Origin of the sequence: Providencia sp. PROV129, assembly GCF_028482245.1 — a bacterium.
GTDB lineage: Bacteria > Pseudomonadota > Gammaproteobacteria > Enterobacterales > Enterobacteriaceae > Providencia > Providencia vermicola.
This window is the reverse complement of the sequence record NZ_JAMPQD010000015.1, coordinates 1-57,671: the sequence shown is the minus strand read 5'-3', so window position 1 is coordinate 57,671 and position 57,671 is coordinate 1. Positions and strand designations below refer to the sequence as shown.

The 57,671-nt window shown below is 40.6% G+C and carries 51 protein-coding genes, 1 tRNA gene and 2 pseudogenes (1 of these 54 running past the window's edge); 23 read left to right on the top strand and 31 right to left on the bottom strand.

The genetic code is table 11. The annotated features are described in order from the left end of the window. Positions 1 to 989 carry the 3' portion of an AbgT family transporter gene (locus PSF27_RS11055; protein ID WP_272539325.1) on the top strand. It extends 583 nt beyond the left edge of the window, so 989 of the gene's 1,572 nt are visible here — the last part of the coding sequence; the start codon falls outside the window, past its left edge; it ends in the stop codon at positions 987 to 989. A gap of 112 nt (positions 990 to 1,101) precedes the next feature. Here the strand turns inward: PSF27_RS11055 and PSF27_RS11050 are convergent, their stop codons facing one another. Beyond that, the gene (locus tag PSF27_RS11050) at positions 1,102 to 1,509 is read right to left on the bottom strand and encodes a DUF2628 domain-containing protein (protein ID WP_272681458.1); all 408 of its coding nucleotides are present in this window, start codon (positions 1,507 to 1,509) and stop codon (positions 1,102 to 1,104) included. A 558-nt stretch (positions 1,510 to 2,067) separates the two neighbouring features. Between PSF27_RS11050 and PSF27_RS11045 the strand changes: the two genes are divergently transcribed. From PSF27_RS11045 to PSF27_RS11020, 6 genes are all read left to right on the top strand, one after another. Then, positions 2,068 to 2,376, top strand: a complete 309-nt coding sequence (locus PSF27_RS11045) for a helix-turn-helix domain-containing protein (protein WP_272681457.1) — start codon at positions 2,068 to 2,070, stop codon at positions 2,374 to 2,376. A 209-nt stretch (positions 2,377 to 2,585) separates the two neighbouring features. Continuing rightward, positions 2,586 to 3,119 (top strand): fimbrial protein, encoded by a 534-nt coding sequence (locus PSF27_RS11040; protein WP_004258955.1) that lies wholly within the window; start codon positions 2,586 to 2,588, stop codon positions 3,117 to 3,119. Between the two features lie 131 nt (positions 3,120 to 3,250). Continuing rightward, positions 3,251 to 5,731, top strand: a complete 2,481-nt coding sequence (locus tag PSF27_RS11035; RefSeq protein ID WP_272681456.1) for a fimbria/pilus outer membrane usher protein — start codon at positions 3,251 to 3,253, stop codon at positions 5,729 to 5,731. Positions 5,732 to 5,737: 6 nt separating this feature from the next. Continuing rightward, a complete protein-coding gene (locus PSF27_RS11030; RefSeq protein WP_272681455.1) occupies positions 5,738 to 6,463 on the top strand; it encodes a fimbrial biogenesis chaperone in 726 nt (241 codons plus the stop codon). Between the two features lie 3 nt (positions 6,464 to 6,466). Beyond that, positions 6,467 to 7,450, top strand: coding sequence for a fimbrial protein (locus PSF27_RS11025; protein ID WP_272681454.1), 984 nt, complete (start codon positions 6,467 to 6,469; stop codon positions 7,448 to 7,450). 68 nt (positions 7,451 to 7,518) lie between these two features. Further along, on the top strand, positions 7,519 to 8,172 hold the full coding sequence (locus PSF27_RS11020; RefSeq protein ID WP_272681453.1) for a response regulator: 654 nt from the start codon (positions 7,519 to 7,521) through the stop codon (positions 8,170 to 8,172). On the opposite strand, the gene PSF27_RS11015 is transcribed toward PSF27_RS11020, so the two are convergent. The 7 genes from PSF27_RS11015 to aspA form a co-directional block, all read right to left on the bottom strand. Then, a complete protein-coding gene (locus PSF27_RS11015) occupies positions 8,150 to 11,353 on the bottom strand; it encodes an ATP-binding protein (protein ID WP_272681452.1) in 3,204 nt (1,067 codons plus the stop codon). The genes PSF27_RS11020 and PSF27_RS11015 overlap by 23 nt on opposite strands. 90 nt (positions 11,354 to 11,443) lie before the next feature. Further along, a complete protein-coding gene (locus PSF27_RS11010) occupies positions 11,444 to 11,785 on the bottom strand; it encodes a helix-turn-helix domain-containing protein (RefSeq protein ID WP_241016812.1) in 342 nt (113 codons plus the stop codon). A 783-nt stretch (positions 11,786 to 12,568) separates the two neighbouring features. Beyond that, positions 12,569 to 12,644 (bottom strand) — tRNA-Phe (locus PSF27_RS11005). A gap of 126 nt (positions 12,645 to 12,770) precedes the next feature. Continuing rightward, entirely contained in the window at positions 12,771 to 13,343 is a 573-nt protein-coding gene (gene dicD / locus PSF27_RS11000; protein WP_412990682.1) for a division control transcriptional repressor DicD, read from the bottom strand. Positions 13,344 to 13,557: 214 nt separating this feature from the next. Continuing rightward, positions 13,558 to 13,851, bottom strand: a complete 294-nt coding sequence (locus PSF27_RS10995; RefSeq protein WP_272539320.1) for a helix-turn-helix domain-containing protein — start codon at positions 13,849 to 13,851, stop codon at positions 13,558 to 13,560. 679 nt (positions 13,852 to 14,530) lie between these two features. Beyond that, complete coding sequence (locus tag PSF27_RS10990; RefSeq protein ID WP_206083462.1) at positions 14,531 to 15,853, bottom strand: anaerobic C4-dicarboxylate transporter; 1,323 nt, start codon at positions 15,851 to 15,853, stop codon at positions 14,531 to 14,533. 146 nt (positions 15,854 to 15,999) lie between these two features. Then, a complete protein-coding gene (gene aspA, locus PSF27_RS10985; RefSeq protein WP_206083463.1) occupies positions 16,000 to 17,424 on the bottom strand; it encodes an aspartate ammonia-lyase in 1,425 nt (474 codons plus the stop codon). A gap of 440 nt (positions 17,425 to 17,864) precedes the next feature. Between aspA and PSF27_RS10980 the strand changes: the two genes are divergently transcribed. The 4 genes from PSF27_RS10980 to PSF27_RS10965 all read left to right on the top strand — a co-directional run bounded on the left by PSF27_RS10980 (position 17,865) and on the right by PSF27_RS10965 (position 21,258). Beyond that, a complete protein-coding gene (locus tag PSF27_RS10980; protein ID WP_206083464.1) occupies positions 17,865 to 18,380 on the top strand; it encodes an FxsA family protein in 516 nt (171 codons plus the stop codon). A 163-nt stretch (positions 18,381 to 18,543) separates the two neighbouring features. Then, entirely contained in the window at positions 18,544 to 18,837 is a 294-nt protein-coding gene (locus PSF27_RS10975; protein ID WP_206083465.1) for a co-chaperone GroES, read from the top strand. A gap of 51 nt (positions 18,838 to 18,888) precedes the next feature. Continuing rightward, on the top strand, positions 18,889 to 20,532 hold the full coding sequence (gene groL, locus PSF27_RS10970) for a chaperonin GroEL (RefSeq protein WP_206083466.1): 1,644 nt from the start codon (positions 18,889 to 18,891) through the stop codon (positions 20,530 to 20,532). A 381-nt stretch (positions 20,533 to 20,913) separates the two neighbouring features. Further along, positions 20,914 to 21,258, top strand: a complete 345-nt coding sequence (locus PSF27_RS10965) for a DUF4156 domain-containing protein (protein ID WP_047756639.1) — start codon at positions 20,914 to 20,916, stop codon at positions 21,256 to 21,258. 47 nt (positions 21,259 to 21,305) lie between these two features. Here PSF27_RS10965 and epmB read toward each other — a convergent pair whose 3' ends face one another. Beyond that, positions 21,306 to 22,334 carry an EF-P beta-lysylation protein EpmB gene (epmB, locus tag PSF27_RS10960; protein WP_272681451.1) on the bottom strand — a complete coding sequence of 343 codons (1,029 nt, stop codon included), beginning with the start codon at positions 22,332 to 22,334 and terminating at the stop codon, positions 21,306 to 21,308. Positions 22,335 to 22,377: 43 nt separating this feature from the next. Here epmB and efp point away from each other — a divergent pair, with 43 nt between their 5' ends. Next, entirely contained in the window at positions 22,378 to 22,944 is a 567-nt protein-coding gene (gene efp / locus PSF27_RS10955; protein WP_004258667.1) for an elongation factor P, read from the top strand. Between the two features lie 78 nt (positions 22,945 to 23,022). Here the strand turns inward: efp and PSF27_RS10950 are convergent, their stop codons facing one another. From PSF27_RS10950 to PSF27_RS10940, 3 genes are all read right to left on the bottom strand, one after another. Continuing rightward, on the bottom strand, positions 23,023 to 23,220 hold the full coding sequence (locus PSF27_RS10950) for a YbdD/YjiX family protein (protein WP_272539318.1): 198 nt from the start codon (positions 23,218 to 23,220) through the stop codon (positions 23,023 to 23,025). A 325-nt stretch (positions 23,221 to 23,545) separates the two neighbouring features. Next, positions 23,546 to 25,639: a pyruvate/proton symporter CstA gene (cstA, locus tag PSF27_RS10945; RefSeq protein WP_272681450.1), complete on the bottom strand. Its 2,094-nt coding sequence runs from the start codon at positions 25,637 to 25,639 to the stop codon at positions 23,546 to 23,548. 341 nt (positions 25,640 to 25,980) lie between these two features. Further along, on the bottom strand, positions 25,981 to 26,889 hold the full coding sequence (locus PSF27_RS10940; RefSeq protein WP_206083470.1) for an EamA family transporter: 909 nt from the start codon (positions 26,887 to 26,889) through the stop codon (positions 25,981 to 25,983). A gap of 267 nt (positions 26,890 to 27,156) precedes the next feature. On the opposite strand from PSF27_RS10940, the gene sugE reads away from it, so the two are divergent. Beyond that, complete coding sequence (gene sugE, locus PSF27_RS10935; protein ID WP_206083471.1) at positions 27,157 to 27,471, top strand: quaternary ammonium compound efflux SMR transporter SugE; 315 nt, start codon at positions 27,157 to 27,159, stop codon at positions 27,469 to 27,471. Positions 27,472 to 27,581: 110 nt separating this feature from the next. Here the strand turns inward: sugE and PSF27_RS10930 are convergent, their stop codons facing one another. Next, positions 27,582 to 27,791 (bottom strand): helix-turn-helix domain-containing protein, encoded by a 210-nt coding sequence (locus PSF27_RS10930; protein WP_206083472.1) that lies wholly within the window; start codon positions 27,789 to 27,791, stop codon positions 27,582 to 27,584. A 187-nt stretch (positions 27,792 to 27,978) separates the two neighbouring features. Between PSF27_RS10930 and PSF27_RS10925 the strand changes: the two genes are divergently transcribed. Further along, positions 27,979 to 28,755: a hypothetical protein gene (locus PSF27_RS10925; RefSeq protein ID WP_206083473.1), complete on the top strand. Its 777-nt coding sequence runs from the start codon at positions 27,979 to 27,981 to the stop codon at positions 28,753 to 28,755. Between the two features lie 57 nt (positions 28,756 to 28,812). Further along, positions 28,813 to 29,997, top strand: coding sequence for an MFS transporter (locus PSF27_RS10920; RefSeq protein ID WP_272681449.1), 1,185 nt, complete (start codon positions 28,813 to 28,815; stop codon positions 29,995 to 29,997). 75 nt (positions 29,998 to 30,072) lie between these two features. Here PSF27_RS10920 and PSF27_RS10915 read toward each other — a convergent pair whose 3' ends face one another. The 5 genes from PSF27_RS10915 to tet form a co-directional block, all read right to left on the bottom strand. Next, on the bottom strand, positions 30,073 to 31,176 hold the full coding sequence (locus PSF27_RS10915) for a hypothetical protein (RefSeq protein ID WP_206093507.1): 1,104 nt from the start codon (positions 31,174 to 31,176) through the stop codon (positions 30,073 to 30,075). A gap of 11 nt (positions 31,177 to 31,187) precedes the next feature. Continuing rightward, a complete protein-coding gene (locus PSF27_RS10910; protein ID WP_272539314.1) occupies positions 31,188 to 32,321 on the bottom strand; it encodes an ABC transporter substrate-binding protein in 1,134 nt (377 codons plus the stop codon). Between the two features lie 19 nt (positions 32,322 to 32,340). Then, positions 32,341 to 34,482, bottom strand: coding sequence for a TonB-dependent siderophore receptor (locus PSF27_RS10905; RefSeq protein WP_272681448.1), 2,142 nt, complete (start codon positions 34,480 to 34,482; stop codon positions 32,341 to 32,343). A 241-nt stretch (positions 34,483 to 34,723) separates the two neighbouring features. Next, positions 34,724 to 35,305: a TetR/AcrR family transcriptional regulator gene (locus PSF27_RS10900; RefSeq protein WP_272681447.1), complete on the bottom strand. Its 582-nt coding sequence runs from the start codon at positions 35,303 to 35,305 to the stop codon at positions 34,724 to 34,726. 79 nt (positions 35,306 to 35,384) lie between these two features. Next, positions 35,385 to 36,587 (bottom strand): Tet(A)/Tet(B)/Tet(C) family tetracycline efflux MFS transporter, encoded by a 1,203-nt coding sequence (gene tet, locus PSF27_RS10895; RefSeq protein WP_272681446.1) that lies wholly within the window; start codon positions 36,585 to 36,587, stop codon positions 35,385 to 35,387. 80 nt (positions 36,588 to 36,667) lie between these two features. On the opposite strand from tet, the gene tetR reads away from it, so the two are divergent. Further along, positions 36,668 to 37,279 carry a tetracycline resistance transcriptional repressor TetR gene (gene tetR, locus PSF27_RS10890; RefSeq protein ID WP_272681445.1) on the top strand — a complete coding sequence of 204 codons (612 nt, stop codon included), beginning with the start codon at positions 36,668 to 36,670 and terminating at the stop codon, positions 37,277 to 37,279. A gap of 60 nt (positions 37,280 to 37,339) precedes the next feature. Here the strand turns inward: tetR and PSF27_RS21060 are convergent, their stop codons facing one another. The 5 genes from PSF27_RS21060 to frdA all read right to left on the bottom strand — a co-directional run bounded on the left by PSF27_RS21060 (position 37,340) and on the right by frdA (position 41,361). Next, the gene (locus PSF27_RS21060) at positions 37,340 to 37,738 is read right to left on the bottom strand and encodes a hypothetical protein (RefSeq protein ID WP_272681444.1); all 399 of its coding nucleotides are present in this window, start codon (positions 37,736 to 37,738) and stop codon (positions 37,340 to 37,342) included. A gap of 320 nt (positions 37,739 to 38,058) precedes the next feature. After that, positions 38,059 to 38,412, bottom strand: a complete 354-nt coding sequence (gene frdD, locus PSF27_RS10880; RefSeq protein WP_004258620.1) for a fumarate reductase subunit FrdD — start codon at positions 38,410 to 38,412, stop codon at positions 38,059 to 38,061. Positions 38,413 to 38,427: 15 nt separating this feature from the next. After that, on the bottom strand, positions 38,428 to 38,823 hold the full coding sequence (gene frdC / locus PSF27_RS10875; RefSeq protein WP_004258617.1) for a fumarate reductase subunit FrdC: 396 nt from the start codon (positions 38,821 to 38,823) through the stop codon (positions 38,428 to 38,430). A gap of 14 nt (positions 38,824 to 38,837) precedes the next feature. After that, the gene (locus PSF27_RS10870) at positions 38,838 to 39,572 is read right to left on the bottom strand and encodes a succinate dehydrogenase/fumarate reductase iron-sulfur subunit (protein ID WP_004258616.1); all 735 of its coding nucleotides are present in this window, start codon (positions 39,570 to 39,572) and stop codon (positions 38,838 to 38,840) included. Beyond that, positions 39,565 to 41,361 (bottom strand): fumarate reductase (quinol) flavoprotein subunit, encoded by a 1,797-nt coding sequence (frdA, locus tag PSF27_RS10865; protein ID WP_272681443.1) that lies wholly within the window; start codon positions 41,359 to 41,361, stop codon positions 39,565 to 39,567. Before frdA ends, PSF27_RS10870 begins: the two co-directional genes overlap by 8 nt. An 833-nt stretch (positions 41,362 to 42,194) precedes the next feature. Here frdA and epmA point away from each other — a divergent pair. Continuing rightward, on the top strand, positions 42,195 to 43,172 hold the full coding sequence (gene epmA, locus PSF27_RS10860; protein WP_206083484.1) for an elongation factor P--(R)-beta-lysine ligase: 978 nt from the start codon (positions 42,195 to 42,197) through the stop codon (positions 43,170 to 43,172). A gap of 72 nt (positions 43,173 to 43,244) precedes the next feature. Here the strand turns inward: epmA and glpQ are convergent, their stop codons facing one another. Both glpQ and glpT read right to left on the bottom strand, forming a co-directional pair. Continuing rightward, positions 43,245 to 44,318, bottom strand: coding sequence for a glycerophosphodiester phosphodiesterase (gene glpQ, locus PSF27_RS10855; RefSeq protein WP_206083485.1), 1,074 nt, complete (start codon positions 44,316 to 44,318; stop codon positions 43,245 to 43,247). Between the two features lie 92 nt (positions 44,319 to 44,410). Then, the gene (gene glpT / locus PSF27_RS10850) at positions 44,411 to 45,760 is read right to left on the bottom strand and encodes a glycerol-3-phosphate transporter (RefSeq protein ID WP_206083486.1); all 1,350 of its coding nucleotides are present in this window, start codon (positions 45,758 to 45,760) and stop codon (positions 44,411 to 44,413) included. Positions 45,761 to 46,198: 438 nt separating this feature from the next. On the opposite strand from glpT, the gene glpA reads away from it, so the two are divergent. Genes glpA through glpC form a run of 3 tightly spaced genes read left to right on the top strand, consistent with a single transcriptional unit; the run spans position 46,199 to position 50,329 of the window. Then, positions 46,199 to 47,854, top strand: a complete 1,656-nt coding sequence (gene glpA / locus PSF27_RS10845) for an anaerobic glycerol-3-phosphate dehydrogenase subunit A (protein WP_272681442.1) — start codon at positions 46,199 to 46,201, stop codon at positions 47,852 to 47,854. Further along, complete coding sequence (gene glpB, locus PSF27_RS10840) at positions 47,844 to 49,139, top strand: glycerol-3-phosphate dehydrogenase subunit GlpB (protein WP_206083488.1); 1,296 nt, start codon at positions 47,844 to 47,846, stop codon at positions 49,137 to 49,139. Before glpA ends, glpB begins: the two co-directional genes overlap by 11 nt. Then, the gene (gene glpC, locus PSF27_RS10835; protein ID WP_206083489.1) at positions 49,136 to 50,329 is read left to right on the top strand and encodes an anaerobic glycerol-3-phosphate dehydrogenase subunit GlpC; all 1,194 of its coding nucleotides are present in this window, start codon (positions 49,136 to 49,138) and stop codon (positions 50,327 to 50,329) included. The genes glpB and glpC overlap by 4 nt, the downstream gene beginning before the upstream one ends. A gap of 86 nt (positions 50,330 to 50,415) precedes the next feature. Here the strand turns inward: glpC and PSF27_RS10830 are convergent, their stop codons facing one another. Beyond that, the gene (locus tag PSF27_RS10830) at positions 50,416 to 51,084 is read right to left on the bottom strand and encodes a 7-cyano-7-deazaguanine/7-aminomethyl-7-deazaguanine transporter (protein ID WP_206083490.1); all 669 of its coding nucleotides are present in this window, start codon (positions 51,082 to 51,084) and stop codon (positions 50,416 to 50,418) included. Positions 51,085 to 51,250: 166 nt separating this feature from the next. Here PSF27_RS10830 and tusA point away from each other — a divergent pair, with 166 nt between their 5' ends. Next, positions 51,251 to 51,505, top strand: a complete 255-nt coding sequence (tusA, locus tag PSF27_RS10825) for a sulfurtransferase TusA (protein ID WP_206083491.1) — start codon at positions 51,251 to 51,253, stop codon at positions 51,503 to 51,505. Here the strand turns inward: tusA and PSF27_RS10820 are convergent. The 3 genes and pseudogenes from PSF27_RS10820 to PSF27_RS10810 all read right to left on the bottom strand — a co-directional run. Beyond that, positions 51,506 to 52,116, bottom strand: a pseudogene (locus PSF27_RS10820) (Rpn family recombination-promoting nuclease/putative transposase); the annotation flags it as partial. It abuts the gene before it with no gap. A 190-nt stretch (positions 52,117 to 52,306) separates the two neighbouring features. Beyond that, positions 52,307 to 54,709 carry a zinc/cadmium/mercury/lead-transporting ATPase gene (locus PSF27_RS10815; protein ID WP_206083492.1) on the bottom strand — a complete coding sequence of 801 codons (2,403 nt, stop codon included), beginning with the start codon at positions 54,707 to 54,709 and terminating at the stop codon, positions 52,307 to 52,309. 155 nt (positions 54,710 to 54,864) lie between these two features. Then, positions 54,865 to 55,494 carry a lysoplasmalogenase gene (locus tag PSF27_RS10810; protein ID WP_206083493.1) on the bottom strand — a complete coding sequence of 210 codons (630 nt, stop codon included), beginning with the start codon at positions 55,492 to 55,494 and terminating at the stop codon, positions 54,865 to 54,867. A gap of 122 nt (positions 55,495 to 55,616) precedes the next feature. Here PSF27_RS10810 and PSF27_RS10805 point away from each other — a divergent pair, with 122 nt between their 5' ends. Further along, the gene (locus PSF27_RS10805; RefSeq protein ID WP_206083494.1) at positions 55,617 to 55,967 is read left to right on the top strand and encodes a DUF2500 family protein; all 351 of its coding nucleotides are present in this window, start codon (positions 55,617 to 55,619) and stop codon (positions 55,965 to 55,967) included. Position 55,968: 1 nt separating this feature from the next. Here PSF27_RS10805 and PSF27_RS10800 read toward each other — a convergent pair whose 3' ends face one another. Then, a complete protein-coding gene (locus PSF27_RS10800; protein WP_206083495.1) occupies positions 55,969 to 56,265 on the bottom strand; it encodes a DUF1145 family protein in 297 nt (98 codons plus the stop codon). 9 nt (positions 56,266 to 56,274) lie between these two features. Next, positions 56,275 to 56,856, bottom strand: a complete 582-nt coding sequence (gene rsmD / locus PSF27_RS10795; RefSeq protein WP_272574005.1) for a 16S rRNA (guanine(966)-N(2))-methyltransferase — start codon at positions 56,854 to 56,856, stop codon at positions 56,275 to 56,277. 275 nt (positions 56,857 to 57,131) lie between these two features. On the opposite strand from rsmD, the pseudogene PSF27_RS10790 reads away from it, so the two are divergent. Next, positions 57,132 to 57,671: pseudogene (locus PSF27_RS10790) on the top strand (signal recognition particle-docking protein FtsY); the annotation flags it as partial.

Sequence of the window (57,671 nt, the reverse complement as noted above, 5' to 3'; positions counted from 1 at the left end):
TGTCGGGTATCACTCAACAAGCAGCACAAATCATTGACCCAACTTATATCGTGGGTGCAGAAGCAAACTGGTACTTTATGTTTGCGAGTACGTTTTTAATTACTATTTTAGGTTATTTAATTACTGAAAAAATTGTTGAGCCACAATTAGGCCCATACACGGGTGGTGCTGTTGATGAGGATGAAAATAGCCTCTATGCCTCGGCAAATGTTACTCCGTTAGAGAAAAAAGCCTTATTTTGGGCATCGGTGACATTCTGGGGGCTCGCTGCAATTTTAGCGTTAATGGTAGTACCAGAAAATGGAATATTACGTAACCAAGATACTGGCTTAGTCAGTAACTCACCGTTCTTAAAAGGTATTGTGGTCTTTATTTTTGTTTTCTTTGCTGTTCCCGGTATTGTGTATGGCTATATAGCAAAAACTATGCGTTCGGATAAAGATATTGTTGATGCAATGGCGGGCGCGATGAGTACGCTAGGTTTATACCTCGTCATTATTTTCTTTGCCGCACAATTTGTTGCCTTCTTTGGCTGGACCAATATTGGGCAAGTTATCGCAGTTAAAGGTGCCAATTTCTTAAATAGTATTGACCTTCATGGTGGTGTACTGTTTATTGGCTTTATTCTTATCTGTGCATTTATTAATTTAATGATCGGCTCAGCATCAGCTCAATGGGCAGTAACCGCACCAATTTTTGTTCCTATGCTAATGTTAGCGGGTTATGCACCGGAAACTATTCAAGCTGCATATCGTATTGGGGATTCTGTCACCAATATTATTACGCCGATGATGAGCTACTTTGGTCTGATTATGGCGATTGTGGTGAAATATAAGAAAGATGCGGGGATTGGTACATTGGTTTCAATGATGTTGCCATATTCGATTATCTTCCTGATAGGCTGGTCATTGTTCTTTATTGTCTGGGTATTTGTATTAGGTATCCCAGTCGGACCTGGTTCACCAATTTATTTTACCCCAGGAAGTTAATGACTATTTAACTTTTATGGCATAAAAAGACCCCCAATATTTGGTTGTCCAACTATTGGGGGCACTTTTATAACCACTTTTTTATTCGATAAATTATCAGGTAATATTTTACCTATACCATGCGGATCCCTTCGAACGGATTCCACCCATCAAGTCCCTTGGTTTCTTTTATATAATAAGCATAATTAGCAATCATCGCCCAGAGAGCTGAAATCCCGACGGAAAGGCCGGTATAAGCTCCATTAGGAATCGTACCACCAATCATAAAATCAATGACATTGAGCACCAGACCTAAACCAATAGAAATCCCCAGTAGGACTAAACCTTTTTTCCATAATCCTAAAATCAAAAAATAAATAATACCGAAGAAAAAGGCGAAGAAATTCATGCTAATGAGCAGGCGTCCACCGAAAGACTCCGCTTTCAATGCGGTTTTAAACTCTGGCGTATCGGGTGCTCCATGAGTGTCAAAAAAGTTAAAGCGCTTCTGCCATTTCTCAGAATATTGTTTTTGCTCCATTTTATCCCTCTGTGATTAACTAATAAAAATTATGTAAATGATAACGAAATATATAGAGTATGGAGGTATGAATAATCTGAATAATCACAATAGTTAAGATGTTTAGTTCAGAGCCCAATAAAACCTTAAGAAAGTTTATAGTCTTAAGGTATCTTATTTTATAAGCATAGGTTTCACCAAAACTTGGCGATATAAAATTTCATTAAAACGTAAATGTTAACATTTAGTTAATAAACAAAATTTAGCATTGATGATTTATCAGATAAAAAAACTGTATTTTTAGGATATGTGAGATAAGTAACCATATTTGATGATGGCGTTTACCCGAAAAATGACGAGTTCGCTAGATAATGTTTCATAAACCTTACTTATATTAAGTGTGGATCATATATTAATAGTCAAAAATCAGAGATTTTAATAAATAAAATTAATGTTTAGTTTTATTTATTACTCGTATGTGAGTTTGTTATTTTTATTTTATTTAATTAGTATTGCTCGCAGTTAGTTATTCTTATGTTATTCAGTATCTACTTTGTATTTTTCAGAAAGGAAATAAAAATGGCAGCTAGATATCCTATTGCCAAAATAGTAGGGAGCAGAATAAAGAAGCTTAGAAGGGAGTATGGACTAACGGGAACTGAAGTGGCAATGGCTTTGAATGTTAGTCAACAACAGTTTTCTCGTTATGAACGAGGTATTAACAGAATAGATATCGATTCATTAGTTATGATTGCAGACTTCCTTAAAGTCAGTGTTCATTATTTCCTTGAAGATATAGATTTAGAACAATCAAAAAATTGGACCTCTGAATATAATTCATTATTAAGTCATAGTTTTTATTCAAAAAATAAAAAAAATGAAGATTAGTATTTGTTTTAAGGATCTCCTTATATTTACGGTTCATGTTAGTGGTTATATTACTTCACATGTTATCGGACATCTCAAGTCATTAAAATAATGATACGAATAAAGTTAACTGAATTCTAGTTATATCAATAATACTATTGGTATGGCTGTGTACCAACTAAGGTATTACCTTAGTATATATTAATAATATCATGAAATAAGGGTTTAAAATGAAAAAGACGCTATTAGCATCTTCAATTATCGCATTAACATTCACTGCTGCATCAACTTCATTCGCTGCGGATGTAGGAAGTGGTACTATTGAATTTAATGGTACAGTGAATACGGGTGCTTGTACTATTGCTCCTTCTTCTGTTAATAAAGAAGTTCAATTAGGTTCTGTTCCAGCGGCATCATTACAAACAGCTGGTTCACAAGGTCCAAATGTTGATTTTACATTAGAATTAACGGATTGTATTTTGGACCCTACTGCAAGTGGTACTGATTATTCTAAAGTAACAGTTAAATTCACGGGCCAAATGGATGCAGCAGGCACCTTATGGGCAAGTACTGGTACTGCTACCAATGTTGGTGTGTTATTCCAAAATGCAAGTGGAACAAATTTAAAAACAAATGATACTGTTGAGCAAAGCTTAAATGCAGGGACAAATGTTATTAATTTATCTGCTCGTATGCAGGCATTAGGTGCAGCTACAGCCGGTTCTGTTAAATCTACAGTCGCTTACGTTTTAGATTACCAATAAGTATTAATATAAAAATATTAAAAAAATAATAAATCTTATATTTGCTGATTATGCTGTGTATAGCAATTGCTTCACAGCATTTTCAGTTATATGAGTTCATTCAATAAATCCATTATAGAATATTGCGGCTAATGAAAAAGAACAATTTTAATAAAAACATAGTGACTAGTTTAGTATCTAGTTTATTGTTTTACACTTACTATGTTAATGCGGATTCTGTTCAATTTAATGAAGACGCATTATCTATTTTGGGTAATACTAATATCGATTTAAGTGCATTTGAGAAAAATAAAATTAGTGAAGGTTCTTATTTTTCTAATGTATCGGTAAATGGTCGAAGAATTAATTATTTTGATCAAATAAATTTTTTAAGAAAAGATGAAAATATACAACCTTGTATTTCTAGAAGCTTAGTAGAAGTTATTGGGTTAAAAGAAGATTTTATTAAAGAAGTGCCTACATGGGAAAATGGTCAGTGTTATGACCTTGCATCACAGGATAAAAACATTCAGGCTAGATTCGATGATGAAAAGCAAGAGCTAATGCTTTCAATACCTCAAGCTTACTTTCAGTATTCTGATGACAATTGGGTTCCGCCTATGCAGCGGGAAGTTGGGGTTAATGCGCTCGTCTTGGATTACAACCTTGTTGAAAACTATATTAAATATAAGAATACTCGAGACATTAATAATTTTAGCTCATTCGGTTCTGTTGGTGCGAATGTAGGGCGTTGGCGTGTCCGCAGTAATTATCAATACCAAAAAGATTTTAATGATAACAAAAATGATAATTTTAAATGGGTACAAACTTATTTATTTACAGATTTACCTAGTTTATCTGCAAAATTTTTTGCGGGTAAATATTATACAGTAAGTAATGTATTTGATTCTGTACGTTTTAACGGTGTTAGTGTCTTTACTGATGAGAACATGTTACCAGCTTCTCTAAGAGGCTATGCACCGAGTGTTACTGGAACCGCGACAAGTAATGCGACGGTTACTATCTCGCAAAATGGACGTATTTTGAATCAAATGAAAGTGGCACCAGGGCCTTTTTCAATTGATAATTTAAGTTCCTCTTTATCGGGGGCTCTTGATGTTAAAATTACAGAGGAAGACGGCTCTATACGTGAGTACCAAGTATCCTCGACTAATATTCCATTTTTAACACGCCCAGGCATGGTGCAATATAAATTAAATGCAGGTCGGTTAGACCCAATGGGATATAAAAACATTCATGATGATTTTATATCAAGTGAAGCTTCTTGGGGGATCCTCAACAATTTGTCTATTTTTGGTGGTGTTTTCGCAACCTCTAATGATGAATACCATGCCTATAATGCGGGTGTTGGGGTAAATATGGAACGCTTTGGTGCAATATCTTTTGATATTACACAGTCGAGAAACCAACTACAGGATGTCGCTTTACATACTGGTGAAAGTTACCGTATTAATTATGCAAAACGTTTTTCAAATTCGAGTCGACTGGATTTAACAGGGTACCAGTTTTCTAACGAAGGCTTTATGTCAGTGAATGACTATATTAGCTTAAAAGAAACTCCGTTAACGCCACATTATCGGCAGAAAAATGTATTTACGACTTCTTTTACACAACAACTCCCTGATTTACAGGCTGATATAAGTTTAAGTTACTCACGGGAAAGTTATTGGAAAGAATCAAAAAATAACAATACTCTTAATTTATCGTTTAATAAAACAATAAACACAAGTTTTATAAATAATGCGATTTTATCATTATCAATTGGTGAAAGTAGCTACGTAAAAGGCAAACGCTCTAAGCAAGCATACCTTTCGTTAAGCGTCCCATTTGGTGGTGAAAGAAATTCACGGATTCAATACTTTAGTTCTTATAATGATATTGATAAGAAATATAATAGTAATATTAATTACAACTCTAAAATTAATGATAATAACGTTAGTTTAGGTTTATCAAGTAAAGACTTTTTTGAAAATGCGGCAATGAATGCATCCGTTTATCGTGACACGCAATATGGTACTGCACAACTAACGGGTTCGTATGGCGAAGACTACCATACATTAAGTGGTTCTCTAGACGGCTCTTTGACCATTACCAGCCAAGGCCCAGTCTTACACCGACGAGTTTATGATAACCAAGCTCGTATGGTAATTGATACAGATAAAGCGAAAGGGGTATCAATTAATAAAAATGAATCAGTCACGAATGGGTTTGGTTTAGCCGCAATTAGTAATGTTCCAACCTATTATAGGTCGACCCAGTATGTTGATCTTAATAATGTACCAGACAATGTCAGCATTGATGACAGTGTGATTGAATCAAATTTAACTGATGGTGCGGTTGGTTATTCAAAACTCAATACATTAGTGGGTGAAAAAGCGTTAGTCACAATTAAATTCCCTGACGGCAATACGCCTCCATTTGGTGCTTTAGTTTATGGCTCTGATAATAAAAATGTATTGGGAATGATTGCAGAGGAAGGGCAAGTTTATTTAACAGGCTTCCAGCCAGACCAACAATTAATAGTTAAATGGAGTGGTGACCAGTCATGTCGAATTATGCTAGGTAAACAAACTCATTTAACCAGTAAGAACATAACCTGTAATAAAGAATAGAAAATTATGAAAAAACTTAAATTAATAATGAGTGCTTTAATTTTAATTAGCACATACACACATGCCTCAATTTCTGTTGACCGTACTCGCGTTATTTATGATGAAGCAAGTAAAGGTGTTAGCGTTGTGATTGAAAATATTGATAAAAAAGATCCTTATTTAGTCCAATCATGGATCGAAAATGAAAATGGCGAAAAAATTTCAGAACCACTGATTGCTTTGCCTTTATTACAACGTGTTGAAGCAAATCAAAAGAAGCAGGTTAGAATTAGTTTATCAAAAAATGATGTGAAAATACCGAGCAACCAAGAGTCATTATTTTACTTTAATGTCTTGGGTATTCCGCCGAAAACTAAGTTAGAAAATGCAGTTGAAATTGTTATTCAATCACGTTTTAAATTATTTTATCGTCCGAGTGAATTGAAAAAATACCCTAATAATGATTGGCAAAAAGAGTTGAAAGTGGAGAAAGTGGGAAAATCATTAAAATTAACTAACCCGACTCCCTATCACATTGTTGTGATTAATGTTAATGATAATGAATCTAAAGTTCCTGATTTTAAAGAAATTGTCGTGAAGCCAAATAGCAATGCAACATATTTACTATCAGATAAACAGGTGAAATCATCAAAAATGATTGTGACTTATATTGATGATTATGGGACACCAAACTTATTGAAATATACATGTAATACAACTTGTTCCTTGTCAAATGAAAAGGATAAGAGGTAAGTTATGTTAATTTTGAAAAAAATAAATGCATTCGCTATATTATTTTTATTTTTCCTAAGTTTTCAATCAGTAGCTGCAGTTAATAATTGTGTACCGAGCTCAGGAGCTACATCTATAGAACAAGAATTAACCTTTGATATTACAAATAGTAGTACTTCAATTGCAAATGGTACCTTATTGACATCAGCAATGAGCTCATATGTATCAGTGAGATGTGAGTTTACTGGTTCATCAAGCACAGCTAATGCAGTTTACTTTAAGAATACAATGCCAAGTGCAATTAAAACATTGTTGATTAATAGTGGTGTCAGTGTGACACAACAAAATGCAATTTCATCTCCTAATCCAGTAACGATAACCAACCCAACTGTTCCGAATATTTATTTAGGGTATTGGAGTCAACCAGAGACAGGAATTACACGTAATATTGCTTTCATGTATAACTTCTATGTTTACAAGGGGGCTAATGCTCTTAAACCTTTTGATACTGGGTTATTTTTATTAGGAACTCATGTGGATTATTTAGGTAAGGATTTAGGCGGACCAACTTATGTGCGAATTAAAGGTAACTTAACCTTACTCTGCCCTGCGCCCGCGGTGAACATCACAGCTTCTAATGGGGGGAGTGTAAACTTTGACACGATTTCACCTAAACAAATGAATGCGGGAGATGTGGTTAGCCGAACGTTTAATTTAGGTATGTCAGTGCCACAGGACTGCGAAACAGGGCTGAATATATCAGTTCGTTTTGAACCCAATAATAATACGGTGCTAGGCGGAAAGTATCTTGATATGGGTAATGGATTACAAACACTATTAACCCGTAATTCAACTGATATTAACTATAATGAAAGTTACAGTATTGGCGAAATCATGCCACAATCACCGATTAGTGTCCCTTTTACTGCGACATTAAGCAAGATTGCAGGCAGCACCATCGCTTCAGGCCCGTTTTCTAAAACAGTTCGAGTTGTTGTTTCATATTAAGAGTGTTAATTGACATTTTTCTATGGTGTTATATTGAATATACATATTCTGATGCTGAGTATTATTAAATGAAAAAACTCAAATTAGTATTAGTTGATGATCATCCCATTGTGCTTTCAGGTTTGAAAGATACACTTTCTCAATCAATGAATTTAGAAATTTTAGGTGCCTACACTCAGGATGCTGAACTATTTTCTTTTTTGAAAAAAAATGAGGTTGATGTGATCGTAACTGATTATATGATGCCTAATAATACCCAATCTAGCGATGGCCAGAATTATATTCAATTTTTACGTCGTCAATACCCAAATATTGCCGTGATTGTATTAACGATGGCTTCTAACCCAATGATTATACAAATGTTATATGATTCAGGGGTGAGCGCGGTGGTGTCAAAAGAGGCACCATTAAGCGACCTGATGAAGGCTATCACATTAGCGGGGCAAGGCCGCCAATATCGTGTTCCTGTTGCAGATATGACAACGACATTAAAAAGCCGTAATGCGGTAACATTAAATGATAGGGTAAAGACATTATCACCTCGTGAACTTGAGGTATTGCGCCTTTTTGTTCAAGGAAAGCCTATTGTTGATATTGCAAAGCAATTAAACCGCAGTGATAAAACTATCAGCTTACAGAAAAATGCCGCAATGCGTAAATTGGGTGTTGATAATAATCAAGCGTTAATCAGTTATTGCCTTACACATCATTTATTTGACTGATTTTTTTTATCCAATTAGCTAATTGATTGCAGATATTCTGGTTAACCTGAATATCAATGTGTGTTGATGCCTGTGAGTCTAATGTTGCCTCAAACTCACGAAGCTCATTAGCTAATTCACGTTGTTCCACACTAATTAATGCGCCACGGATACGATGGGATAACTGTTTTATTTCATCAATATTGTTATCTTCAACAGCTTGGCAAAATTGAGTAATATCGGTAATAAAATGATGAATAATTTTTTCTCTATCTTCTCCATTTAGCGGGTTAATCATTTCTAGGGGAGCCATTTCTAAAGTTGATGAGGAGTAAATCGGGAATAAACGGTTGAATAATTGAATTAAGGTTTCTAGCTCTATAGGTTTTACAAGCCATGAATCCATTCCAGATTCTAGGCATCGCTCTTCTTCTTCTTTTAATCCGTTTGCAGTAACACCAATAATCGGACATGTTTCGCCTTCACTGCGCAGCTGCTGTGCAAGTTCATAACCATTACGATAAGGCATATTAACGTCTGTAAGGATGATATCGACAATTTCGTTATCCCAAATCACCAACGCTTCTTCACCATCATTGGCAATAAATACCTTACAACCGAGTAATTCAAGCTGCTCTTGTAGAACAACTTGGTTAATGGGGTTATCTTCAGCAATTAAAACGCGAAGCGGGTATTTATGCATGTGAGTTTGTATACGAGATGTTGGACAAATAAGGGATATCTGTTCTTTATTATTTTGTAGTAAGAATAGCTGCTGATTTAATTCAGATAGTCGGAAATTCATCTCAGGGCTTACCCATTGTTGTCCATCCCAATGAGTCGGTAGAGGAAACGATGGAATTAAGATGCCGACAGCAATAACGGATGAGGTATCTATGGGGAGGCTATTTTCTGTGAAATAAACATTAGCCCCCCAACGTTTTAGCCATTGCGTTATATTTTCAGTCAATAATGGGTTTGGGGTTTGTAACCAAATATTGGTATTTTTTAGTGGTAGCCAATGTGGTTGCTGTATATCGAGTGCTAAAGGTAGTGTCACGAGAAACGAGCTACCAACCCCAACTTCACTCTGTAGGCTTATCTGCCCATCCATCAATTTAATGAGCTCAGAGCAAATAAATAGGCCTAAACCAGTACCGCCATAGGCATGAATTTCTGAATGAGCTTGATAAAATGGCTCAAATAATTTTATTTGTTGTTCAGGGCTAATTCCAACACCGGTATCACTGACACGTATTAATATATTATTATTACTTCTTTTGAGTTCAATAGTAACCGTGCCCCTGTGGGTAAATTTAATTGCATTACTGAGTAAATTACCTAAAATTTGTTGCAGTCGAGCAGAGTCACCAATTCTATTTGCTTGTACGCTTGGGTCAATAACAGCAAATAGGAGTAACCCTTTTTGCTGAGCAATACCTTGATATAGTTGAACGGTTTGTTGTACTAATTCTAATAAATCAAATGGATGATTATGGATTTGAATTTGGTTAGCTTCTATTTTGCTAATATCTAAAATATCGCCAATTAATTGCATAAGTAGCTGGGACGTTGTTGATATTCTCTCAATAAAATGAGCTTGTTGAGGTGAAAGAGAGGTGTTTGCGAGTAATTCTAACGTACCGATTAGGCCATAAAGTGGAGTTCTTATTTCATGGCTCATTGTTGCTAAAAATGTCGATTTAGCTCGGTTGGCTTCTTCTGCAAGCCGCTTCGCATCATCAAGTTGTTTTTCAGTTTCTGCTTGGATGGTGATATCAGTAAATGCGCATAAAATAACAGGGCGCTGTTGGTAATAAGTTGCTGTACTCACAACATAGAGGACATGCTCCCCTGATTTTAAAGTCGTTTTAACGTGTTCTGTGTCAGAAAGAACCTTGACGAGTAATTCATTATATTCATTTGAGTCGTGGGGAGTAGATATATTGGTTATTTTTAGCCAGTAACGAGCTAACTCATTCGCGAAGCGTAACTGCTGGGTTTCTTTATCTATTACACATAGGCCGATAGGGGTTGTTGCGATAAGCGTTTGGTTGAATGCTTCATTTTCTAAGATGGCTTGCTGGGAGTCTATTGCGGGTTGTAATATTTTTCGCTGGTACCAGCGGTGATATCCCCATCCACAAAATAAACTAAAGAAAAGAGCGATAACTAAACTGATAGGAAACCACAGGTTGTCTTCAAAAAAAGCAGCATAACTAATTCTATAATATCCAGTCCATTCATCAGTTTTAGATGAAAGCTTAAGAACCAGGCCATCTTTGGTATAAAAAATACCTTCTAATGCTTCTTCCTCAGGCGCTTGGGTTGTTCCAAGTAACTGGCCATATTTCGTATGAATTAGCCAAAATTGATGTGTGAGTGTGGGGTTTAACATTCGTTCCAGCACACTTAACCTAGCTTGGCTTAACATACTGACCGCATAAATATTTTTAGGGGAAATGTGAGCATTCTGCCATAAATGCTCATCAAAACCTGCGGGAATAATCCCGATAAGAATATTATCAAAAGGCACTGGACGTAACCAAATAATTTGTTTTAAATCAGTCTGTTGTGATTCTGAAAACTGAGCGTGGATAGTAGGTAAATTTTTCCTGACGTTATCAATAACGGAATAATATAAGTTTGGAGATATCGATTCATTTCCTAATACAGTGCCAACAGAAGGCACACTGATACTAATTTGGTCGTGCTCATTGACAAAAAATACAGCGGCGGCAGGGAAATAGGACCCACCCCAAAACGTGGAATAATAATCAGCTAAGTAAGCGCCTAAAGAAAATAATATACTAGGTACTCGGGAACATTCTAAACTTTTATCACAAGCCAGCGTGAATGGCATTGCGACTAAAGATTCTTTACCCTCAAGTAAATGTAATGGTAGCTTGATTGGTAGTGATTGCTCTTGTATTGCATAGGTTCGACTTTCAACTAGCTCTGATAGATCTTGGTTTTGCTTATTTAACGATCTTAAAAATTTCTCTTGCTCATTGATATAGCCTATTAGTGACCTAAAATCGACTTCTAACCGCCTAGTTTCTTGTTGGACAATTCGTTCTGCGCTCCAAAATAATGTTGCTATTAGAATAAACAACAAAGGGAAAGCGACAGTGAGTATGCTGTTTGTGCGTCCTGATGTGCGAGTTATCCTTGAAAATGCAGTCGGAGAAGGGGTAGGCATAGTGCTGCTCTCATCGATTATAGGCAAACTCCATAATTTTCATAATAATATAAAATAAACAAATTAAACAATATTTCTTTATGCCAAAGGTTAGACAATTGCTGAATTGTAATAGTCTTTCAAATCATCTAATTCCCAACCAAAACCATTTAAATTAGTGATATGGTGTGAAAGTTTAGGATGATGGCTAACGATATAGAATAGCCTATGGTAAAAATCTGGAAAGTTAATACCGAGTATAAGAATAAATTTAAATAATACATCTACGGTTAATGCATTCTCACCTCGTTCATAACGGGATAATTGCTGTTGGCTAATACCTAGCTCTTTCGCAATGCTCTCACCGCTAATTCCTAACTCTTGTCGGTATTCTTGTAAGCATTTACCAACTAGCTGGCTGATATAATAAGTTGTATCTTTTTTCTTTTTCATGTGGAAACTTGACCCTAGTATCATTGATTCATAAAACTATTTTTATCTTGAAGAGTAAATTATGACAAAAATAAGATTTTAGAATATAAGGTATTCCTTAATTAAAAATAATGTTAAGTCATTTATTTCAGGTTCATATGTAGAGACTTATTTTAAGCATTATATTTATTTTCTTTTTATTTTAGAGAACTATTTTTGTTACTCAACAGTATGTTAAGTATTGATTGTGAATTGCTCGGTAAGGTTTAGTTGACTTTATTGCATTAAGGCTTGGCTACATTCTCATTACAAATTATTATTATTTATTGTTTAATATTGTATTTGATTATTTTTTTAGCTCAATAGATGGGAATAAAAAATGATATTATGGTTTTTTAGTGGTTTATTTGAATAACTATTAATATAAAAACTTATTTTTAGGTTTTTAAATGAGACAACAAGCCAGTAAATACACGCAATAAGAGTGAGTGAGCGCCATTTAATGGATGAAATGAGAAAAGGGTGAGAATAATAATCTAGTTATAAACCTTAGCGTTTGGCTTTTTCTAGTTTCCCCCTAATTATTTGGCATAAGTTAAGCCAATTGACTTTGGTTTATGGTTATTTTTATATCTATATTCTGTATATAGGATTATTACTCATAGCTTGCAAACAGAGAGTATAGAGAAATAGGTGTTTAGATGAGGGTAAAGGCCATTCCGTGTCTTTAGCCTAGTTAGCTAAGTATGAGTGTTTGAAAATACAAAAGCAAAAACCCGCCTTTTGGGCGGGTTCTTTAAATAGTGGTGCCCGGACTCGGAATCGAACCAAGGACACGGGGATTTTCAATCCCCTGCTCTACCGACTGAGCTATCCGGGCAACGGGGCGCATTAAACCGTATTCAGCTGTTTGCGTCAATGAGTTTTTAATAAAAAAACGTTTTTTTTTACTGAGTGTTTTCTTTTTCAGCAAAAGGTGATTGTTTAACGTGCTAATGTGGCTTTTTTAGCTTAGCGCCCCTTTTTTACGGCATAATGCGATCGTCAAAATATCTTCAGAAAGGTGCTGCGCTGTTTCAACATCTTGAATGTCACGTTGGACTAATAAACGGTTTAAGCACCCTTCGAGAACCAGTTCCATTTGGTTTGCAACAAGCTCAGAGTCTTCGATATCAAGTTCATCCAATAAATTTTTGGTAAAATTAAAGGAATTGTCTTTTTGTAGGCGACTGAGCTGGTGAATCGGGTGCTCTGAATCGGGGTAATAATTACAAGCAGAGATAAATAAACAGCCTGGAAAACGCCCCTCACTCACTTTCTCGGACAATTGTTGGTAACGGGCCATTAATTTCTGCTGTGGGCTTAGCGTTTCCTCTAGGAGCGTTTGGCGCTGCCATACTTCAATTTGTTGTCCATGAAAGCGCAAGCAATCATAAATAAGGGCTTCATCATCAGGCCAAAATTGGCGAATAGTCGAAAAATCAGATTCAATTTCACTGAGTAAATTTTCTGTTGATGCGGATAACCCCTGAATTTCTAACTGGTTTAATGCATGGCTTAAAATTGTTTCGCGCTGGATAGGCATTATGAACTCCATCGGCATCGTGTCTGTTTTTTTCATCATAGCAATGATCAATATTGAATTATAGCGCTTTGCTCAATAGCAATGGAGCTGGCGGAGCTACATAAATGAATAAACGGGGCATTTTTTGTGGAAAGGCGGGAGGAACAGGAGGGGGAAATATCCCCCCTGAATCTAAATTGACAGTGAATATCAAATTTAGACTGGAACGTTAATTAATCAAATTCGCCGCTAGCGCAACATCGATATAATAAAACTGAAAAATTTTCTTCATAAAATCATCGACATCATGCTTTCTTAACTCAAGGGCTTGTAAGATATCTAACAGACCTTGTATGGTGATGGCATTTTTACCCCTTTCGTAACGAGAAATTTGTTGCTGGCTAATGCTTAATCGTGATGCTAATTGCGCACCTGTTAAACCAACCGCTTTTCTTCGGTGTTTTAGATAGGTTCCAATATAAATGGAAATATCGGTATTATCATTTCGTTGAGTACTTAACATTCCTCCTCCAAATAAATTAATGCTGATGAGATAAATTATTTAAAGTAATGGACTTATTCTATAATTTAGCGCTCGTTTAACGGGTTTAAAAGAGAACCTGAATGGTTTTCTAATACCTATTAGACAAGGATGAGTTTAGCATTACCAATATTTATGGCGGATGGATTTTTGGGTATTAATAGATAGCGCCTATTTATAATACACAATAAAAGAGTATGTGTTGTTGATTTTAAAGGATTATATATAAGTTTTATCACGTTACTATCTGTTTTTTTTGAAATTATACATTTAAAAATATCGTTATTTTAGCTATATTGTTTTTGTTGTTTTCTGACGAACTTAGCGGAATTACACTGAGATTTAATCAATATATTCATTGCTTGTTACACTTATATTGAGGTTATTAATATAAATGTTTCATTGGAAAAATTTGGTTTATTTTATTCGATTTTTATATCTTATTTTGTTGTATTGAATATATATAAGATAGCTATGGTTTATATATTTACCTCTTTTATTGAATTTATAATATGAGACAGAAAATAATGTTGATGAATGATCTTTACAGATTTTATATTTATCATTACCACTTTAGTGACAATGATAAATATATTTTCGAACAGAAAAAACCCGTGAATGATGTCACGGGTTTTTTAGGCTGTTCAATTGATGAATAGGGCTAGAGCATCATTCCACCGAACAGGAAGCCGAAAGTGACGGCTAATGCGACAGCAATGGTACCAGGGATAAAGAATGGGTGGTTGAAGACAAAGCGACCAATACGCGTTGTCCCTGTATCATCCATTTGTACCGCAGCAACCAGTGTCGGGTAAGTCGGCAGAATAAACAGACCAGAAACCGCAGAGAATGACGCAATTGCAGTCAGTGGACTAACACCTAAAGCCAGTGCCATTGGCATCAATGCTTTTGCTGTTGCTGCTTGTGAATACAGAAGCGCAGAACAGAAGAAGAAGATAACCGCTAGCATCCAAGAATGTTCGTGGATTAAGTCACCCGCAGTTGCTTTGATCCACTCAAGGTTGTGTTGTACGAAAGTATCACCTAACCAAGCCACACCTAAGATACAGATACATGCACTCATACCCGCTTTAAAGGTACTGGAGTTCAAGATAGCATCGGTATTTACGCGACAAAGGATAGTAATCAACGTTGCTACAGTCAGCATGATGATCAAAATCGCATTGGTGGTGTTCATCAATGGTGTTTCGACAATCCCTAAGCTTGGGCTATTGATGATGGCATAACAGACAACACCGATAACACCTAATAAGAACAGCATAACGGAAGATTTAGCACCAGGTTTGATTTCTTTGACTTGGCTACCACGCAGTTCAATTAAGCCTTCTGCTAAACGTTTTTGATAGATTGGGTCATCAGAAAGTTTAGAGTTAAACGTCCAAGAGATAATAAATGACATCAACATAATCGCGAGGAAGGTTGATGGCAGTAAAATTCCCAGCAGGGTGATGTAGCTGACTGTATTACCAGCACCCATCATCGCAGGGTTTTCCATGACCGATGCCATATAGACAACCGCAGCAGAAATTGGTGATGCAGTAATACCAATCTGAGCAGCAACGACCGCTGTTGATAATGGACGGCAAGGTTTAACGCCTTGTTCTTTTGCGACTTCTGCAATTACAGGTAGTGTGGCTAAAGAGATATTACCTGTACCTGCAAAGAGCGTCAGAAAGTAAGTGACAACTGGGGCAAGAATAGTGATGTATTTAGGATTGCGGCGCAGTAATTTTTCTGTTTGAGCAACTAAATAATCTAAACCGCCTGCAATTTGCATCGCAGAGATAGCGGCGATAACAGCCATGATGATGGAGATAACGTCAAATGGAATGGTACCTGGTTTCACGCCAATTGCAGCGAGTACCAGTACACCAAGGCCACCGGCAAAGCCGATACCTATCCCACCAAGACGGGCCCCCAAAAAAATGGCCAGCAGAACAATGACAAATTCTACGGCTAACATAGTGTTTACTCCTCGACAAAATGAAAATTAAAATTATGAAACTGTTATGTTAATTTTTTGTGTGTGCATGAATCAAAAAAGGCACGCTTTCCGATGAGAGGCGTGCCTTTATTTTTTTAAGTATTATTTATGATAAACATAAACTTTTAGTCATCAAAACGTTTTGCTTTGTAAGCTGGGTGTTTTAAGTTCTCAACAGAGAAAATATCATCCAGCTCTGCTTCAGTTAGTAAACCGCGTTCCAGCACAACTTCACGGACGCTCTTACCTGTTTCTGCACAGATTTTACCTACGATATCACCGTTATGGTGGCCAATGAATGGGTTCAAGTAGGTCACGATACCGATTGACTTAAAGACAAACGCTTCGCAGATTTCTTTGTTCACAGTAATACCGCTAATGCATTTCTCTTGCAGATTGCGACATGCATTGCTCATCAGAGAAATAGACTCGAACATTGCTTGACCGATAGCTGGTTCCATTACGTTTAACTGTAATTGGCCTGCTTCAGCTGCCATTGTTACGCAGATATCGTTACCAATAACTTTGAAACACGCTTGGTTAACCACTTCTGGAATCACTGGGTTAACTTTTGCTGGCATGATAGAAGAACCTGCTTGTAACTCAGGTAAGTTGATTTCTTTAAGACCTGCACGAGGGCCGGAAGATAGCAGGCGTAAGTCGTTACAGATTTTAGACAGTTTCATTGCCAGACGTTTTAAGCCTGCGTGAACAGTGATGTAAGCACCACAGTCAGAAGTTGCTTCGATTAAGTCTTCTGCAGGAACGCATGGTAAACCAGTCACTTCAGCTAATTTTTTCACTGCCAGTTCTGAATAACCAGGTGCGGTATTCAGGCCTGTACCGATAGCCGTTGCACCTAAGTTAACTTCGAGCAGTAATTCGATGCTACGTTTCAGATTTTTCTCTTCTTCTTTCAGAAGGGTAGCGAAAGCATGGAATTCTTGGCCGACGGTCATTGGAACGGCATCCTGTAACTGGGTACGACCCATTTTCAGAATGTCTTTGTATTCTTCAGCTTTAGCTTCAAAGCCTTTTTTCAGGTATTCAACAGATTCAATTAACTTCAGTACAGAGTTATACACTGCGATACGGAACCCAGTAGGGTAAGCATCGTTAGTGGATTGGCTTTTGTTCAGGTGGTCATTAGGGTTTAGGAATTCATATTCCCCTTTTTTATGCCCCATCAGTTCAAGACCGATATTTGCAAGAACCTCGTTGGTATTCATATTCAGTGATGTGCCCGCACCACCTTGGAATACGTCAACAGGGAACTGGTCCATGCATTTGCCTTCATTTAAAACAACATCACATGCTTTGATGATGGTTTCCGCGATATTACGTGGAATTGTGTGTTGTTCTTTGTTGGCTAAAGCCGCCGCTTTTTTAACCATAACCATGCCGCGAATAAATTCTGGGACATCGTTAATAGTGCGGTCGCTGATATAAAAGTTTTCAATCGCACGCAGAGTATGAACACCATAATAGGCATCGGCTGGAACTTCTTTTTTACCTAACAGGTCTTCTTCGATACGAGTATTGTTTGACATGAGAACCTTCTTAATTAGATTACAGTTACTGTCCGTTTATGCGCTTTTTAAAAATCCATATATCGTAAAAACAAAACTTAACAGGTGATTAATATCGCAAAATAAAACTTTACAAGCGATTAACACCTTCTACTACGTTATCAGCATTATGATCTACTGATTTATGGGTAGATAATATGCCTTTAATGAAACAATGCCTTGAACCTAGATCACTATATAGTTTGATTTATGCAACAGATTTTACGTTGTGTGATATTCATCACAGATAAGTCTGGTTAATCAAAAAACTCTATGAGTTGAAAAACGTTATCTTTGCCCCAATTATTATGGCTATACTAAAGAAAAAAGCGAACATTGATAGTTGTCTCTTAGATGCAGTTCACAAAGGTTTTCCGAGGGGCGTAAAATAGTTGATAGCTTATTGAAATAAAGGAGAACTTGTGCGCTGGTTACCACTAATTCTGATATGTATTCTCATTTACATTGAATCGGTTATTTTCGTGAGAGTCGCTTCCGAAGTGGGAGTTCTAATGACACTAATTTTAGTGGTCTTAACTTCCTGTTTGGGGGTCTCCTTGGTGAAAAACCAAGGCATGAAAAATGTCCTGCAAATCCAACAAAAATTAGCGTCTGGTGAAAGCCCAGCGGCAGAGATGATTAAAAGCGTTGCGCTCGTTTTAGCGGGCTTTTTACTCATCGTGCCAGGGTTTTTCACTGACTTTATTGGTTTATTGTTATTACTTCCACCAGTACAAAAACTTATCGTAATGCGATTAATCCCGCATATTCGTTTCTATCAACCTGGCGCGGGTTTTAATCAGTCAAGAAATGGCGGATATCAAAACGGTAATACGTTTGATGGCGAATTCCAACGTAAACAAGACGACCCGTCTTTTACCATTGATAACACTGATAAATCAGACTCATCAGATAAAGACGACCGTCCGAAACCGTAAATCCTTCGTATTTGTGGGGAGATAAAAATGAAAAATTTTTTATCTCCCCCCTTGAAGTCCCTCTGTCTAGCCCCAATCTGCTCAAACATGGTACTAGTTTATTTAAGACATGCTGGTATCGTCCTTTTACCTAGTGTGGACTTTATTTATAGGAGAACTATTAATGAAAATTCGTCCATTGCATGACCGTGTTATCGTTAAACGTAAAGAAGTAGAATCTAAATCTGCGGGTGGCATTGTTCTGACCGGTACTGCGGCAGGCAAATCAACGCGTGGTGAAGTTCTGGCAGTAGGCCAAGGCCGCATCCTCGAAAATGGCGAAATTAAAGCGCTGGATGTGAAAGTTGGCGATATCGTTATTTTTAACGACGGTTATGGCGTGAAAGCTGAAAAAATCGACAATGAAGAAGTCCTGATCATGTCTGAAAGTGACATCCTGGCAATTGTTGAAGCGTAATTTTCACTTAAAACTTCTCAACGAACGAAAAGAATTTGAAGGAAAGAGATAATGGCAGCTAAAGACGTTAAATTTGGTAGTGATGCACGTACGAAAATGCTTCGTGGTGTGAATGTTCTGGCAGACGCAGTTAAAGTAACCTTAGGTCCTAAAGGCCGTAATGTTGTTTTAGACAAATCATTTGGCTCACCTGTTATCACTAAAGACGGTGTTTCTGTTGCACGTGAAATCGAATTAGAAGATAGATTCGAAAACATGGGTGCTCAGATGGTCAAAGAAGTTGCCTCTAAAGCAAATGATGCTGCGGGTGACGGTACAACAACAGCAACAGTGTTAGCACAAGCTATCATCACTGAAGGTTTAAAAGCGGTTGCTGCGGGTATGAACCCAATGGACCTGAAACGTGGTATTGATAAAGCAGTTGTTGCTGCGGTTGAAGAGCTGAAAGCACTGTCTGTTCCATGTTCAGATACCAAAGCGATTGCACAGGTGGGTACTATTTCTGCAAACTCTGACGAAACCGTTGGTCGTTTAATCGCAGAAGCAATGGATAAAGTCGGCAAAGAAGGCGTTATCACCGTTGAAGAAGGTACAGGTCTGGAAGATGAGCTGGATGTGGTTGAAGGTATGCAGTTTGACCGCGGTTACCTGTCTCCTTACTTCATCAACAAACCAGAAACTGGTGCAGTTGAGTTAGAAAACCCATTCATCCTGTTAGTTGACAAAAAAGTCTCTAACATCCGTGAATTACTGCCAGTATTAGAAGGCGTTGCGAAAGCAAGCAAGCCACTGCTGATCATCGCTGAAGATGTTGAAGGTGAAGCGCTGGCTACCTTAGTGGTTAACACCATGCGTGGTATCGTTAAAGTGGCAGCGGTTAAAGCTCCAGGCTTCGGCGACCGTCGTAAAGCAATGCTGCAAGATATCGCAACTCTGACTAACGGTACTGTTATCTCTGAAGAGATCGGTATGGAGTTAGAAAAAGCAACATTAGAAGACTTAGGTCAAGCCAAACGTATCGTGATCAACAAAGACACCACCACTATCATTGATGGTATCGGTGAAGAAGACGCGATCGCAGGCCGTGTTGCTCAAATCCGTCAACAAATTGAAGAATCTTCTTCAGATTACGACCGTGAAAAACTGCAAGAGCGCGTTGCTAAATTAGCTGGCGGTGTTGCGGTAATTAAAGTTGGTGCAGCAACTGAAGTTGAAATGAAAGAAAAACGTGCTCGCGTTGATGATGCTCTGCATGCAACTCGTGCTGCTGTTGAAGAAGGCGTTGTTGCTGGTGGTGGTACTGCACTAGTTCGCGTTGCAGCTAAACTTGATGCACTGAGAGGCGACAACGAAGAACAAAACGTTGGTATTCGTGTTGCTCTGCGTGCGATGGAAGCGCCAATGCGTCAAATCGTCACCAACGCAGGTGAAGAAGCGTCTGTGGTTGTTAACAACGTGAAAGCAGCGAAAGGTAACGAGGGTTACAACGCAGCAACTGACACTTATGGCGATATGATCGACATGGGTATCTTGGATCCAACTAAAGTCACGCGTTCTGCTCTGCAATTTGCAGCCTCTATCGCTGGCCTGATGATCACCACTGAAGCGATGATCACTGACCTGCCAAAATCAGATGCACCTGACTTAGGTGGCGCTGGTATGGGCGGCATGGGTGGAATGGGCGGCATGATGTAAGCCATTTGGCGACATCAAGCCCAAATCACGGCTATGCGTGATTTAGCCTGAATAAGACCGGCACTGTGAGTTTATCTCGTAGTGCCGGTTTTTTATTGGGGCTAATTAATATCTAGAATGAATAGACAATTGATGCGAAACACGATTTATTTTTGCGTCGACATTGCTTAGCGGGTTATATTTAACGTAAGGTAAGTGGTTTGAATTAGCAAAGAATAGGGCAGTTTCTTGATTAATTTGTGGTAGACTCTATTCGGCTGGTGATGTGTGGCAATTGTGACGCAGTATGCGGAGCACTTCCTAGCGATTTATGATATACCGTATTAGGGCTAATAATTTTTCAAACCAGCTGCAAAAACACAATGAAAAATGAGGGAAAACATGCGAATTAAAGTCTTGCTTGGTGCTGCTGCATTACTGCTATTAGCGGGTTGTTCAACGTCAACTAACTTGACTGCGGCAGGCTCACAAGTTCGTTTTGTTGAGAATCAACCTGGAAGTGATTGCCAACTTCTCGGTCAGGTTGCAGGGACACAAAGCAACTGGTTGAGTGGTGTAAATAATGAATCCAGCTCAATGCGTAGCGCAGCGAATGATTTGCGCAATAAAGCGGCTGAAATGGGCGGAAATGTGATCTTTGGTGCAACTAGCCCAAGTGAAACTGTGTTATCTAGCTTTATCCCACTAGATAGCAAAATGGTTGGCCAAGTGTACAAGTGCCCCTAAATTGAATTAGCGACGCCCAAATACCGATTATTTGGGCGTTTTGCTGATTAGCTCTGCCTTAAATTGAGATCGAGCAGTGTTTTGCTTGGTTCTCCTCCAATTTCCCGTGCAAGTTTAGGCACGAGATACCCAGATACTTTGCTCAATAATTGTTGTATCAATTGCCGAGCTTCAATATCGCTGACGAGAAAGTGGGCCGCACCTTGCACTTTATCCAATACGTGTAGGTAGTAAGGTAAGATCCCAACATCAAATAAGGCATTACTCAAATTCATCAGTGCCGTTACGTTATCATTGACTTGTCGCAGTAAAACACTTTGATTTAATAATGTTACACCTGCTTTTTTGAGCTTTTGCATTGAGTTCGCGAATGCTTTGTCTATCTCATTAGCGTGGTTGATATGTGTCACCATAACCACTTGTAAGCGCGAGCGTGCTAGTCTTTCGCACAAGGTATCTGTGATACGCTCAGGGATCACAACAGGCAAACGTGTATGAATTCTCAAACGGGTGATATGGGGAATTTCCTCCAATTGGCTTATCAACCAATCGAGTTCATGGTCTTTTGCCATTAATGGATCACCACCAGAGAAGATGATTTCATTGAGTTCGGTGTGGTTTTTTATATAATCCACAGCCATCAACCAGTTATTTTTATTTCCTTTGTTATCTTCATAAGGAAAATGCCGGCGAAAACAGTAGCGACAGTTCACTGCACAGCCACCTTTAACGAGCAGTAATGCGCGGTTGTGGTATTTATGCAGTAAACTTGGGATCTCATTATCCTGCTCTTCCAGCGGGTCGGTAGAAAAACCAGGATGGACATCAAACTCGGCTTTTGCGGTTAATACCTGCAATAACAGCGGGTCTAGTGGATCGCCTTTTTTCATTCGTGAGATAAATGGCATTGGGACACGCAACGGAAATAATTGACGTGCCTCACGGCCTTCTTGCGAAGCAAGATGATTTTCCAAGTTCAGTATTTGCAGCAATTCATCAGGATTAGTGATTGCTTCAGCAAGTTGTTGTATCCAGACTTCTCTGGATGAGGTATTTTGAGTTACAATATCGACCATTTTTTGGCTATGCCATTTTTAGTTTATAAATTAGAGGATCACCATGGCTACTTATAGTACCAATGAATTCCGCTCAGGTCTTAAAATCATGTTAGATGGCGAGCCTTGTGTCGTTTTAGAAAGCGAATTCGTAAAACCAGGTAAAGGTCAAGCGTTCGCACGTGTGCGTATCCGTAAACTGATTTCTAACAAACTGTTGGAAAAAACCTTTAAATCTACTGATTCTGTTGAAGGTGCAGATGTCATGGATATGAACTTAACTTACCTGTACAACGACGGTGAGTTCTGGCATTTCATGAACAACGAAACTTTCGAGCAGTTAGCCGCGGATGAAAAAACCGTTGGCGACAACGCAAAATGGTTAGTTGACCAAGCAGAATGTATTTTAACACTGTGGGACGGTCGTCCTATCGCGGTAACGCCACCTAACTTTGTTGAGTTAGAAATTACCGATACTGACCCAGGCCTGAAAGGTGATACCGCAGGTACAGGTGGAAAACCTGCAACACTGAGCACTGGCGCAGTTGTTAAGGTTCCTCTGTTTGTTCAGATCGGTGAAGTTATCCGTGTTGATACTCGCTCAGGCGAATACGTTTCACGCGTAAAATAACGGCGTATCCTATACGGAATCGTTAAAAATAAAAAGCCGTGGTCGAGTGCCACGGCTTTTTTTGCATCTTTTTCTGGCCTAACAGCACTTAAACCCACCTTTTCCGCCATAACGTGCATCTTGGCGCTCTTTAAAAAACTCCTCGTAAGTCATCGGAGTTTGATCGGGGTGAGTCCGCTGCATATGGGCGACGTAGTTGTCGTAGTCGGGAACGCCGACCATCATTTTTGCCGCTTGGCCGAGGTATTTTGCGGCTTTCCCTAAATCTCCAAACATTTTTTTCTCCTTCATACTTCGCGCTACAGCGTTGTTGACTGCTCTCGGCTACCCAAGTCACATACTAGGGTATGCTCCTAGTTTCTCCTTCATACTTCATGCTGTTGCAGCGTTGGCTTCATTCGCTAACCCTAGTCACATACTAGGGTATGCTCCTAGTTTCTCCTTCATATTTCACGCTGTTGCAGCGTTGGCTTCATTCGCTAACCCTAGTCACATACTGGTGTATGCTCCTAGGGGTTATCTTCTTTGCCGCCTTGCTCCAACGTGAATTATTTTGGAGAAAGAGCATGTACTCAAAACATGAAAAGCTTTTCCGCGAAAATCAATAGTGGCGCGTATTTGCCACGATTTCCTCGTAGTTGGCTGGCATTGGCTCGTATGGCACTTCATTCGCAGTCGGTTCGCTTGATTTTAACGCTTTAAGCGCGGTGCGGATGGAGAACAGAGCCAGTAAAACTACGACAATCATAAAGAAAATCGTTAAGCCTGCATCTAAACGGTTATTGAAAATCAACTGTGTAAGCTGAGATTCGGTATATTGCACTGGAATATTGCCACTATCAATCATCGCTTGGAATTTATTCGCTACAGCTAAGAAACCAACGCGGGCATCTTCACTGAAGGTCTTTTCCCAGCCTGCCGTCATAGTACAAATCAGTAACCAAGCCGTTGGGACAAGGGCAACCCATGCATATTTTTGGCGCTTCATTTTGAACAGTACCACGGCACACAGCATTAACGCCATACCTGCCAGCATCTGGTTTGCGATACCAAAAAGCGGCCATAAGGTATTAATACCACCAAGTGGGTCGACAACACCTTGGTGAAGGAAATATCCCCATGCGAGCACACACAATGCCGTTGCAATCAAGTTGGCAGGTAATGAATCAGTACGTTTCAAGGATGGAGACACCACTCCCAGTAAATCTTGTAGCATAAAACGTGCTGCTCGAGTTCCTGCATCCACTGCGGTTAAAATAAATAATGCTTCAAATAAGATGGCAAAGTGGTACCAGAACGCCACATTCATCAGACCACCAAGCGCCCCATGCAGAATATAGGCCATCCCAACAGCAAGCGTTGGCGCACCACCAGCACGGGAGATAATACTGGTTTCACCGACTTCATTGGCAATGGTGTTGAGCTGCTCTGGGGTGATTTGGAAGCCCCAACTGCTCACCACTTGTGCGGCAGAAGCGACCACATCTTCGGTGCCTGCTGGTGCCAACATTGCCATTGGACTGTTCATGGCGAAATACACACCAGGGTCAATCACACACGCTGCGACTAACGCCATGATGGCAACAAATGACTCCATTAACATACCGCCGTAGCCGATAAAACAAGCTTGGTTCTCATTCGCTAACATCTTCGGCGTAGTACCCGAAGAAATCAGTGCATGGAAGCCGGAAACAGCACCACAGGCAATAGTAATAAATAAGAATGGGAACAAATCTCCTGCCCATACAGGGCCTGTACCATCAATATATTTCGTGAGTGATGGCATTTGCAGGTTTGGGTTTAAAATTAAAATACCAATAGCGAGACCAATAATCGTCCCGATTTTTAGGAAGGTTGAAAGGTAATCACGCGGTGCAAGCAGCAACCAAACGGGCAAAACAGCGGCAACAAAGCCGTATCCAACTAACATCCAAGTTAATTGTACGCCAGTATAGTCAAAGTACGGTGCCCATGTTTCACTTTCGGCAACCCATCCACCTGAAATAATAGCGAAAACAAGGAACACCAGCCCAATAATAGACACTTCACCAATGCGCCCTGGGCGAATATAACGGGTATAGATCCCCATAAAAATCGCCAGTGGAATAGTGAATGCGACGGTGTAGGTTCCCCATGGACTGTGAGTTAAGGCTTTTACTACGATCATCGCAAGTACTGCTAAAATGATCACCATGATCATAAAGCAGGCTATCAAAGCGAGAACACCTGCGGTATTGCCCATTTCTTCTTTGACTAACTCGCCGAGCGAACGTCCATCTCGGCGTGTCGAAACAAACAACACCATAAAGTCTTGTACGGCGCCTGCGAGTACGACCCCAGCAAGCAACCACAGCATACCAGGGAGGTAACCCATTTGCGCGGCAAGCACTGGACCGACTAAGGGGCCAGCGCCTGCAATCGCAGCAAAATGGTGACCAAATAACACTTTTTTATCTGTTGGAACGTAATCTAATCCATCATTATGACGAATTGCTGGTGTCATACGTGTTTCGTCAACTTGCAGGACTTTTTTCGCGATAAACAACCCATAATAACGGTACGCAATGAGATAAATACATACTGCTGCGACCACAATCCACAGCGCATTTATTTGTTCACCACGATATAAGGCGATGTAACCGAGTGAAAAAGCACCGAGCAGAGCGAGCACAATCCAAATAAATTGTTTACCCATAGTCATCCCCATCTGTTCAATGAATGATATCTGTTATTTATTTAAGTAAAACTGAGGAAGATATAGCGATAGTTAAGTTAAAGAAAAAGTAGCTAAAACGAGACACCTAATTGAAATTTTAGATAAATTCGATAATTGCAGTGAATATCACTAATCCAAGATCATTTATTGGATTTTATCTGGTTTTGAACTAGCGAATAGCTAATGGTGTTGGTATTTATCTTATTTTTATTAATAATGCAATATTTTCATCTAAACAAAGAGGTAGGAGAATAAAATGGAAACGAATGAGAGTGTTGATTACCGAAAGTTAAAAACCTTCGGTAATCAAATGAGTTATCTTAGGTGTGTCTTAAGCGTTGGATAATTTTTTTGCCAAAAAGCGTCGTAATAAGACCGAACATGATCAAAATTAAACCAGCGACTTGTATGCCATTAATATGCTCACCAAGGAATAATGCACTGCTGCTTAAACCGAACACTGGCACTAATAATGAAAACGGTGCAACACGCCATGCTTCATAGCGCCCGAGCAGTACACCCCATAGGCCGTAACCGACAAAAGTGGATAAATAAGCTAAATACAAAATCACTCCGAGCACAGGCCAATCAAAGCCTGTTAATCCGTCCACAATGGCATCTTCGCCCTCAAGTATCCACGAACTAATTAGGAAAGGAATAATGGGGATCAGCGCACTCCAACTGACGAGAGACAACGCACTGCATTTTTCTGCACCTTGATTTTGCATAATAATTCGGTTGGTAATATTACCACAAGCCCATGATAAACCAGCAATTAATGTGAATGCCAAACCGAGCATTGGAATATCATCTAACCCGCCTGCTGTTGCACCATTGGCTAACACCGTTAATCCTGCGATAGCGATAAACATGCCAATAAAATGGGTTGGTTGTAGCGTTTCCTTTAAAATCATGGCACCAAGTAATAAGGTAAAAAAGGCTTGAGATTGCAAAATAACGGAGGTTATCCCCGCAGGCATACCAACGCGGATAGCACAGAATAAAAAGGCAAATTGACCAAAGCTGATGGTTAACCCATACAATAATAACAATTTAAACGGAATTTTAGGCCGCTTGAAAATAAAAATGGCAGGAAAGGCAACAAAAACAAAGCGTAATGCCCCAAGGAGTAATGGCGGAAGCGCGGTCACACCGAGCTTGATAATGACAAAATTAACACCCCAAATAATGACCACACAGAGGGCAAGTAATATATCTTTGAAATTCATGCTAATTTCTCGATGGATAGGCTCGATAAGATTTTCTACTTTACCCTTGCTAAGGAGGGAGTGCGATATCAATGATGCTTATTAGCAAAAAACAGAATAAACAGGTTAAAAAAGGTCGCTAATTTATATTTATTTGTTATTTTTCGTTGCTTGAGTCTGTGCTGGTGAATGTTTATAATGAGGTACACATCACACGTATTCAGGACGACCTGGATCTCGTCATTCAATTATGGGGACGACCCCGAGTTATATACGGGAGCAACGACCATGGCATGGATCGTCCTTTTATTTGCAGGTTTACTCGAAGTGGTTTGGGCTGTAGGGTTAAAGTACGCCCATGGCTTTACACGCTTAACACCTAGTATTATTACAATTGTCGCGATTATCGCCAGTATGGGCTTATTAGCCTATGCTATGCGTGACTTACCTGTCGGAACGGCTTATGCAATTTGGACGGGGATTGGTGCTGTGGGTACGGCTATTGTTGGGATTATTTTCCTTGGTGAATCTGCGAATATGTTTCGTTTATTAAGCCTTGCGTTGATTATTACAGGGCTAATTGGCTTAAAAATATCGAGTTAGTTTTCAAATTAAGTATTATTTAATTAAAAATGAATAATAAGCGGGTGACAGAAAAAGTGACCCGCTTTATTTTTTGATATTTTTTGGGCATAAAGAAAACGGCTCTTTTGTTATTTTTCGTTATAACGAGATGGCCAAATTTCTGCAGGTTCCATACCTAAAAACTCTGCAATGATTCTTTCTCCCTTTGGCCAACGCCTTGATAGTGCATTGTTAAGTGTTGATGAATTTAGCCCTGCGGAACGCGATAATTCAGCAAGGGAAGAGTCTTTTTTCTTTATTGCCGCAATGATGTCAGCTGGGTGCCAATCTTGTTTCATAATATCTCCAGTGTTATTAGTTGAATAATGCTTGGTAGTTTTAAGAATAATATTACTGTATTTTTTATTTTCTTTTTTTAATACTATTATTAAATTATACTTTGAATGTTTTTTATTCTGTGATAGTGATATATATCCTTGGTTATTATTTTTTTATTAACATTTGATTATATTAAAAGGAATTATTATGGATGTTAAGGGTGAACTCTTGGAAAAAACATGTTCAGGTTTAAAAAATACTTTTTCTAATTATTTTGATTGGAATGATATTGACTTGTCTTTTTCAAAAGTAGATATTTTAAATAGGCAGGTTTATACTACATCGAGTAATTATGATTGGGTTCTGATGTATTGGGATGCGGATTTGGATAAAGTGATTGGTGAGCGGCTATCGACAGGGATACAGTATTGGAGTAACTACTCAAAAGAATATATGAACACCTTATTAAGAACAGATAAGTGTAAACTAAAAGTGGATTTTTGTGCTAAATATGGAAGTGTATATGAAATTACGTCAATTAATTCTAAACGAAAGTTATCGATAAAAGATATAATGGCAATATATAAATGCCGACCTATTATTTCTGATTATACTCACGGAGTATGGAAACAAAATGATGAAAATTATTTACCATTAAGAAGTCGTTTAGATATACCAATAGAAGGTAAGAACAGTATTAATGACTTAGAAAGTGAAATTTTAGATATTCACCAGTATATGCGTTTTGGAAATATTCGCTTTACTCGAAAAGAAATTATTACAATAAGAATGCTTCTATCCCATTGTAAAATAAAGGAAATTAGCTATGCGCAGGGATGTTCAGAGGTGTGTGAACACAAACGAATTCAAAGGATTAAAGAGAAACTTTCTTGCCCTCATGCTTCTTCAAGTGGCTTATTTAGTGCATTAAAAGAAAATGGAATTACACTCGCCTGCTTAGAAACTTTAGTCAATTATCCTTAATTTTCAATGTATAAGATAGCTGATGTATGAAATTCTAGGGATGATAAGGATAAAAAGATGAAATGGAAATTCAGGTTTGGTGCCGTCGCAGGTAATGCACTCGAATACTATGATATTGCTGTTTTTGCTGCAATATCAACTTATTTGAGCGCTGAGCTAACAAAGTTAGGTTATGAGCAAGCGACAGAAATGGTTTGGGGGATATTTGCACTGCGTTTTTTAATACGGCCTTTAGGCGGATATATTATAGGGCGCTATGCAGATACGGTTGGGAAAAAACCTGCCTTAATATTAACAAGCTTAATTACAGGTATTGCAACATTAATGATGGCTATATTACCTATTGAACTATTAGGTAACTATACACCAGTTGCTATATTAATATTACAACTCGCTTTGTCATTTAGTTTTTCAGGGGAGTATCCGTCTTTAATTACCTACTTATTTAAAGATGCACATATTAGAGAGCAAGCAAGAGTTTCGTCTATTATTGTCGGTAGTTCTTTGCTTGGTGTTATTGCTTCTTTAGGCATTGTTTTGGTGTTAAAAAATACGCTGAATGAAGATATGATGCAATCAATAGGTTGGCGAATTCCCTTATTCATAGGGGTTGCAAATATCTTAATGAGTTTTTGGTTTAGGTTTAATCTTCCAAATTATCAAGTGATTTCTAAAGATAAACAATCAATTAATTGGAAGAATGTGTTTTGGGTGTTTTTATTCACAATTCCTGGAACTGTTACATTTTATTCTCAAAACCTATCAACATCATTGATAATAGAGCAATTAAAGATTGAAGAAATAAAAAACTATTACGCAATTTTATCGTCAAGTTTACTTTTACTCCTCATGTTAATATGTGGTTGGCTAACGGATAAATACAGCTCAGCTAAGCAGGTCTTTAATATTGGCGTCATATTAATGGTTTTCTGTTCTGCACCGCTTTATCTCATATTGCAAACGAATAACTTATTACTCGTACTAATAGCTCAACTACTAATGTCTGTTTATTCAGCAATGATATTGTGTAATTTATCAGCAGTTCTCATCAGTAAGTCAAATGGGCAGGCGGCAATTTTAGGCATTGGTTATAATGGCGCTTCAGCTTCTCTTGGAGGGATCACGCCTTTAATTGTCAGTTACCTTAGCCAATATCACTTAGCTTACGTTGGGGCATTTATCGCTGTTTGTGGGTTATCGTATTTTATTTCCTATTTACTACCAAAGCACACTCATACTTAGCTTTTTCTCCATTCATCCCCTCGTTCAATGAGCTGAATGAGGGGATGCGCACTATTTTTTAGAGTAACAAAACCGCTACAAGACCCATGCAGTCCGGGCACCGACAGTGGTACTTTTATGCAATCGAGTATGGCTAAGGCAAAATGCATCAATGCCTGCGCTATGTTGTGAATACCACGCACCACCGCGCATTAAGGCGCGTTCACCATAGTTACGCAGATAGATTTGATCATCTGATTGTTTAATTTTGTAAGGGGCGAGACCCAATATCTTCAATAAAGTCGGAATTTGTTCACCCTCGGTCGTTCCAACCAATCGAAACGGGCTATCTAACAGGCCCAGTGGGTAGCCTGAATCCATTGGCTCACCATTAAAATGATGGATCTGTGTCGAGATTATCGGGGTGCCAGCATTGCCATCAAGTTTGGCTATTGGTGAATCATATTTTGCACTTGATGGGCTATTAGGGGGGATTAACTCACCACTACTCATATCAATAGCTCGCCAATCTAACAATGCGTCATCAAGATGAATAGCGGCATCATTATTTTTTATGATTTGAATTTCTCCCGCGACTAGGCGTGCACCTGTTTGCCACTCCCAAAGGTTACCGACCAAATCGCTTATCCCTGAAAGTTGGTGATTATGGTACCAGCTTTCCCATTGTGCATTAGTTGGGGTTGTCGGGGTGCCTTGCAAACCGCCAGTCGCTAGCCCGTCAATTCGTGGTATAAATTCATCATGGTTAAAATAATTACGGCCGTAATCCGTATTACCATGAATAAGGTTATTGTGTTGATTAGTTAAGGCTGAGATGGCACTCCACTCTGCGTTAGTACTGATATGGCAGCCTTTACCTGATTGTTGCGCTAATGATTGAAATTGCGCTAAATCTAAATTGCATGCGGGTGATTGGTTGGGTTGGCTAACTAATTCATCATCTCGCAAACTTGCGCTGTAACAGGCGTAGAAAAAGGCATCAATAGGGCGCTCATGAATGATAAAAGCTGGATGGATACCAGTGCCTAAAGAGGGGGAAATGTCTTGTAAATCAAACTGGGGTACGATGAATACATAGTTCGGCTGGCCTTTAGGGCTGTAAATAATGGTTCGTTGCCCATGGCTTTGTTTTTCAACTTGGGTTCGTAGTGGATCAGGGGAATAAATTGTGGTCATCATAAGCCTCTGTTTTAAAGGGAAACCCAGTAGCCTTCTTGCCACTTGATGGGTAAGAACTGTTCAGTAAAATCTTTGAAAACCGTATTAACATCCAGATCAGGGAATATGCTAGGGTGTAACCAAGTCGCAAATTTTAGAGCGGCAATAAAGCCAAATGGGCTGTCGTAAAAAGTGTGCCAAATAGCATGAACATGCTGCTGTTTGACTGCATGCAATGTTTTAAAGGCATTACGCTGCATTAAAATTTTAAGCCTTTGTTTTGCTAGCGGTAAATCTGCACCAGGGCCTAATCCTACCCAATTGCCTTTCGGGTTATAGCCACTCCAATCGGTGCCGGTGACAATCACCATTTGAGCTTGGGTGTGAATAATCGTCTCTTGGTTTAGAACACCATATGTTCCATGAATGTATTGGTTAGCAATATTCTCTCCACCCGCAAACGAGAGAAACTGACCAAAATTTCCGTTTCCGTAGGCTAAGCAACACTCTTCAGTAAAACCTGCTGCACGCTCAAGGAGTACTTTTGGCCTTATAGGATTTGCATTAGCGAGGCGAGTATTTACATTATCTAGTTGTGTTTTAATAAATCGATTGATGCGATGAGCCCTTTCTTGTAAACCAAAGACTTTCCCCATAATCGCAATGCTTTTCGGCGTATTGGTGAGTGGGTCAACACTCATATCAAGGGCAATAACAGGGACATTAGCGCGCAGTAAAAGCATAAGAAGCCCATTGGCTTGTAGACCCGAAAATGTGCCCGTTGTCGTGAAAATAATGTCAGGTTTGAGCTCCAAAATCGTTTCCAAATTAGCTTGCGCCCCGCCGATCGCGGGGAGGTGGGGTAATTGTTCAATCTTAGGAAACGCCGTACAGTATTGTTGGTAACTACGCAAATCAGCAGTACGAAAGTTACTGGGAACAGCGACAAGTTTCTCCACAAAATTGGGTATTCCCAATGTGGCAAAGAGAAAAATCAGTGATGGGTCAGCCAAATAAATTTTCTGTGCATTTTCTGGGTAAGCAATAGTGCGTCCAAGGATGTCTGTCACCTTGGGCATTGCGGCTGCGACAACTGGGCAAGGCATTGCACTTAACGTCGCCATTGCTAACCCTGCCTTAATCAAATTCCTTTTAGAACTTTCCATAAGTTGCTTACCTATTGAATTAAAAGTAGTAATTAAGTGTGGCAAGTAACGTTCTATTCGTGCCAATACTGCAATAGGTGGAACTGGTACAGCTGGCAACGTAGGATTTATTGGTGACATTACTGACAGTTAACCCCAATTCCATACCCGTGAGTTCAGGGGCTAATGCATCCATTTGGTACCTTGCGCTAATATCGCCAAGCCAGACTGCTGGTACTTTAAATGTGTTGGTGTTGTCACCCCATGTTTCGCCGAGATAACGCACGCCAACGCCGACTAAAGCGCCTTCGAGGTAAGGGGAGTGAAAACGGTAGTCAACCCATGCGGAGCCGCTGTGTTTAGGGACTTGAACAGGGTGCTTATTTAAGACTGAAAAGTCTTGGCTTTCGGTGATTTTATTATCAGTAAAGGCATAGCTCACCATGACATTCACTGACGGTGTTAATGCTATACGGCTTTCAAAATCAACCCCACGAGAGCGAATTTTCCCTGTTTGATTATAGTAATCTGGATTTAGCGGGTTATGGGTGGTGACATTTTTTTGTTCTAACTCATACGCTGCAACGCTTGCCATGAGGTTATCCGATTGGTATTTAAGCCCCACTTCGGCTTGTTTTGATTCGGTTGGGATAAAGGATTTTCCATCCGCATCTGTCCCTAAAACGGGGTCAAAGCTATCGGAAAAACTGATCCATGGCGAAAAGCCATTTTCAAAAGCATAGGTTAGCCCAACGCGTTGGCTCCAAGCGGAAGTGTCATTTTTTTGCGTTGTGTGAGAGAGGTTATTATCAGTATCTAAATAAGACCAATCATAGCGTCCACTGAGGATCAAATCCCATTGTTGCCAACTAAGTTGGTCTTGTAGATAAACCCCATAACGATCAAAACGTTGGGTTGTTGATGTGCGGGAAACGGGGTAAGGTTTAAATTCAGGATGATGAGGTTTCACCCATGGATCGAAACTGACGGTTTGCGAGCCCCACCAGTCTTTATCCAGCTTTCCAGTTTGAAAATCAAACCCAGTGAGTAACTCGTGGCGAATATCGCCAGTTTTAACTTTATAAACCAGTTGGTTATCAGCAACAAAGGTTTTGGATTTGCTTGGTGAATCTTGGTAAACCGCGGTGAGTAACCGATCCCCCGCTAAGAAGCCGCGCGTGAAGTCTCGTTTAATGTGGGTATCTACATCAGAGTAGCGCATATTTTGTTTCAGTGTGACGGACGAGCTGACTTGGTAGTCAACTAATGAGGTCACTGACCACTGTGTACGTGTGGATTTTTCATGTTTGGGGTCACTGTAGTTTTGAGTGAAATCCAGCTTTCCATTTGGGTTCGGTAGCAAGCCAATTGCTTGAGCAGGCAAGGTATTATAGTGGCCAATGTGTGGATCATGTTGATATTGGCTTAAGACTGTCCAATTGAGTTTTTCATTGGGTTGCCATGTGATAGAAGGGGCCAGTAAGTAGCGAGATTGCTTCGAGGAATTCACTTGTGAATCCGTTGATAGCGCTAATCCATTCATTCTATATAGCAATGTTTCATCGTCATTCATGGCTCCAGTGGTATCAAATTTGACGGCATTGTTATCAAAATTGCCTTTTTGGAACTGAATTTGATGTGATTCATTGGCACTTGGGCGGCGTGATTGCATATTGATAACCCCCCCAGCTCCTCCTTGACCATACAGTGCAGATGACGGCCCATGAACGGCTTCGATACTATTGAGTGTCCATGAATCAACTTGCGGCCCCCAGATCCCACTGTTGCCGATAACCCGTAATCCATCCAAGTAATAATCTGCATCGAAACCACGAATTTTCGAAAAATCGATACCGCCACCAAAGGCGCCAAATTTTTCGCTGGTTACGCCTGCGCTGTAGCGTAAGGCTTGGCTGATTGATTCAGAAGGCAAAGTATCCATTTGCTCGCGTTTAATCACCGAAACAAATTGCGGCGTTTCCAATAAGGTGGCTGAGCTTTTTGTGGCAGTAGATTGAGTTTTACTGGCATAGCCAATAGGTTCTTGGCCTTGGTTTTCTGCGGCAGTGACGACCAAGACGTCTGTTTTGGGCTTTGCATTTGCGGTATTTGAGCAAATCAGGGCGCAGACCAATAAACTTAGGGTGGAAAGCGTGTAGGTTCGATGAGTAAATTTATGCATGCAATTTTAGCCAATAAAGTAAAAGAGAAATTTTATGGCGTTAGCATAGATCGTCGACCGACCATCAGTCAATCTAATTAATAATCATTTGCATTTAATATTGAAGAAAGGGATTCGTAGGGTGAGTGAGAAATTATTTATCGTATTGATATTAAAAATAAATATGACAGCGTTCGAAATATTTTTTTGTGTGAGATTAAAACAACGCGAGCTCGTCTGGGCGATTCACTCGCTGTATTTTTTATTTAATCAGTTGGCTAAATCGCTTATACAAAATTTCGCCTAAATTTTGTTGAGTATATTCATGGCTATTGGCGAGGTTGTCCACGGCGGCATGCATAGAGTGGTAAATCATGGTGGCAAGAAGGTCTGGAGGAAGGGCTGACCATTCTTGGTTTTTTTCGCCAAGGGTTAAAATTGCTTTGATTTGCAGGACTGCACGGGTTTCATGGTCATTACTGCGCCCGTGGTATTCGTCATGAAATAACATGTCATGAATATTTTGCTTTTCAACATAGTATTTGACGCTATTTTCGCACCATGATTTGAGTTTGGCTGAGGCACTTTTTTGTGTATCTAAAGCAGATTGAATGTGGCCCAAATACCAGTCCATATAGCGGGTGCGTAAGGCTTCCATAATGTCATTTTTTGACTGGAAATAGTGATAAAACGTCCCTTTTGCAACATCCGCAGATAAGACAATTTCGCTAACCGTAGTATTGACAAACCCTTTGGAAAGAAACAGTTTTTCTGCTGCATTCATTAGGTCATCTAGCCTTTCTTCTGCTGGTTTCGTTCTTGGCTTTTTAGGTTGTATTGTCATTGAGTTTATCTCTTAACGTCATGTTCCAAAAGCAAATCTGATAGGGGTATCATAGCACTTAATATTTATATGCTAAAATTTAGCTTGCCAGTCGTGTCACTATTTTAACTGCCTGTCTGCTACTTCGATAAAAAGATAAAATAAATACGATCAAGAAAACATACATTATCGCGCCAATCACCCATACCCAGCCATCCCACATCGTCAGTGTTTGGCCAAAAATAACACTAAATAATAATGGGCCAATGACCCCTGTGGCATTGGTTAAACTGACGAGAACACCTTGCAGTTTGCCTTGATTTTCTTGGTTTACCTGAGTAGACATTAGCCCTTGAAGAGCAGGAAGCGCGATACTTCCCCCCGCAAGCAGGATTAGCGTTGGGTAAATCATCCAACCTTCTGAGATAAATGATAAGATCAAAAATGCACTGCCATCGACAACGAATCCCACCAAAATCGTTGTTTTTTCATTAAATTTCTTAGCAATTGCCCCTGCAACGAATGCTTGAAATAGTGCATGCATCACGCCAAGCCCCGCTAAAGATAATCCGACTTCCATACTGCCCCATTGAAAGCGGCTTTCGGTAAATAATACCCAAGTAGTGGCAGGGATCTGCCCAATGAGCTGTGCCATAAAAAAGACGAAAAGCAGCAGGATGATTGGTTTTATTATTTGCATAAAGGGAATTGGCGACGGTTGATCTTCATGCTGATCATCCTGTACGGCGGTCTTACGTTGATCTTTAAAAATAACCCAAATCACCACAAAAGAGCATGCATTTAAGACCGCCGCAATCACAAAAGGCAAGTGAGGAGATAACTGCCCAGCAAAACCGCCAATTGCAGGGCCAGCGATTAAACCCACGCCAAACGCAGCCCCTAAACGACCAAACCACTTGGTACGTTGTTGTGGCAGTGTATGGTCGGCAATAACAGAAGCGGCGACCGCACCTGTTGCACTGGTGATCCCTGAAATTAGGCGGCCTAAATACAGCATCCATAGTGAACTGGATAAAGCCAACAAAGTGTAGTCCAGCGCTGCCCCTGCAAGGGAGACCAACAAGATGGGTCTGCGGCCGAATTTATCAGACCATTTGCCAAGTATTGGAGCAAAAAAGACCTGCATGATGGCATATAAAGCCAACAAGATGCCGTAATGATTTGCCAAGTGTTCTATGGAGACATATTCACGGAGTAAGGCTGGTAAAACTGGCATGATCAACCCGATCCCCATCGCATCAAGGGCGGTGATCGTTAATGCGGTAATCGCAAATTTATTCATGGTTTTTTCTCTATCAGTGATAGATTTGGAATATACCCCTATCAGTGATAGAGTGTCAATGAAAAAATAAGGAGATGCTCATGGCGCGATTAAACAAAGAGACCATTATTACCGCTGCATTAGACTTACTAAATGAAGTGGGGATGGAAGGGGTAACAACACGAAAGTTAGCTCAAAAGCTTGGTGTAGAGCAGCCAACGTTGTACTGGCATGTGAAAAATAAGCGGGCTTTGTTGGATGAATTATCCGTTGAAATGCTAAAGCGCCATCATGACCACCCATTGCCAAAAGACAGTGAGACATGGCAGGAATTTTTGCGAAATAATGCGCTAAGTTTTCGTCGTGCCTTACTCAGCTACCGTGATGGGGCAAAGGTACATTTAGGCACACGTCCTAGCACTGACCAATATGCCACGGTGGAAAAACAATTACAGTTTATGGTCGATAACGGTTTTTCGTTAAAAAATGGGTTATATGCAATCAGTGCCGTGGGGCACTTTACATTAGGTTCGGTACTAGAACAGCAAGAGCATCTCGCCGCTCAAGATGAACGAGATGCCAAATTAGACGACGGGATGCCGCCATTGCTTCAAGAGGCCATACAAATTATGGATAACGATGATGGAACAGAAGCATTTTTGTTTGGTTTAGAGTCGTTGATCCAAGGCTTTGAACGGCAAATGGTGGGCTGATGGTGAGTCATTCGCACAACGAACGTTGGCTTAGCTAACGGGTTGTGCGAGGGACTAACGTTATTTAGCGCATTGTTTTTCAATTTGGCGTTTCTGCTCCATCAGCTTTTTGGCCGTTGTCATCGCAAGCTGTTCATCGGCCTGCATTTTTGCTACAAAAGCGTCAAGATCACTGCCTATCACATTTTTTAGAAGTTTATATTCACGCGGGGCTGCACATTTACATTTTTTCTCAGCGGAGGCTTTTATTTTGGCTCGTTTTTTCTCAACTGATGACTGGGATTCCCCTAGATTAGGTAAATAATTATATGTACTTGATTTTATACAGTCATCATACAGCTCTTTTTCTGTGGGCATTTGGTTAGCTTGTTTTTCTCTCACCGTAAATGAATCTGCTTGAGCGGGTAATATAAAACTGCTAGAAATAACAAGTGAAAACATAAGGGATTTAAGCGTCATGTTAATTGTCTCTTACCATGAATAATTTAAATTAAATAATTGTTTAATATCTTGATATCTATTGGGTAATTTTTATTTATCAGAGCTTATCATAGCAAGTGCGAGATCAGTGAAATTTCAGGTTAATCTGAATGTGTTTTGTACGCTAAATATTCGTCTTTAAATTGTTTTAAATGTGCCAAATAGCGTAATAAAAACAGTTAGTTTTATTTAATTAAATTAGCAGATATATTCATTCGTCATATGAAATGGTTTGATTAGATAAAAAAATACCCCATTACCGATGACAATGGGGTATTTAGGTTTACTTAATTTTGTAATTACAGAGTGAAAACTCCAATAATTGCAATGACACTAATGATTGCTGAGCCACCATAGAAAACCCATTTTGTCGCAGGGACATGGATTTTAAAATCATGCAGTGTGTGGTGAATACGGTGCATCCCACACCAAACAGGCAGGATAATCATCAGTAGTAAGAATACACGGCCGATAAAGCTTTGGCTAAATGCCATAATACGCTCATAGCTCAGCATTTCTGGTGCAACACCCAGTGGAATTAAAATTCCTAACAGAATGATGATAGCAGGGCCAATTACGGCGCTCCACATACCACCTGCACCAAATAATCCCCAGAAAATCGGCTCATCGGAACGTTTAGGCGTTAGATTCATCAGATTCTCCTTAGATTAAAATAACAATGCGATAGCTAAGATTGCTGCGGTAACAACAATCGTGAGAGCCCAGAAGCCTTTAACGATAGGCTCATCAGACATTTTCTTATCTTTCACAATAATACTGACGGCCTTTGGTGCAAGGTTGAACCACGTTGTGGTGTGCAGCAATGTAGCAGCCAGTGTAATAATGTTAATGATAAGAATGATTGGGTTACTTAAGAACCCAACAAAGCCAGCCCATGATTCAGGACCGCTTTTTAGCGCAAATACCCCATACAGGACTAAAATACTGAACCAGACCTGAAGGACTGAGGTACTTTCACGCATGATGTAAAAGCGGTAGAAACCCAGCTTTTGCCACCAGTCGCCCTTCATTTCTCTGACATAGGGTTTACGTTTCGTAGTCATGACTTCAATTCTCCTTATCGTGGCTTCAGCATGGCGATAACAAAGTCTTGCGCGCTGGCAACTTTTCCTTGCTGAATAGCGCCAGCAGGGTCGACATGCTTAGGACAGACTTCAGAACAGTAGCCTACAAACGTACAGCTCCAAACACCATTGTCCCCGTTTAATAAGGTCATGCGCTCTTTCGCACCATGGTCTCGGTTATCTAAATTGTAGCGCTCTGCCAATGTGATTGCTGCTGGGCCGATGAACTCTGGGTTCAGTCCAAACTGTGGGCAAGCTGCATAGCACAGACCACAGTTGATACAGCCTGAGAACTGATGGTATTTGGCCATCTGTGCAGGCGTTTGTTTATTTGGACCCTCAGAAGGTTTACGATCATTACCGATGATGTACGGTTTGATGGCTTCTAAACGCTCAATAAAGTGGGTCATATCGACAACAAGGTCGCGCTCGATTGGGAAGTTACCTAATGGCTCAACTTTCATACCTTGCGGGTATTCACGCAGGAATGTTTTACACGCCAGTTTAGGCACTTTATCGACCATCATACCGCAAGAACCACAAATCGCCATACGACAAGACCAACGGTAAGACAGGTCTGGAGCGAGGTTATCTTTGATATAGCCTAATGCATCTAACAAAGAAGTTTGCTCGTCGTAAGGGACATCATACGTCACCAAATGGGGCTCACTATCCGTTTCCGGATTGTAACGCATGATCTCCATTTTTAGGTGTTTCATATCATCCATTAGCTTGCTCCTTCTTTGCCTTATCTTGAGCTTCAGCTTCGGCACCGTAAACACGTTTAGCTGGCTGAGATTTCGTGATTTTCACATCACTGTATTCTAAACGAGGGGAGCCCTCAGGGTTATAGAATGCCAAAGTATGTTTAAGGAAATTCACATCATCACGTTCAGTACAGCCTTCGTCGAGACGTTGGTGTGCACCACGGGATTCTTTACGATTGATAGCAGAGTGAGCCATACATTCTGCCACATCAAGGCCAAAGCCTAATTCAATGGTGTACAGTAGGTCAGTGTTAAAGACGCTGCTATGGTCGGTAATTTCGACGTGTTTGAAACGTTCTTTCAGTTCAGCAATCTTATCAACGGTTTTTTGCATTAATTCAGGGGTACGGTAGATACCGCAGCCTTCTTCCATTGACATACCCATTTCGTCACGAATTTTCGACCAGCTCTCTTTCCCTTTTTGGTTCATGAGTTTTTGCAGGTCATTTTCGATATCTTTGGTACGTGCTTCAATCGCACTTGCATTAGCTGGTGTCGCTTCTGCTGCGTGGCGTGCTGCTTCTTCACCTGCTAAGCGGCCAAATACAACTAATTCAGCTAATGAGTTAGAACCTAAACGGTTTGCACCGTGCAAGCCAACAGAAGAACACTCACCCACTGCAAATAGGCCTTTAATGCGTGTTTCAGTGCGTTGATCTGTTTCGATACCACCCATGGTGTAGTGAGCGGTTGGACGGACAGGAATTGGGTCTGTTACTGGGTCAACGCCCACGTAAGCTTTCGCTAATTCACAAATGAACGGTAAACGCTCATGGAGTTTTTCTGCCCCCAGATGGCGAAGATCCAGATACACAACATCACCACGGTGTGTGCTAATGGTGCGTCCTGCACGCCATTCGTGCCAGAAAGCTTGAGAAACTTTGTCACGAGGACCGAGTTCCATATACTTGTTTTCTGGTTTACCAAGTGGTGTCTCAGGGCCCATTCCGTAGTCTTGCAGGTAACGGTAGCCATCTTTGTTAACCAGAATACCACCTTCACCACGACAACCTTCGGTCATTAAGATACCTGAACCTGGTAATCCAGTTGGGTGATATTGAACAAATTCCATATCGCGCAGTGGTACGCCATGGCGGAATGCCATACCCATACCATCACCAGTTACAATACCACCATTGGTGTTATAACGATAAACACGGCCTGCACCACCCGTCGCCATCACGATCGCATTTGCACGAATTTGAACTTTCGTACCTTCCATCATGTTAAGTGCAACGAGTCCACGAGCTTGACCTTCATCAACAATGATATCGAGAACAAAATGCTCATCAAAACGTTGAATTTGAGGGTATTTTAATGATGTCTGGAAGAGTGTATGGAGCATGTGGAAGCCGGTTTTATCGGCAGCGAACCATGTACGCTCAATTTTCATCCCACCGAAGCGGCGAACGTTAACTGAACCATCTGGTTTACGGCTCCACGGGCAACCCCATAATTCGAGTTGGGTCATCTCTGTTGGGCAATGTTCGACGAAATAATCGACGACATCTTGCTCACACAGCCAATCCCCACCTGCGACAGTATCATTAAAATGATAGTCATAGGAGTCATGAGCCTGAGTAACTGCGGCTGATCCTCCCTCTGCTGCCACGGTGTGGCTACGCATTGGGTATACTTTTGAGACCAGAGCAATCTTGATATTGGGATTTGCTTCAGCGGCAGCAATCGCTGCACGTAAGCCTGCGCCCCCGGCCCCGATAATCGCTAAATCGGCATTGAAGGTTTGCACTGCGCTTCTCCATTGTTCAAGTGTAAATTGATAAATTCTTTTAAATACTTTTGATAATTAGCTAGGTCATTTTCAATTCAACCTAATGTCAAATTGTCAAATCTCTCTTTTTTAATAGTAAATAATATAATAGCTAATAATGACTTATCGTGCTGTGAATTATAACGAATAGTCCAAGAGATAAATTTGATATAGAGGGGGGTTTTGGGTGAATTTACCCACGAAATGTGAGGTGGGTCATCTTTTTATAAAATGTTTTTACAATGAGAGTATTTTTAGCGTGTTAAGAATGAATAAAAAGAAATTTCAAATGATTATCATTATTTTTACATAAAAAGGCAGGATTAAAAACCAAGTAAACTAGTCGGATTTTATTCAAAGTAAGAGGATAATACTGTTATTTGCTGTGAAGATTTTAATTCATCTCGAATATTAAATTGGGACTTGCTTCACTCTTTATTTAAATACACTTTTTTATTTTTTAATTTCTCTATTTTAACGTATTGAGAAAGCGAATTGTTTCATTTTTTTGTTAACAGCTTTGTCACATAATATAAGTAATAATCATGTTTTCCCTCGCATAAACCCAGACGTTTAACATGACCTTACGACGTTATTTTTAGGTAAAAGCCCCGTTATCTGTAAAGGTTTGCTTAATCGAGTAAAGCCGAGGATAATCATGCCATCTTTACTCACCCTTAGTATGAAGAAGCCTGATTATTTCTTGATGGTGTTTTGCACTAGATAAATGTGCTTTTAAGCATACGAATGCATTGTGCGTCGTCCGAGAGGTGAGTACACTGCACGACTAAGTTTATTTTGGAGTCATCTTAATGAGTGATATAGCGAATTGGCAGCCAACCGCCCCCATCGCTAACCTGTTACAGCGTGCAAAAATTATTGCTGAAATCAGACGTTTTTTTACTGATCGCTGTGTACTAGAGGTCGAAACCCCCGCAATGAGTCAGGCTACTGTGACTGACTTTCACCTAGTGCCATTTGAAACACGTTTTGTGGGCCCAGGCGCTGCGCAAGGCATCAATCTTTACTTGATGACCAGTCCTGAATACCATATGAAACGCTTACTTGCTGCTGGCAGTGGGCCGATATATCAGCTTGGCAAAAGCTTTCGTAATGAAGAAGCGGGTAGGCACCACAATCCAGAATTTACGATGCTGGAGTGGTATCGCCCACACTTTGATATGTATCGCTTAATTAATGAGGTGGATGACTTATTGCAACAAGTGCTGGAATGTGAAAGTGCAGAGCTTCTTTCCTACCAACAGGCTTTTTTACGCCATTTAGATATCGACCCGTTATCCGCAGAAAAAAGTGAACTGCGCGAAGTGGCGGCACGCCTTGATTTAAGCAATATAGCTGCTCATGAAGAAGATAAAGATACGCTTTTACAGCTGCTGTTTACGATGGGAGTTGAGCCACATATTGGTAAAGAAAAGCCCGCTGTTGTGTATCACTTCCCTGCAACTCAAGCCTCTTTAGCGGTGATTAGCACTGAAGACCATCGCGTCGCAGAACGTTTTGAAGTGTATTATAAAGGTATGGAGTTGGCTAATGGCTTCCATGAATTGACGGATGCGAGCGAACAGCGCCAACGTTTTGAACAAGATAACCGTAAGCGTGCAGCGATGGGGCTATCTGTTCAACCGATTGATGAACATTTATTAGCGGCATTAGAACATGGATTGCCTGATTGCTCGGGTGTTGCTGTCGGGGTTGATCGCTTGATTATGATTGCGTTAAATGCTGAAAGGATCAGTGATGTGATTGCTTTTCCTGTCACGATTGCATAACGCTTATCAAGCTTATAGCTCGTTATATAATGCAGCCAAATGGCTGCATTATTGTTTTTGGCACGGAAGCGATTATTTCTGCTTCTGTTGCTCTAAGAACTTAACCCCTAGATCAGGGAAGTCGGTAAAGGCACCATCAACATCGGCCTGGTTGTATATGATGTCATAAAGCTGTTGCCCATCTTTGGCATATTTAGGTAGTTTATCGACACGAATAGTGAATGGGTGAACCGCCATGTTGTTTTCGTGGGCTTCTTTTACCATACCATTCACTTTGATATTATTTGGAGTGGAATCTTCATTAATTAACATATGATAATCAGGGCCAATACCATCTGCATAAGTTGCAATTTCTTTCATCGCACCTGGTTTCATCATCCAATCGTAATTATAGTTTACCCATGTTCCATCTGGTTTCTTCTCTTGTGTTTCTTCCCAATCGGTATAGGCAATCAATTGAACTAATTTAAGGTTCATCCCCATTTCAGGCATTAATGTGTTTTTGATGCGTTTTAGATCATTGGGATCAAAAGATTGCAGATAAACATTCGAGTCTTTATCTGTGTAACCATACGCTTTTAACACCTCTAGGGTTTTCTTGGTAATATCTTTGCCTTCTTGCTGGTGGAACCAAGGCGCTTTAATTTCTGGATAAATACCAATATTTTTGCCCGTTGATTTGTTCAAGCCTTGAACAAACTCAATTTCTTCTTGGAAGGTGTGAACACGGAAATCAGATTTACCCATAGGGAAACGGTTCGGATAGCTTTGGACTTTCTTACCATCAACAATATCGAACCCTTCTGTAAACTTCAGGGATTTAATTTCTGGCAGCGTAAAGTCAATCGCATAATAACGGCCATCTTTTCGTGCGCGATCGGGGAATCGCTCAGCCACATCTGTTACGCGGTCAAGATAATGGTCATGTAGCACAACCAGCTCATTATCTTTCGTCATCACTAAATCTTGTTCTAGAAAATCTGCACCTTGTGCATAAGCCATCGCTTTAGCGGGTAAGGTGTGTTCAGGTAAGTAACCACTTGCACCACGATGGGCAATGACCACCTTGTTTGTCGCTTGCGCGGCTGCGGACACTGACATCACTAAAACCATACTTGCCACCAACGTTTTTAATGGAAAGCTCATGATTATATCTCCTTGGCACTTTTTGGATAAAAAAAAGGCTATATCATTATGATATAGCCCTCAGGTTTAGCGTTTATTCATAAACGAAATGTTTATTGAGAGTTCGCTAATTCGCGTTTGTGTTTGCTTTCGCTAATCATAACGATAAACAGCAGAACAACAGCAAGGGCTGAACCACCAATCATCACAGCGAAACCACCGTCCCAACCGAAGTAGTCAACGGTATAACCAACGATAGCACTTGCAGCTACTGAACCACCGAGGTAGCCGAATAGGCCCGTAAAGCCAGCCGCAGTACCTGCTGCTTTTTTCGGTGCAAGTTCAAGGGCGTGCAAGCCAATTAGCATGACAGGGCCATAGATTAAGAAACCGATGATTAACATACAGGCCATATCGATATTTGGGTTACCTGCTGGGTTCATCCAGAACACGATAGTCGCGATGGTGACAAGAACCATGAAGAATACACCTGTTGCGCCACGGTTACCGCGGAACACTTTATCCGACATCCAACCACATAATAGTGTGCCTGGGATACCAGCGTATTCATATAAGAAGTAAGCCCATGAAGATTTATCCATTGCGAAGTGTTTCACTTCACGCAGATAAGTTGGTGACCAGTCAAGAACACCATAACGTAATAAGTATACGAATACGTTAGCAATCGCAATCATCCATAACAGTTTGTTCGGGAAAACATACTTCATGAAGATTTCTTTTGCAGTCAACTCTTGTTCATCAGATGCTTTATAGTCTGTTGGATAGTCGTTTTTGTACTCTTCAATTGGAGGAAGACCACAAGATTGCGGGGTATCGCGCATTAACGCAAATGCAATGATTGCAACGAGGATAGCAGCCAATGCAGGCATATACAGTGCGGCTTTCCAGTCGTTAAACCATGCCATACCTAACATAAATAGTAATGGCGGGATACCACCACCGACGTTGTGTGCACAGTTCCAAACCGAAACGATACCACCACGTTCTTTTTGTGACCACCAGTGAACCATGGTACGTCCACAAGGAGGCCAACCCATACCTTGGAACCAACCACAAAGGAACAGTAATACGAACATTACCATTATGCTCGATGTCGCCCATGGCACGAAGCCCATGATCAACATCACTGCGGAGGCTAGTATCAAACCAGCAGGTAGGAAGTAACGAGGGTTCGCGCGGTCAGAGAATGACCCCATGATAAATTTAGAAAAACCGTAAGCAATTGAAATTCCTGATAAGGCGAAACCTAAGTCACCTTTAGAAAACCCTTGCTCAACAAGGTATGGCATTGCTAAGGCAAAGTTCTTTCGGACGAGATAATACGCTGCGTAACCAAAGAAAATACCCATGAAGATCTGCCAACGAAGCTTACGATAGACGGGGTCTATCTTATCAGCTGGCAGCCTCTCTATATGAGGTGCTGGTTTAAAAATGCTTAACATATACGCCTCCGATGGCATGCTAATATTTATTTACACTTGATCGCTTCTCGGTGCTGAGAAAGATTGAGTGTTTATTATTGGTGAAGTAACAAAAACGAAAACAATCGAGTAATTTAAGAGCTTTTATTTTCTTAATTGCTCTAAATTGTAGTCATTAAAAAACAATTTATCTGTAATCCAACGCACAATTATTGATTTTGTTTATGAAGTTGCATAGTAAATGACATTTGTGAATGGAATGGAACTAGAAATGTTAATTATTTTGTGATTTTCATCACGATTCTGTTCTTTTTAACCCTAAAAATGTACAGATCGCTTTCGTTTTTGTTCCTTATCAAACATTGAGCACGTTTCTGGTCTATATTTAATAATAGATTATAAAAATAGAATCTATACTTATCGATTATAGAAATTATTTATTAATGTGAGGAATGTGACATGAATGGCTCATCTGTGACTGAAACGGATGTCATCATTATCGGTGGTGGCGCAACAGGTGCAGGAGTCGCTCGTGACTGTGCTCGCCGAGGTTTAAGAACCGTTTTACTCGAAAGGCATGACATTGCGACTGGTGCAACAGGGCGTAACCATGGATTACTTCATAGTGGTGCACGTTATGCAGTTACCGACGGTGAATCTGCCAGAGAATGTATTGAAGAGAACAAAATCTTAAAGCGAATTGCTCATCATTGTATTGAGCGAACGGATGGTTTGTTTATTACATTGCCTGAAGATAGCCTCGATTATCAGCAGAAATTTATCACGGCTTGCCAAAGTGCAGGTATTGACGCTAATGCCATTGACCCTGCAGAAGCTATCCGTCTTGAGCCATCAGTTAACCCCGCATTAATTGGTGCGGTTCGCGTGCCCGATGGCACCGTAGACCCATTCCGCTTAACGGCTGCAAATATGTTAGATGCCAGAGAACATGGTGCAAAAGTACTGACTTACCATGAGGTTATTGGCCTTATTCGCGATAGTGATACTGTTCGCGGTGTGACAGTTTACGACCATCAGGCAAAAAAACAGTATGACATTTACGCAGAAATTGTCGTTAACGCAGGCGGGATCTGGGGACAAAAAATTGCCGAATACGGTGAGTTAAAAATTAAAATGTTCCCTGCAAAAGGGGCATTGCTCATTTTAGGTCATCGGCTAAATAACATGGTGATCAACCGCTGCCGTAAGCCTGCGGATGCGGACATTTTAGTGCCTGGCGATACAATTTCGCTGATTGGAACGACTTCCACACACATTGAATATGACCAAATCGACAATATGTATGTCACCCCAGAAGAGGTTGATATTCTTATTCGTGAAGGTTCGATGTTATCACCCGCATTGGCGACAACGCGCATTTTACGCGCCTATGCAGGCGTTCGTCCCTTAGTAGCTAGCGATGATGACCCTTCAGGGCGAAATGTGAGCCGTGGAATAGTGCTTTTAGACCATGCGAAACGCGATGGGATGGAAGGCTTTATCACCATTACAGGCGGTAAATTAATGACTTATCGACTGATGGCAGAATGGGCAACGGATAAAGTCTGTGAAAAACTCGGTCATTCAGCAAAATGTACAACGGCTGAAGCTGCACTGCCAGGTTCTCAACACAGCGCGGAAGAAGCCTTGCGCAACGTGGTTTCTATACCTGCACCAATTCGTGGTTCTGCAGTTTACCGTCACGGTGACCGTGCTTCCGCTATTTTAAGTACCGATCGTTTAGATAAAAGTTTAGTGTGCGAATGTGAAGCTGTAACGGCAGGAGAAGTACGTTATGCCGTCAATTCGCTCACTGTAAACAATTTATTGGATTTACGTCGCCGTACCCGCGTTGGGATGGGAACTTGCCAAGGAGAGTTGTGTGCTTGTCGAGCGGCAGGTTTACTCAATCGGTTTAATGTCACGACACCGCATGAAACTGAGCAGCAACTTGGTCATTTTCTCAATGAGCGTTGGAAGGGCGTTCGCCCCATCGCTTGGGGGGATGCATTGCGCGAAAGCGAGTTTACCAGTTGGGTTTATCATGGGTTATGTGGGATGAATGAAGCCACATTAGGCAAAGCATCTCAGAAGGAGGCGGATAATGAAATATGATGTGGTTGTGATGGGAGGTGGCCTCGCGGGGCTGCTTTGCGGTATTCGCCTAACCCAGTCTGGTCTATCTTGTGCGATGGTGAGTGCTGGGCAAAATGCGCTGCATTTTTCATCGGGTTCATTGGATTTATTAACGCATTTACCTGATGGCCAAATTGCAGAAAAACCACTGACAATGCTTAGTGAGTTAAAATCGCAAGCACCTTTTCACCCCTATAGTTTGATGGGGGAAAATCAAGTGACTGAGCTGGCTAGAATGGCAGAATCCATCTTGCAGCAAACGGGAATTCGCTTAAAAGGTTCTTGCGAAGAAAATCATTATCGCATCACGCCGTTAGGCCATAAACGCATGACGTGGCTGAGCCCTGAGTCAGTCCCTACCATTGGCTTACATCAAAAAATGGATGTCAGCAAAATTGCCGTTGTCGGTATTGAAGGGTTCTTGGATTTTCAGCCACAAATGGTAGCCGATGAGTTACAACGAGAAGGAATACAGGCAAGTGCTCATTATGTGCATTTGCCTCTACTTGACCGACTGCGCGAAAACCCAAGTGAGTTTAGAGCGATTAATGTCGCTCGTTGGCTCGACAGACCCGAAAACATGGACCAAATCGTTGGGGAGATTTCGCCATTAATTGCTGATGCCGAAGCTGTTTTTATGCCTGCTTGTATAGGGCTGGACAGCGAACAGCCAATGTTGGAATTACAGAAACGATTAGGTAAGCAACTGTATTTATTACCCACTTTACCACCTTCATTATTAGGTATTCGCCTGCATGAGATGCTATTACGTCAATTTCGTCGCCAAGGTGGGATTGTCATGCCAGGGGACAAAGTGACATCGGTAAATCATTCAGAAGGCCGTATTGAATCTGTGCAGACTCGTAATCACGGGGATATTTCGCTCAAGGCTAAACATTTTGTGTTGGCAACGGGGAGCTTCTTTAATAATGGTTTAGTCGCTGAGTTTGACCGTGTGTATGAACCGCTGATGAATTTAGATTTGTGTGAAATTTCAGAACGTGCGAAATGGACCAATCAAGAGTTTTTTGCTTCCCAACCTTATATGGCCTTTGGTGTGAAAACAGATGAAAATCTGCGGGCTCAAAAAGCGGGAAAAGCGATTGAAAACCTGTATGTTGCAGGAGCGGTACTTGGTGGCTTTGACCCATTAACCCAAGGCTGCGGTGCGGGGGTTTCAATGATTAGCGCATTATTTGCCGCGAATGAAATCATTAATGAAGTGAGTAAAAACAAAGCGATGCAGGTGGAGGTGGCACAATGAGTATTCAAGATGCAAGCTTTGAAAGCTGTATTAAATGCACGGTGTGCACGACATATTGCCCCGTCGCGAAAGTGAATCCATTGTATCCGGGCCCAAAACAAGCGGGGCCAGACGGTGAGCGTTTACGCTTAAAAGACCCGATGCTCTATGATGAAGCTCTTAAATATTGTACTAACTGTAAACGTTGTGAAGTTGCTTGCCCATCGGATGTAAAAATTGGCGATATTATTGCCCGTGCAAGAAATACCTATAGCCAGCAAAAACCGAAAATCCGCGATGCAATCCTCAGCCATACGGATTTAATGGGCTCACTTTCTACGCCATTTGCTCCCGTGGTAAATACTATTACAGGGTTAAAACCTGTTCGCCAAATTTTGGATAAGGCGTTAAAAATAGACCATCGCCGTGAATTGCCTAAATATTCATTTGGGACATTCCGTCGTTGGTATTCTAAGCAAGCGGCAGAACAAGCTAAATTTGAAGAGCAGGTTGCGTTTTTCCATGGTTGCTATGTCAATTATAATCACCCGCAGTTAGGGAAAGACTTAATTAAAGTCTTTAATGGGATGAATATTGGTGTGCAACTGCTTAAACGTGAAAAATGCTGTGGTGTTGCATTGATTGCTAACGGTTTTATGAAACAAGCGAAACGCCAAGCTAACGTTAACTTAGAATCACTCCAAGAAACGATCTTAGAAAAACATATACCTGTGGTCGCAACATCGTCGACGTGTACATTTACAATCCGTGATGAATATACCCATGTATTGGATGTAGATACCTCAGAAATGCGTGACAATATCGAGCTGGCAACGCGTTATATTTACCGTCTTTTAGAGCAGGGGCGAGAGCTTAAGTTGAAACACACACCATTAAAAGTCGCCTACCATACTCCATGCCACATGGAAAAAATGGGTTGGACATCTTATACGCTAGAGTTAATAAAACGCGTGCCTGGTGTTGAGTTAATAGTACTTGATTCCCAGTGCTGTGGTATTGCAGGGACTTACGGGTTTAAGAAAGAGAATTATGAAGTTTCACAAGGCATTGGTGCAGGGCTATTCCGCCAGATAGAGGAAAGTGGGGCTGATATGGTCATCACAGACTGTGAAACCTGTAAATGGCAAATTGAGATGTCCACAAGTAAGAAATGTGAGCACCCAATTTCACTCTTAGCAAAAGCATTATAGTTAACTGAATTGTAGGGTTGTTATTCTTTGTTTTAGCTGAGTTTAACCCAGTTGGAGATAGCATTTCGCTATCTCCTTTTTTATGCTTAATGTTGACGAATTAATTGTTTTTTTTCTGAATTTGCAAAGAAGTATTTCAAGATGAAATTCAGTAAAACGCCATAAGCAGGTAAGAAAAAGAGCATACAAATAAGTAACTTAAAGACGTAATCGACTAACGCGATTTCCACCCAGTTTGCCGCCATAAATGGGTCACTACTGCGGAAAAAGGCGATAAAGAAGAAAGCGATGGTATCAATTAAATTACCAAAAAACATGGCGCAAGCAGGTGCAACATACCAGCGTGCATTTTGACGTAATTTATTGAAAACGCTGACATCTAATATTTGACCCAGTACATATGCCATAAAACTTGCGGCAGCAATACGCGCAACGAATATATTAAACTCAGAGAGCGCAGTAAAACCTTGCCATTCACCTTGAAAAAATAGCGCAGAAATAACATAGGAAATCAGCAGTGCAGGCAACATGACTGCCGTAATAATTCGCCGAGCAAGCGGTGCACCATAGATACGGACGGTTAAGTCAGTGGCCAAAAAGATAAAGGGAAAGGTAAACGCGCCCCAAGTGGTATGGAAGCCGAAAATATTAATCGGCAACTGCACAAGGTAGTTACTGGATGTAATAATTAAAATATGAAATAAAGATAGCCAAATTAACGCAGTGGCTTTTTGCTGCGGAGTAAAATCAAACATATTGTACCTTTTTAGTCGCAATGGGGTGAGGGAACCCATGATATTCATCCCTAAATCGGGAGTAGCGCATCATACGCCTGTTGCGCAACAAAAGCAAAACTGTTCATTCATCAACGCGCATTTTATTATATAATCAATCCATTGATTCTTTTAAGAAGTCGTTTATATGTCTGATTTATTTAATAATGCAACCAAAACCCTTGATACACTAGGCTTACGCTGCCCAGAGCCCGTGATGTTAGTGCGTAAAACGGTTCGGAATATGGCCGAAGGCGAGACATTACTGGTTATTGCCGATGACCCTGCAACGACCCGTGATATTCCCGGTTTTTGCCGTTTTATGGAGCATGACTTGCTGGCGGTTGAAGCTGAAAGCGCCCCTTACCGTTATTTGTTACGTAAAAAAGCCAGCGGATTATAGGTTATAGTGCTGGTTGAGCGCTTGAGCCAACAAGGGAACAACCCGTTGAAATTCATCGCGTAAGTCCTTGTGTTTCATCGCAAGCTCCATGACGGCAACTTTGCGATGATTGACGAGTTCATCGTCAATAACCGTGATATCAACAATGGGAAATGTTTTGCTATATAAATCTGATGCAACATCTGGCCAATGAAAGTAATGTGTCCAAGGTTGAGCATATGGATAAGGGCTCACTTTTCCGTGGTAAAATAATACAGGTACAACTAACGGTAAGTCTTTATTGCCTTGTTGTAGATGTTGATTCATGACTAAAAAGCGTAATACATCAACCGCCATCCCATTAGCTTATCTGGCGATGATTGGTGCTCAACTAACATATAAATATACCCATCACCTTGCTGTGTTTCGACGGTATACAAGACATCTGAGAAACGCGAATACAGCTGTTTATCAATAAAAAATGTGTTGGTTATCGCTAATGTGTCGAAATGGCATAATTGCTTAATATGGGTGGGAAGGTGGATATCAAAAAAGTCACGCGCATTATCTACTTTAGACATAAACCCTTTAAAGGCGGCGTCATGGGGTGTTGAATCACGCTGTTTTACCATATTGATTTCCCACTTAACAGATAGCTTGCTTACGTGGGTAATTTTACGCAACTTTCGGACTCACGGATAAAAAATTTGTCCTAAAATTACGGATGAGATGGTAATTAACTAATTGTAATAATTGATTATATTAAGTTGTGATTCGAAAAAAAAAGCGCCACATTGGGCGCTTTGCTTAGTTGATGAAACACTACTTTTTCACTTGAGGTAATTTTACTCGAAGTAACCGTACAGCATTCGCGGTTACAAGTGCGGTTGCACCAGAGTCCGCAAGCACTGCTACCCAAAGTCCAGTGATCCCGAGTAAACTTGTGACTAAAAATACGCCTTTTAGCCCAAGCGCTATCGTGATGTTTTCACGGATAATTTTCCGCGTTGCACGGGATAGCGCAATAATTTCTGGTAAGCCCGTTAAACGGTTATGAGTTAAAGCGGCATCCGCGGTTTCTAACGCAACGTCAGTACCACTACCCATTGCCACACCAATGCTCGACGCTTTCATTGCAGGGGCATCGTTAATGCCATCACCGACCATCATGGTGCTATGGTTACGGTTCAGCTCCATAACTGCGGTGACTTTATCTTCTGGTAGTAAACCCGCACGGAACTCCATACCTAATTGGCCTGCAATTGCTCCCGCAGCACGCGGGTTATCCCCCGTTAACATGACGGCATTGACATTGAGCGCTTTGAGCATGCTCATCGCATCAGTGGCATCTGTGCGTAATGTGTCTTGTAGCGCAGTTAAACCAATAACTCGGTTATCTTCCAATGTGACAACGACCGTTTTACCTTCAGCTTCCAATGCTTCAACTTTGCTTTGCCATTCATTTTCTAATGGCGTCTCTAAGCGATTCGGTGCACTGACTAGTATGTGCTTATTATTCAGGAACCCTTCGACACCTTTTCCTGCAAGCGCTTTACGGTCTTGTGCTTCAGTTACAGCTAAAGAGAGCTCTTCTGCTTTATTTACCACTGCTTTTGCCAATGGGTGGTGTGAGCCAACTTCAACAGATGCTGTGATTTGGACTAATTCACTTTCGGTCATTCCATCAACAGGAACCAAGTTAGTGACGTGGGGTTTACCTTCCGTCAGCGTACCTGTTTTATCTAATGCGATAGTGGTGATGGTACCGAGTTGTTCAAGTGCTGCGCCACCCTTAATCAATGCACCGCGACGTGTTGCTGTTGCAAGGGCTGAGGTTATTGCCGCAGGCGTTGATATCACAAGCGCACATGGACAACCAATTAAGAGTAATGTTAAACCGCGGTAGATCCATGTTTCCCAAGGTGCAGAAAAGAAAATTGGTGGGATAATAATCACTAACGCTGAAATTAACATGATAATCGGCGTATAAATACGGCTGAAGCGGTCGATAAAGCGCTCAATAGGTGCACGGCGTTCTTCTGCTTCTTCAATCAGCTGCAAAATACGGTCAATCGCGTTCTGGCCTTGCTCTGAAACCACTTTCATTTGCACTGCACGGTCAACGGATAAGCAACCTGCTGCGACTTTTTCACCTGCGTTGCGTTCAACAGGAACGGATTCCCCTGTTAGTGCACTTTCATCAAAGCTCGCAAAACCTGAAACTAACACGGCATCCGTTGGTAAACGCCCGCCTGGTGCGACTTCAATAATGTCCCCAGGGCGCAGTTGTGCAACAGGAACTGTGGTTTTTTGCCCATCTTTAATGAGAATTGCATCTTCTGGAACCAGAGCCATTAATGCGCTGACCCCGCGACGAGCTCGACCTGCCGAATAGGACTCGAGCATTTCTCCTAGCATAAACAGTAAGATAACCATAGCGGCTTCTTCTGTAGCTTGAATAAAAATTGCCCCTACAGCGGCAACGGTCATCAATGTTTCGATAGCAAAAGGGGTGCCCGTTCGAATTAAACGTAATGACTTACTCGCGATAGGGTATAACCCATATAAGGTGGTTAAAATAAAGGCGATGTTCCCGATTTTCGGGCTAAATGCTTCAATTCCCCAGCTGATTGCCATCAATATTGCTAAGATAATGACTGGCTTAGCTTCGCTCAGTAAGCTTTGTGGTGGTGCAATAGCCGCCGCGTTATTACTACCGACTTCGAGTAATTCATAGCCAGCAGCTTCTACGGTAGAACGAACCGCTGCACTGATGTTAGTATTTGCATCAACCACTAATTTTTCAGTAGCAAACAAGACCTTGGCTTGTTTGACGTCGCCGATTTGGCCAACAGCATTTTCAATTTTATTGGCGCAGCTTGGGCAATCCATCCCACGGATAATCCAGCTAAAACGCTGCCCAGCGGCTTGCAAAGGTTCAACTTCATCAGTGGTGTTTGCTGTTACTCCACAACTACCACTATGTTGGTGCTCGTGAGCCCCATGGGAATGCTCTCCATGGTTGTGATCTGAGTGACATCCACCACTGTGTCGGTGGGATTCCTCATCGTCATCAGGGTGTTTTTTGACGTCGCTATGCTCATGAACATGTGAGTCATTACTCGCCAGTGTACTTTTTTGTGGCACAGTGGATGAACATGCACTTGTGCTTGAACAGCAAGAGCTTGTATGTGTATGATTTTCTTTATGAGAGTGTGAGTGCATAAGCGCCCCCTTATCCAACTATAATGAGTTCCATCACTGATTGTTGATAAGTCTACACTCTGGAGTCTACTCCAGAGTCAAACGAAAAGAGGGAAGCCAACTGATAAAATTCTCAAATAGCATTTTTTATCAATTGGCACTTATTGCAGGAGGCGTTATAAATAAATTGCGCGGACAATAAAGAATTGTCCAAGGAAATATAATGCAGCAACAACCGCTTTTGAGGCTTTGAATGGTAAGCGAAAATGGGCAATTAACCACACGCAGTTAGATAAGAAAAGCAGCGATGCCCCCACCATTATGGAGAAGTTATATTCACGCCCAAGGCCAAAATATTGATCGCCAGCGACCCAAGCCATAATCATACACATGATTAAAGAAGCAAAAACAATGGCTTGTAGGTTTTCTAACTTGCCCCAAATAAGAACAAGTGTGATAGCAGCAATAATGAGAGGCGCGGCTAACCAAGGCAAAAATAAACCAAAGTTTAATTGCATACCAAAGCTAATCGTGTAAATCAGGTAGCTAAGGAACATGAGGGTGACAGAAGTTAGTAAGTGCTCACTTGAAAACATTCGTGAGAGATCTGCAATCAGTGAAACCAACAACCCACCAAGAATAAGGTAATTTTGTAGATTTAAATCATCGGAACTCCAGCCCCAAAAAAGTAACAATAACAGCGTGATAGGGCGGAATAACCAACGTTGCCATCCTGGACCGCGATAGGCCGCATCGACATATAACCAGCCAGAAAAAAGCACTGCAAGAAATGGCCAACTAATCATACACATATCCTTATAAGTTCAATAAATGAAACGACAAAGGGTCGCTCACTGAGATAACGTGTTCTGTTTCTACAAATAAGATAAACTATAGTTAGGAACTTTTTAAGCGAAATGCACAAATTATGAATAAACCAATATTATTGATTATCGTTATTGCAATCATTGCCGTGCTTGCGACTAAACGTTTTTTTGACCAACGCAAGCAAAATGAAATCAACGATAATTCCTTACCTGTTAGTTACTTAGTAAAAGTAGATAACAAAAAAGATTATCCTTATCCCAATATGCGTTCCCGAGAACGTGATGTGGTTTCCCCTGAAACTTTTCGCTACGAGATTTATTTTAAAACGTTATCCAGTGGCGAAGTGATTAAATCTATTGTAACAGAAGAACAATATCGCGGTGTTGAGTTAGGTCGAGAAGGTAAACTCACTCTACAAGGAACGCGTTTTATCCGTTTTGAGCCAAATTAACTTATTGCCCTGATTGTTTTTTTTTCGCTTCGTCTAAGGCAGCCTTGGTTTTTTTCTGCATCGCTAACATTTCGAATACCCCAAAGAAAAAGATGCGAGTTTGCACTAAACCTGAAATTTTTTCGCCTTTAGGTAATGTGGCTTTTAGGAAAATGGTTTGCAATGCATGCATGAAAATCATAAAGACCATTGCGATATCCATAAAATATTTCAATGGCTTAGGGAATGGGTGGATCAAGTTGAATACCATAAAACCCCAAACGCAAATCATAAGCAGGCGACCAACGTTAATTAACATACTTTTTTCCTAAAGTGAGGTTCGAATAAATAAGCGATAGGCAACTTGGCCCGCAATTTTTTCACGATGAAGCTGCCAGTTTGCTGGAAGGTCAGTAAGTGGTGACTCCGCTTCTGACTCTACGTATATCCAGCTTTCGTCTGCTAACCATTGGTTTTTTTCGAGTAATTGAATTGTTTCAGTGAGCAAGCCTTTACGAAATGGAGGGTCAATAAATACCACGTCAAAAGGGCTTCCCTGTTGGCTTAATACGGTCAGGCTACTGTTATTAATAACGGTTGCATCCTCTGCCTGTAAACGCGCTTTATTTTCAGTGAGCAATTGTGAGTTTTGTTTATCCAGCTCAATAAATGTGACGTTTTGCGCAAAACGTGAAAGCGCCTCAAAACCGAGTGAGCCACTTCCTGCAAAGCAATCAAGGCAGCGCGCATCACGAATAACTGGCATTAACCAATTAAATAATGTTTCTTTGATGCGGTCTGTAGTTGGACGTAAGCCCTCACTATCACGGACTGGTAACTTTCTACCACGCCACTTCCCACCAATAATACGAATTTGCCCTAAAGGGGCTGATTGTGGTTTTCTTGCCATAATATGTATTGCTACTTAGCTAATTGTGTACTTAAAAATGATTGTTACCATTGTATACCTGTCAGGCGATAAGTTGCAGTGTTGTTATCCCCAATTGGCTGAATTTCGATTATAGCGTGTCGTTTTCACAGTTTTAACATAAAAATTCCGATTAAATTGTCAGGATTTTTCTTTCAGATATGTGTTGCGAGGCGATGAAATGATAGACTGCATGTAATTTGATTGCGATTTGATTATCGAGCGCCATATTTTTACCGCGAGGAGTGTAGTGGCAGATGGCTAAAGACAAGAAAAAAGGCTTTTTTTCATGGCTAGGTTTTGGTCGTAAAGATGAAGAAGAGACTCAAAAACAACAAGCTCAGCAGGAAGAAGCTGCAAATGAGGTTGAAAATCAACACCCTGTAGAAGATGCCGCTGCCTCAGAAGCAGAACGTCAATACCAAGCGGAGCAAGCTGCGATTAAAGCAGCAGAGGATGAAGCTGAGCGCCAGTATGAAGCGCAACAAGCCGCAATAGAAGCCGCAACAGAACAAGCAGAACTTGAACGTAAGGCTCAGCTAGAGGCGATCCAAGCTGCGCAAGAGCAAGCAGAACGTGAGCGTTTTGCAGCAGAAGAAGCGCGTTTAGCTGAAGAAAAGGCAGAGCGTGATCGCCAAGAAGAAGCGGCTCAACGCCTTGCTGAAGAAGAGTTAGAGCGTCAGCGTGAAGCTGAATTGGCTGCGGTCAAGGCCGCAGAAGACGCAGCAGAGCAGCAACGTCAAGCCGATTTGGCCGCGATTAAAGCAGCAGAGGACAAAGCTGAACGTGAACTGCAA

Excerpts from the sequence above, each read along its gene's own strand:
- PSF27_RS11050 (WP_272681458.1), bottom strand. The coding sequence starts at position 1,509 with ATGGAGCAAAAACAATATTCTGAGAAATGGCAGAAGCGCTTTAACTTT.
- PSF27_RS11045 (WP_272681457.1), top strand. The coding sequence starts at position 2,068 with ATGGCAGCTAGATATCCTATTGCCAAAATAGTAGGGAGCAGAATAAAG.
- PSF27_RS11040 (WP_004258955.1), top strand. The coding sequence starts at position 2,586 with ATGAAAAAGACGCTATTAGCATCTTCAATTATCGCATTAACATTCACT.
- PSF27_RS11035 (WP_272681456.1), top strand. The coding sequence starts at position 3,251 with ATGAAAAAGAACAATTTTAATAAAAACATAGTGACTAGTTTAGTATCT.
- PSF27_RS11030 (WP_272681455.1), top strand. The coding sequence starts at position 5,738 with ATGAAAAAACTTAAATTAATAATGAGTGCTTTAATTTTAATTAGCACA.
- PSF27_RS11025 (WP_272681454.1), top strand. The coding sequence starts at position 6,467 with ATGTTAATTTTGAAAAAAATAAATGCATTCGCTATATTATTTTTATTT.
- PSF27_RS11020 (WP_272681453.1), top strand. The coding sequence starts at position 7,519 with ATGAAAAAACTCAAATTAGTATTAGTTGATGATCATCCCATTGTGCTT.
- PSF27_RS11015 (WP_272681452.1), bottom strand. The coding sequence starts at position 11,353 with ATGCCTACCCCTTCTCCGACTGCATTTTCAAGGATAACTCGCACATCA.
- PSF27_RS11010 (WP_241016812.1), bottom strand. The coding sequence starts at position 11,785 with ATGAAAAAGAAAAAAGATACAACTTATTATATCAGCCAGCTAGTTGGT.
- PSF27_RS10995 (WP_272539320.1), bottom strand. The coding sequence starts at position 13,851 with ATGTTAAGTACTCAACGAAATGATAATACCGATATTTCCATTTATATT.
- PSF27_RS10990 (WP_206083462.1), bottom strand. The coding sequence starts at position 15,853 with ATGTTAGCCGTAGAATTTGTCATTGTTCTGCTGGCCATTTTTTTGGGG.
- aspA (WP_206083463.1), bottom strand. The coding sequence starts at position 17,424 with ATGTCAAACAATACTCGTATCGAAGAAGACCTGTTAGGTAAAAAAGAA.
- PSF27_RS10975 (WP_206083465.1), top strand. The coding sequence starts at position 18,544 with ATGAAAATTCGTCCATTGCATGACCGTGTTATCGTTAAACGTAAAGAA.
- groL (WP_206083466.1), top strand. The coding sequence starts at position 18,889 with ATGGCAGCTAAAGACGTTAAATTTGGTAGTGATGCACGTACGAAAATG.
- PSF27_RS10965 (WP_047756639.1), top strand. The coding sequence starts at position 20,914 with ATGCGAATTAAAGTCTTGCTTGGTGCTGCTGCATTACTGCTATTAGCG.
- epmB (WP_272681451.1), bottom strand. The coding sequence starts at position 22,334 with ATGGTCGATATTGTAACTCAAAATACCTCATCCAGAGAAGTCTGGATA.
- efp (WP_004258667.1), top strand. The coding sequence starts at position 22,378 with ATGGCTACTTATAGTACCAATGAATTCCGCTCAGGTCTTAAAATCATG.
- PSF27_RS10950 (WP_272539318.1), bottom strand. The coding sequence starts at position 23,220 with ATGTTTGGAGATTTAGGGAAAGCCGCAAAATACCTCGGCCAAGCGGCA.
- cstA (WP_272681450.1), bottom strand. The coding sequence starts at position 25,639 with ATGGGTAAACAATTTATTTGGATTGTGCTCGCTCTGCTCGGTGCTTTT.
- PSF27_RS10940 (WP_206083470.1), bottom strand. The coding sequence starts at position 26,889 with ATGAATTTCAAAGATATATTACTTGCCCTCTGTGTGGTCATTATTTGG.
- sugE (WP_206083471.1), top strand. The coding sequence starts at position 27,157 with ATGGCATGGATCGTCCTTTTATTTGCAGGTTTACTCGAAGTGGTTTGG.
- PSF27_RS10930 (WP_206083472.1), bottom strand. The coding sequence starts at position 27,791 with ATGAAACAAGATTGGCACCCAGCTGACATCATTGCGGCAATAAAGAAA.
- PSF27_RS10925 (WP_206083473.1), top strand. The coding sequence starts at position 27,979 with ATGGATGTTAAGGGTGAACTCTTGGAAAAAACATGTTCAGGTTTAAAA.
- PSF27_RS10920 (WP_272681449.1), top strand. The coding sequence starts at position 28,813 with ATGAAATGGAAATTCAGGTTTGGTGCCGTCGCAGGTAATGCACTCGAA.
- PSF27_RS10915 (WP_206093507.1), bottom strand. The coding sequence starts at position 31,176 with ATGATGACCACAATTTATTCCCCTGATCCACTACGAACCCAAGTTGAA.
- PSF27_RS10910 (WP_272539314.1), bottom strand. The coding sequence starts at position 32,321 with ATGGAAAGTTCTAAAAGGAATTTGATTAAGGCAGGGTTAGCAATGGCG.
- PSF27_RS10905 (WP_272681448.1), bottom strand. The coding sequence starts at position 34,482 with ATGCATAAATTTACTCATCGAACCTACACGCTTTCCACCCTAAGTTTA.
- PSF27_RS10900 (WP_272681447.1), bottom strand. The coding sequence starts at position 35,305 with ATGACAATACAACCTAAAAAGCCAAGAACGAAACCAGCAGAAGAAAGG.
- tet (WP_272681446.1), bottom strand. The coding sequence starts at position 36,587 with ATGAATAAATTTGCGATTACCGCATTAACGATCACCGCCCTTGATGCG.
- tetR (WP_272681445.1), top strand. The coding sequence starts at position 36,668 with ATGGCGCGATTAAACAAAGAGACCATTATTACCGCTGCATTAGACTTA.
- PSF27_RS21060 (WP_272681444.1), bottom strand. The coding sequence starts at position 37,738 with ATGACGCTTAAATCCCTTATGTTTTCACTTGTTATTTCTAGCAGTTTT.
- frdD (WP_004258620.1), bottom strand. The coding sequence starts at position 38,412 with ATGAATCTAACGCCTAAACGTTCCGATGAGCCGATTTTCTGGGGATTA.
- frdC (WP_004258617.1), bottom strand. The coding sequence starts at position 38,823 with ATGACTACGAAACGTAAACCCTATGTCAGAGAAATGAAGGGCGACTGG.
- PSF27_RS10870 (WP_004258616.1), bottom strand. The coding sequence starts at position 39,572 with ATGGATGATATGAAACACCTAAAAATGGAGATCATGCGTTACAATCCG.
- epmA (WP_206083484.1), top strand. The coding sequence starts at position 42,195 with ATGAGTGATATAGCGAATTGGCAGCCAACCGCCCCCATCGCTAACCTG.
- glpQ (WP_206083485.1), bottom strand. The coding sequence starts at position 44,318 with ATGAGCTTTCCATTAAAAACGTTGGTGGCAAGTATGGTTTTAGTGATG.
- glpT (WP_206083486.1), bottom strand. The coding sequence starts at position 45,760 with ATGTTAAGCATTTTTAAACCAGCACCTCATATAGAGAGGCTGCCAGCT.
- glpA (WP_272681442.1), top strand. The coding sequence starts at position 46,199 with ATGAATGGCTCATCTGTGACTGAAACGGATGTCATCATTATCGGTGGT.
- glpB (WP_206083488.1), top strand. The coding sequence starts at position 47,844 with ATGAAATATGATGTGGTTGTGATGGGAGGTGGCCTCGCGGGGCTGCTT.
- glpC (WP_206083489.1), top strand. The coding sequence starts at position 49,136 with ATGAGTATTCAAGATGCAAGCTTTGAAAGCTGTATTAAATGCACGGTG.
- PSF27_RS10830 (WP_206083490.1), bottom strand. The coding sequence starts at position 51,084 with ATGTTTGATTTTACTCCGCAGCAAAAAGCCACTGCGTTAATTTGGCTA.
- tusA (WP_206083491.1), top strand. The coding sequence starts at position 51,251 with ATGTCTGATTTATTTAATAATGCAACCAAAACCCTTGATACACTAGGC.
- PSF27_RS10815 (WP_206083492.1), bottom strand. The coding sequence starts at position 54,709 with ATGCACTCACACTCTCATAAAGAAAATCATACACATACAAGCTCTTGC.
- PSF27_RS10810 (WP_206083493.1), bottom strand. The coding sequence starts at position 55,494 with ATGATTAGTTGGCCATTTCTTGCAGTGCTTTTTTCTGGCTGGTTATAT.
- PSF27_RS10805 (WP_206083494.1), top strand. The coding sequence starts at position 55,617 with ATGAATAAACCAATATTATTGATTATCGTTATTGCAATCATTGCCGTG.
- PSF27_RS10800 (WP_206083495.1), bottom strand. The coding sequence starts at position 56,265 with ATGTTAATTAACGTTGGTCGCCTGCTTATGATTTGCGTTTGGGGTTTT.
- rsmD (WP_272574005.1), bottom strand. The coding sequence starts at position 56,856 with ATGGCAAGAAAACCACAATCAGCCCCTTTAGGGCAAATTCGTATTATT.